We start from the raw sequence: 47,046 nt of genomic DNA on the forward strand, positions 1-47,046 counted from the left end.
GGCCTCCGGCTCACCTGCGGGGTCGGCCGCGTCCCCTTGCTCGAAGGTCACCTCGACACCCGCAGCCGCCGCCTTGACCCGGGCTGCCGCGACCATCCGCGGGGCGAGGTCGAGCCCGCGCACGGCATACCCTTCGCCCGCGAGCAGGACAGAGAGGGTCCCTGTGCCGCAGCCGACATCGAGGATGCGGGCGGGTGCCGACGGGAGCTGCGCCAGCAGCAAGTCGCGCCAGGCCGCGCGCACCTGGGGGTCGCGCAGCCCGTGGTCTGGTTCCTCGTCGAACCTCGGGGCCTCGCCGTCCCAGAACTCCCGGACCTCGTCACTCACTGTCGGTCACCGACCTCTCGAACGTCACCGACCGTCACCGAGGCGGCCCGGAGTGCTCGCGCGTCCACCCGAAGTACGCCAGCACGAGCCCGACCACCCCCACGACGGAACCGATCACCGCCCAGGCCGTCACCCCGGACATGACGCTGCCGCCGAGCGTAGCCAGCACTCACGCACCGAGGTCCGAGCGCCAGGTCATCCCGCGGTCGGCGAGCACCTCGGTCAGAGCTCCCGCCGGGACGAGGTCGACGCGAACCCGAGCCACGTATGCCTGTTCCCAGCCCAGCACCAGCCCACCTTCGGTGCGTGCCGGCGCTCGCGACCGTCACGGCCGGTCCCGTTGCTGATCCATAGGGCCGGGGTGCGGGAGTCGAGGCCGCCCCGGGGTTTACGCCGCCTGGAGCCGATGGTCATGAAGCAGTGGTTGCGCTCGAGGATCTCGGGAACCTGGAGCGCCCAGTAGATCCCTTCGGTCAGGGTGAGCGGCGAGCGGCCGGCGGCCGTGATCGCCGGAAGTGCTTCGTCAGGGCTCCAGTTCGACATCTCGTCGCCGCGCTCCGGTGCAGAGACAAGATAAGCGGACCAGGAGGGCACGGTTGCTTCCTCGATGGGCGCAAAGTCGTCCACGTCGGTCATGTCCTCTACGACGAAACCGGGTGTGTCGCCGAGGGCGAGCAGGGGCGCGAGCCTCGATGGGGGCACGAGGTGACGCCCCAGGACCAACAGACCGCTGGCGGGTGAGGCGGCGAGGTCGCGCAGGGCGGGGGCGCTCAGACCGGCGAGGTGGTGCACGCCCAGCTCGACCAGCCGTTCGGCCTGGTCGGGCAACGCAAGAAGGGTCGACACTGGTATGTCTCTCGCCGGCTCAGCTGCGCGCCGAGACGGCCTCGAGGACCTCGGGCCAGTGCGCGTCGAGCCGACGACCGCCGCCGCGGATGCCGATCCGGATCGCCAGCAGGCCCGAGGCGAGAGCGACAACGAGCGCCGGCCACTCCAGCCACGGAACCCACACTGAGGCGATGACCAGGCCGAGCGTCGGGAGGCTGGCGGCCAGGGTGATGCCACCGGTCACGAGGAACGAGACGAGCCCCTTGAGGCCGCCACCCCCGGCGTTTTTGGCGAACGGGTTCGCGCCGGGAGGCGGCGCCGGGATCTGCCAGATGGCGCCGGTCCAGCTCCCCACGCCGAGGCTGATGAGAGCGCACGCGATGGTGGCTGCACCGATGCGGGGCAACAGGTCCCACTGCCGGGAGATCAGTGCCACCCCGAGGGTGACGACCACCAGGAGCGGACCGACGACGGTGAGCGTCGAGAGCACGCGCCCGGCCCGGTCCACGCTTCCGGGGATACCCGAGGTGATGTGCGTCCAGAGCGACGTCCCGTCGTAGCTGAGGTCCTGGGAGACCACGGCGCCCAGCAGCAGGGCGAGGAACACGGGGACGAACGCGGCGACTGGGGTCTGCTGGCTGCTGGACCGCGTCGACGTGGCCACGACCACGACGATCGGCGCGATGCACAGGCTGGCGAGTGACGAGAGGTAACGCGGGTCGCGTCGCCAGTAGCGCAGCGACCGCGAAGCGACGGCCCCGGTGGGTGTCGCCGGGTAGAGCCGCTCGGCGAAACCGTGTCGGCTCACGGGTTTGCTGCCGCCTGAGCCCTCCATCGGCGAGCACAGGCCGAGCGCCAGGAAATGCCGCCAGGCATACCAGAGGCCGGCGACCAGCCCCGCGGCGAGGACGAGCCGGACTCCGGCGGTCGGCCAGGCTCCGCGGGCCACGTCGGCCGGGACCGACCAGGCCCAGCCGAACGGAGACCAGCCCACGACCTCGGCCGTCCGGGTGAGCAGGGCGCGCAGCTCGGCGACGTTCGTGGCCGAGGCCCGTCCGGCGAGGTTGGAGATGATTCCGACCGAGGCGCCGACCAGAGCGAGCGCTACCGCCGCGAAGTCACGGAACCGGCGCGACCCGAGGGCCCGGGTGAACGCTGACGTCGCTGCGCGCGACAGCAGGAAGCAGGTGGCGACCCCGAGGACGGCGCCGACGAGAGAGGCGAGAACGGTGATCGGAGAACGCGCCCACGTCACGACGAGCCCGAGGGCGCCCAGGCTGGTCGCGACTCCCGGCACGCTGATCAGACCCGACACGAACAGGCCGGGGACGAGCCGGCGCGCAGGAACCGGGAGCAGGGCGAACCGGCGGGGGTCGACGGTCTCGTCGATCCCGAAGACCAGCAGGCTGAGGAAAAGCCACGCCACCGTGAGGACGGCGAAGGCGATCACCGTCACCTCCCCAGTGGTCGCGTCGTCCACCGAGCGCAGGGCGATCATCCCGAGCCACGCCAGGACCACGACCCCCAGCGCGTAGACCGCACCGATGACCAGTCCGACGGTCCGCCAGGTACTGCGCCGCAGCCCGTTGCGCAGGAGGGTGAGCTTCAGACGGACGAGGACCGCAACCATGCGAGATCCTCCGTCCCGCCGGCTCGAACCCCGACGAGGTCGAGGAACCGTTGCTGCAGCGACTCACCCGCGCGCACGTCGTCGATGGTTCCGATGGCGAGGACCTTCCCCTGCGCGACGACGGCGAGCCGGTCGCAGAGGCTCTCGACCAGCTCCATGACGTGGCTCGACAGCACGACGGTGCCGCCGCCCGCGGCATACCCGCGCAGGATCGTGCGGATCCCCTCTCCGGAGACCGGGTCCACCGCCTCGAACGGCTCGTCGAGGACGAGCAGCCTTGGTGCGTGGATGAGCGCGCAGGCGAGCCCGATCTTCTTGGTCATGCCGGCGGAGTAGTCGACGACCAGGGTGTCCGCGTCCTCGGTCAGTGAGAGGGCGTCGAGGAGCTGGGCAGACCGGCTTTCGATGTCCGGCAACGGGACCGAGCGCAACAGTCCGACGTAGCGAAGCAGCTCCAGCCCGCTCAGCCGGTCGAACAGCCGCAGCCCGTCGGGGAGCACGCCCATCATGGCCTTGGCCCGTGGCGGGTCGGTCCACACGTCGTGGCCGCTGACGGCGGCAGTGCCGGAGTCCGGGCGGAGCAGACCGGTCGCCATGGACAAGGTCGTGGTCTTGCCCGCACCGTTCGGGCCGACCAGACCGAAGATGCTGCCGGACGGGACCTGCAGGTCGAGGTGGTCAACGGCCCGTTTCTGCCCGAACGTCTTGGTCAGGGAGACGAGGGACAACGCGGGTGTGGGGTCTGGCACCCGCACAGTCAAGCAGCCCGGCGGAGGGGTCAGGTGCCGACGTATGCCGCGAGGTGCTCGCCCGTGAGCGTGGAACGGTCGGCGACGAGGTCGGCGGGGGTGCCCTCGAAGACGACCCGGCCGCCGTCGTGACCGGCTCCGGGGCCGAGGTCGATGATCCAGTCGGCGTGGGCCATCACCGCCTGGTGGTGCTCGATGACGACGACCGACTTGCCGGAGTCGACGAGCCGGTCGAGCAGCCCGAGCAGCCGTTCGACGTCGGCGAGGTGGAGCCCGCTGGTCGGCTCGTCGAGGACGTAGATGTCGCCCTTGTCGGCCATCCGCGTGGCGAGCTTGAGCCGTTGCCGCTCGCCTCCGGATAGGGTCGGCAGGGGCTGGCCGAGGCTCAGGTAACCGAGCCCGACGTCGGTGAGCCGGACGAGGATGGCGTGGGCGGCGGGCGTGCGCGCCTCGCCGGCACCGAAGAACTCCGTCGCCTCGGCCACCGACATCGCGAGCACCTCGGCGATGTTCTGGCCGCCCAGGGTGTACTCCAGCACCGACGCCAGGAAGCGCTGCCCGCCGCACTCCTCACAGACCGTCGCGACGCCGGCCATCATGCCCAGGTCGGTGTAGATGACACCGGCACCGTTGCAGGCGGGACAGGCGCCTTCGGAGTTGGCGCTGAACAGCGCCGGCTTCACGCCGTTGGCCTTCGCGAAGGCCTTGCGGATCGGATCGAGCAGACCGGTGTATGTCGCCGGGTTGCTTCGACGCGAGCCGCGGATCGCGCTTTGGTCGACCGAAACGACCTCCTCCCGGCCCGACACCGAACCCTGGATCAGTGAGCTCTTGCCCGAGCCCGCGACCCCGGTGACCACGACGAGCAGGCCGAGCGGGACGTCGACGTCGACGTCCTGCAGGTTGTGGGTGCTGGCGCTGCGGACCTCGAGCGTCCCGGAGGGCGTGCGCACCGACGGTTTCAGGGCGGCCCGGTCGCCGAGGTGCTGCCCGGTCATCGTGCCGCTGGTCCGGAGCCCCTCGACGGTGCCTTCGAAGACGACCTCGCCACCGGCGGCGCCGGCCGCGGGGCCGAGATCCACGACGTGGTCCGCGATCTGGATCACCTCGGGCTTGTGCTCGACGACCAGCACAGTGTTGCCCTTGTCGCGCAGCCGCAGCAGGAGCTCGTTCATCCGCTCGATGTCGTGCGGGTGGAGCCCGATCGTCGGCTCGTCGAAGACGTAGGTGATGTCGGTCAGGGACGACCCCAGGTGTCGGATCATCTTGGTGCGCTGTGCCTCCCCGCCAGAAAGCGTGCCAGCCGGCCGGTCGAGTGAGAGATACCCCAGGCCGATGTCCACGAACGAGTCGAGGGTCGCGCCGAGCGCCTCGAGAAGGGGCGTGACGGTCGGCTCGTCGAGCGTGCGCACCCACGCGGCCAGGTCGCTGATCTGCATCGCGCAGGCGTCGGCGATGTTGGTCCCCCCGATCCTGCAGGACCGGGCCGCCTCGCCGAGCCGGGTCCCCTCGCACTCGGGACAGGTGGTGAACGTGACCGCCCGCTCCACGAACGCCCGGATGTGTGGCTGCAGCGAGTCGACGTCCTTGGACAGCATCGACTTCTGGAGCTTGGGGATGAGCCCTTCGTAGGTCAGGTTGATGCCTTCGACCTTGATCTTGGTCGGCTCCTTGTAGAGCAGGTCGGCCAGCTCTTTCTTGGTGAACTTCGCGATCGGCTTGCCCGGGTCGAAGAAGCCGCAGCCGATGAAGATCCGGCCGTACCAGCCGTCCATGCTGTAGCCCGGGACGATGATCGCCCCTTCGCTGAGTGACTTGCCGGCGTCGTAGAGCTGGGTGAGGTCGATGTCGTTGACCGACCCCCGACCTTCGCAGCGTGAGCACATCCCGCCCAGGATGGTGAAGCTGCGTCGCTCTTTCGTGGTCCGGCCGCCGCGCTCCATCGTGACCGCGCCCGCGCCGGAGATCGAGGCGACGTTGAACGAGAATGCCTGGGGTGAGCCGATGTGCGGTGTCCCGAGCCGGCTGAAGAGGATGCGCAGCATCGCGTTGGCGTCCGTCGCCGTGCCGACCGTGGAGCGGGGGTCGGCGCCCATCCGCTCCTGGTCGACGAGGATCGCGGTCGTCAGCCCTTCGAGGACGTCGACCTCCGGGCGGGCCAGCGTCGGCATGAAGCCCTGCACGAAGGTGCTGTAGGTCTCGTTGATCATCCGCTGTGACTCGGCGGCGATCGTGCCGAACACCAGCGAGCTCTTGCCCGACCCGGAGACGCCGGTGAACACCGTGAGGCGCCGCTTCGGGATCTCGACGTCGATGTCCTTGAGGTTGTTCACCCGCGCGCCCCGTACGCGGATCAGGTCGTGGCTGTCCGCAGCCGGCGCTGCTGTGGGCGCTGTGAGTGCTGCGAGCTCGGTCATCCGGACGGTCATGGTCAGTCACTCCTGACGTGGGGGGTGGGGTGTTCACATGGCCGCCACGCTAGACGCGGCCCGGGGTTGGTGCTTCTCGATTCCTGATCGGTTCGGACGGCGTGCCAGCCGTGGCTGTCAGGCGCTGTCCGTGGGATTCGAGTGCGCCGGCTCGGCCTGTCCGGCGAGGAGGAAGGCCAGCGCGAGCAGCACCGCGACCGCCGTGACGCTGCGCAGCACGGTCAGGTGGTCGCCGAGGAAGCCGACCACCGGCGGCCCGGTGAGGAACGCGCAGTAGCCGATCGAGGCGATCACGCTGACCCGGGGAGCCGCCATCGCCGGTTCGTCCGCCCCGGCGCTCATCCCGACCGGGAAGCCCAGCGACAGTCCTGCGCCCCACAGCACGGCGCCGACGAAGGCGACCCAGGTCACTCCACCGAACACGAACACCAGGACTCCCGCGAGGCTGACGACGGTCATCACCCGCATCACGACGACCCGGCCCCACCGGTCCAGCCAGGCCGGCCCGAACCACCGTCCGGCGGTCATCGCCGCGAGGAAGACCGCGAAACCGAGCGTCCCCACGAAGGCCGAGGTGGCGTACCCGTCGATGAGCGCGATGCTCGTCCAGTCGTTGCCCGTGCCCTCGGCGAACGCGAAGGCGAGCACGAACACCCCGATCAGCAGGGTGCGCCGCTCCCGCCAGGCCCGAAGGGTCGACCCCTTGGACACCGACTCGTCTCCGGCGTGAGCCGACGAGTCGGGGATGAAGCGCCGCACCAGGACCGGCACCAACAGCGCGACGAGCACTCCGACCACGAGCAGGTGGGCGGTGACCGGGATGTGCAGAGCGACCATGGCGGCGCCGCTGAGCGCCCCTGCGACTGTGCCCACGCTGAACCCGGCGTGGAACCTCGGCATGATCGCCTTGCCGAGACGCCGCTCGACGAGCGCGCCTTGCACGTTCATGGCCACGTCCCAAGCACCTTGCGCGAAGCCGAAGAAGAACAACCCGAGGACGACCCAGACGACGCCGAAGTCGTAGCCCACCGCCACGACCGCGAGCCCGAACCCGTTGAGCCGGGCCATGCCCGAGACCACGCGTCGGGAGCCCCACCGCGAGACCAGCGCGCCCGACGAGGGCAGCGCGATGAGCGAGCCGGCGGCGATGGCGAGCAGCACCAGGCCGAGCTGCGAGGGTTCGAGGTGCAGCTCGTCGCGCACCTGCGGGATGCGGGACGCCCAGCTCGCGAATGCGAAACCCGTCGAGATGAAGGCGGCGTAGGTGGCGCGGACGCCTGCGCCGACCTCAGGATCGGCGGTGGGTGGGGCGGTCGACATGGGTCGCGAGGCCTTCGGTCGAGAGGCGGAGGGGTGGTGGTGCTTGTCCATCTTTGCCGACACTGGGCGCCTGTCCGGGGTGGTAGCGTCGGGGCCGTCGACCATGCGGTCGACACCGACGCGCAACCAGGGGAAGCCGGTCCGAGTCCGGCGCTGACCCGCAACCGTAGACGGACCCGACCGGTCCGTGAGCCGGAATGCCTGGTGACGCGACCGGTCTCCAGACGAACTGCCGTGGAGTGCAGTGGGAGCCGGGAGTCAGCACCACCCCTGTGTCGCCAGGTGCTCCCGCCCTTCCGCCCGCTCGATCGGCCGAAAGGCTTACGTGACCCCCCCCGCGACCCTCCGGATGTCCTTGCGGGCAACGCGCACCGTTCTCGCGGCGGGCGTGGGCCTTGGACTGCTCGTGGCTGCGCCTGTCCTCGTGAGCTCGGCGGGCGCCGCGTATGCCGCCGGCACGGCGGGGCAGGCCGGGCAGGTCGGGCAGTCAGGTGACCCCGCCGCGACGGCGCGGTGGCTGCACGGTGAGCTGAATGCCTTGGGAAACCCCGACCGCGCCCCCGTCGGGTCGATCGGCTCCGGATTCGTCGACTGGGGTCTGACCATCGACACCTACTGGGCGATGGAGGCCGGCGGGCTGCCCGAGAGCGACCTCAAACCGACGTGGCAGGCCATCCAGGCCAACGCGGCGAGCTTCGCCGGGCCCTACGCGAGGTTGCCCGGTGAGTACAGCGCCGGCGCGAGCGCGAAGGTCCTGCTCGCCGCCGAGACGGCCGGTGCCGACCCCACCAAGGTGCGCACCAAGGGCGGCAAGGTCTACGACTTCCGGCAGCGCACCCTCGACCTGATCGGCAAGTCCGGCGCCGACAAGGGACGCCTGATGGACTCGCCCGGGCTGGGTGTCGACAGCACCAACACCTTCGGACAGTCGCTCGCCATCATGGGTCTGGTCGGCGCGGGCGCGCTCGACACCGCGGACCGGGCCATCGTGCAGGGCGCCGTCGACTTCCTGCGGACCCAGCAGTGCGACGCCGGTTACTTCCGGTTGTCGTACGCGGACCGGCTGTCCTGCCAGGCGGCCATCCCCTCCGGCGCCGCCGCCCCCGACAACGACGGCACGGCCATGGCGGCTCAGGCGCTGATAGCGGCCAGCAAAGCGGGCCTCGTGGTTCCACAGGCCTCCATCAAGGCGGCCCTCGACCACTTCGTGAGCGCGCAGAAGTCGGACGGGTCGTTCGGTGGCGGCGTCAACACCGAGGGCGCCAACGCCAACAGCACCGGTTTGGTCGCCGCGACCCTCGAGGCGGGCGGCCGAACGACCCAGGCGGCCAAAGCGGGAGACTGGGTCGCCAAGATGCAGGCCACCGCGGCAAACACGGTCGGTAAACCGCTGGCGAAGGACCTCGGGGCCGTCGCTTACAACCCCGCCTCGTTTGCCGACGGCCTCGCGAACGGCATCGGCGACATCCGCGACCCGTGGCGACGGACCAGCGCCCAGGCCATCTTCGGGCTTTTCCGGCTGCCGTTCGTCGACCTCATCGGGACGGTCACTCCTCCGACCACGCCTCCGACCACGCCACCGACCACGCCTCCGCCGACGAGCACGCCGCCGCCGACGACCACGCCGCCGCCGACGACCACGCCGCCGCCGACCACGCCGCCGCCGACGACGACGACGCCGCCGCCGCCCACGACTACGCCGCCGCCGCCGACCACGCCGCCGCCGCCGACGACCCCACCGGTCTCGACCGGCTCCAGCTCCGCGCCGGGCGCGAGCGGCAGGTCCACCGATGTCGGTGCCGCGAGCCCGACATCTCCAGCGGTCGACACCTCCGCTGCGGCTGTGGTGGACAGCAGCCCCTTGCTGGTCCCACCGTTCGCGGGGGCTGCCCCGCCGGCGTCCACGACGACGGTCCGGGTCACGGTGTCGCCGACCGAAAGCCCCAGCCCGACGGTCGAGGTGACCACGGACGACCTCTCTCAGGCGAGCCCGGCTACGTCAGCGTCCGCATCACCTGACGCAGTCGCCGCACGCGCCGCCGGGGCTCCGAGCACGGGGCTGCCGGCGTACCTCTGGGCCATCTTCGGTGGCATCACTTTCGGCGTGGTGTTCCTCGCCGTGAGCGCGCTTCGTCCGAAGCGCCGATGACCCGACGCCTGCTCCGTGTTGCGATCGCGGCTGTGCTCGCGCTGGGCGGGCTCGTCGCGGTGGGCTCCGCGGCGCAGGCAGCGGGCTACGAGGGTTACTGCACCGACGACCAGGGGGTCACCGTGGTCGTGGACTTCCAGGGTCTGGGCGGCGGCATCGTGATCCGCTGCGCGCCGGCGCCGTTGCCGGGATCCGGGACGGGCCTCGACGCGCTCAACGGTGCCGGTGTCCCGATCGAGGGCGTCCGCCGGTGGGGTGACGCCTTCATCTGCCGGATCTACGGCAAGCCCGCCGTCACGCAGGACCTCCCGGTCACCGGCAACCCCAGCTATCGCGAGCAGTGCATCGACACCCCGCCGGCGGCCGCCTACTGGTCCTACTGGAGCGCGCCGAACGGCGGGGCCTGGACCTACGGCAGCTACGGCGTGAAGAACCGCCGGGCGATCGCCGGTGGTTTCGAAGGGTGGTCGTTCTCGCTCAACGCGACCACCGCCTCCAGCGCCGCGCCGGGTGTCGCGCCCCACCGCCCCGCCGCATCCCCGCCGGCGCCGCCGCCCAGTCCCACCTCCACCGGAGCCGCCGGCGCGAACCCGGTCGTACCAGGCGCGCCGGGAGGTTCGGGGTCAGCCGGTTCTGGGTCCGGCTCCGGTTCGGCTGCGCCGCCACGAGTCCCGGCGGGTGGTGGAGTCGGTCAAGCCGGCGGTGTCGGTGGAGCTGGGGGAGTGACGTCGCTGCCACCGTCGCTTGCCGCGACTGACCCCCCCGCAGGTTCGACGGCGTCCGCAGGAGCATCGGCGCCAGGGTCATCGACATCATCACTGTCGGCGACATCATCACTGTCGGCGCCACCGTCGGTGTCGTCCATGTCGGGAACCGCGGGAGCACTGTCGGGAACCGCGGGAGCACTGTCAGGGTCCTCCGGCGCGACGACCGACGGGTCGAGTCGGGTGGTCGGCTCCGACCAGGTGTTGGCCGAGTCCGCGCCGTCCGGGGGCGGGACCCCCGTCGCCACGATCCTCGGCCTCGGCGTCCTCGCGTTCCTCGTGACTGCGGGGGCGGGCACAGCGTGGCGACGACGGCACCGCTGACCCGTTCCGGAACCCCCCGAGCCCGGACGCCGAACACGAGGCCGCCCGGCCGCGCGAGTCGTTTGCAGGCATACTGGCTGCCGCGTCCGGTCCACCCGATCGCCTGGTGGGCCTGGGCGCTCGGGCTGTCGGTCGCCGCGAGCCGGACGACCAACCCGCTCATCCTGATGCTCCTGATCGCTGCGGCCGGCTACGTCGTCGTGTCCCGGCGGGGTGACGCACCCTGGTCGCGGTCGTTCTCGCTCTACCTCACCCTCGGCGCGGTCATCGTCGTGATCCGGGTGTTCTACCGGATCGTCTTCGGGGGTGGCGACGGCAGCGACGTCCTGTTCGTCCTGCCAGAGATCCCCCTGCCGCAATGGGCCGCGGGGATCCGCCTGTTCGGGACGGTCACGTCTCAGTCGCTGCTCGGGGGTCTCTACGACGGGATCCGGTTGGCGGCCATGGTGATCTGCCTCGGCGCGGCCAACGCGCTGGCCAACCCCAAGCGCCTGCTCAAGTCGGTGCCCAGCGCGCTCTATGACCTCGGTACTGCGCTGGTCGTCGCCGTGTCGGTGTTCCCGCAGCTGGCCGACAGCGTCCTTCGGGTACGCCGCGCCCGACGACTGCGCGGCGGCTCCGGTCGCGGTCGCCACGCCTTCCACGCCATCGTCGTCCCGGTGCTCGTGGACGCGCTCGACCGTTCGCTGATGTTGGCTGCGGCGATGGACTCACGCGGATACGGGCGGCACGGGCGCACCCCGTCCCGAACGCGCACCGTCACCGGGCTGCTCACGATCCTCGGCCTGTTCGGAGTGTGCATCGGCGTCTACAACGTCCTGGACGGGACCGCGCCCGCGGTGCTGGCGCTACCGACACTGTTGCTCGGGCTGGCACTCGGGTGCAGCGGCTTCGTGGTCGCCGGCCGCCGGGTTGGCGCGACGCGCTACCGGCCGGACCGGTTCGACCTGGCGGCCTGCCTGGTCATGCTCTGCGGGATCGGCACCGGCGCCCTGCTGTTGCTCGCCGTCCGGGTCGACCCGAGCTCGCTCAACCCGTCCCTGGAACCACTGCAGTGGCCGACCATCACAACCCTTCCGTTGCTGGCCGTGCTCGTCGCGGCGTTCCCGGGAGTCATCGCCCCACGACCGGTGCTCGGCCTTGTCGATGCCACAGGCGCACACGGGGACCGGCCGTGATCCGCCTCGACGACGTCGGCGTGCAGTACGTCGGAGCTACCGAGCGAGCCCTCGACCACGTCGACCTCCACATCGAGGAGGGCGAGCTTGCGCTGGTCGTCGGCAGTACCGGTGTCGGCAAGTCGACGCTGCTCGGCACGATGAACGGGCTGGTGCCGCACTTCACCGGAGGCCGGCTGAGTGGCCGGGTCCGCATCGCCGACTACGACACCCGGCTGCACCCGCCGCGCGAGATGGCCGACGTCGTGGGGATGGTGGGTCAGGACCCGCTCGCCGGGTTCGTCACCGACATAGTCGAGGAGGAGCTGGCCTACGGAATGGAGCAGCTCGCTGTGCCGCCCTCGACCATGCGCAAACGGGTCGAGGAGACGCTCGACCTGCTGGGGATCGCCGAGCTGCGCCGACGGCCGTTGCGGACGCTCTCCGGTGGGCAGCAGCAACGCGTGGCCATCGGAGCGGTGCTCACCTCGCACCCGCGAGTCCTCGTCCTCGACGAGCCCACCTCGGCGCTGGATCCCACGGCCGCCGAGGAGGTGCTCGCCGCCGTGACCCGTCTCGTCCACGACCTGGGGGCGACGGTCGTGGTGGCGGAGCATCGGATGGAACGGGTCCTGCAGTACGCCGATCGCCTCGTCTGCCTCCCCGGCGGCGGTCGCGTCGTGGACGGCGATCCCGCTGTCCTGATGGCGGACTCGCCTATCGCCCCACCCGTCGTCGAGCTCGGCCGGTTGATGGGGTGGCAGCCGTTGCCGCTGTCCGTGCGCGACGCCCGTCGTCGCGCCGAACCGCTGCGCGACCTGCTCGCCGGCAAAGGTCCCGGGGGGTTGGACGGGGGCCGCAGGCATACCGCAGGACCTCGACTCGGCCCGACGCTGCTGAGCGCGCGGCGCCTGACGGTGACCTACGGCGACCTCGTCGCCGTCCGGGAGGTCGACCTCGACCTGGCGGCCGGCGGGATCACCGCGCTGATGGGCCGCAACGGTTCGGGCAAGTCGACGCTGCTCTGGGCGCTGCAGGGCAGCCTTCGTCGGCACAGCGGTCGCGTGGACGTCGACGGCCTCGACCCGGCGACGCTTTCCGCCGCCGATGCCCGGGCCAGGGTGGGGCTCGTTCCCCAGTCCGCGTCGGACCTGCTCTACCTCCAGACCGTCGACGCGGAGTGCGCGGCTGCGGATGCCGAGACGGGTCGGCTAAAGGGCACCTGCCGAGTGATGCTCGACGATCTCGTGCCAGGCATACGGATCGATCGTCATCCCCGCGACCTGTCGGAGGGTCAGCGGCTCGCGTTGGTGCTTGCCGTGCAGCTCACAGCTGGACCTCGAGTCATGCTGCTGGACGAGCCGACCAGGGGCCTCGACTACCGGGCGAAGCGTCAGCTGGCCGCGACTCTCGAGCGGTTGGCAGACGACGGACGCACCGTCGTCGTCGCGACGCACGACGTCGAGTTCGTCGCCGGGTGCGCCGACCGGGTCGTCGTGATGGCGGAGGGCGAGGTCATCGCCGACGGCCCGACGTCGGACGTCGTCGCGTCGTCGCCGACGTTCGCGCCTCAGGTCGCCAAGATCCTTGCGCCGCAACGAGACACGAACTGGCTGACCGTCGATGAGGTCAGTCGCGCATTGGCCGGGGCGATGCCGGTATGAGCGTGTGGACCGCCGACCCCGCGCCGAAGGTCCCGTTGGACGACCTCGTCGAGACCCTCGGTCGCCCTGCCGTCCGCATCGGTCGCCGCTCCGCTGTGACGCTGGTCCTTGCGTCGCTCGCTGGACTCGCCATGTTCGCGTGGCCGCTGCTCGTATCGGTGTCGCCGTCGGGACTGCAGCACGGCACGGACGCTCCCTACCTGTTCGCGGCGGTCCTGCCGGTCCTCGTCCTTATCGTGCTCGCCCAGATCGCCGACGGGGGGATGGACTCGAAGGCACTCGCAATGCTGGGTGTGCTCTCGGCCGTGAACGCCGCGCTGCGGCCGCTCGGCGCGGGTACGGCCGGGATCGAGACCGTCTTTTTTTTGCTCGTGTTGGCAGGCCGCGTGTTCGGGCCCGGGTTCGGGTTCGTGCTGGGGTGCACGTCGCTGTTCGCGTCGGCGTTGTTGACCGCGGGAGTCGGTCCCTGGTTGCCCTTCCAGATGATCACCTCTGCGTGGATCGGCCTCGGTGCCGGCCTGCTGCCCCGGCGGGTCCGGGGGTGGCGAGAGATCGCGATGCTCGTGGTCTACGGAGTGTTCGTCTCTTACCTGTTCGGCCTGTTGATGAACCTGTGGTTCTGGCCCTTCATCACCGGCGCGGGTATCGCTTACTCCAGCGGGGGCATCTCCTACGTCCCCGGCGCCCCGCTGAGCGAGAACCTGCCGCGCTTCCTCGTATTCACACTGCTGACGTCGACGGGTGGGTGGGACACCGGACGCGCGATCACCAACGCCGTCCTGATCGTGGGGGTCGGTCCAGCGGTGCTCGCCGTCTTACGGCGGGCCTCGCGGCGCGCCGCGTACGACCCAGGCCGGTCGGCGGACTGACTCCGGTCGCGCACGATGCGCGCGGGTCGGTCAACGTGCGCGATTCTGGCAGTCTGGATGGACCAAGCCGCGCTGTGCGGGTTGGGCCGAATTCCTCTATTACCCAACAGATTCGACCATGTTGATGGTTGCGACTGGGTGTGGCTGGATGCTAGAGTCGAACATCAGTACGACCGGCGAGGGAGGGTGTGATGACCGCGATCATCTCTTCTGGTGCGGGCTCAGCTGGCGTCGTCGACGCGTCGCCGCGCTGCCGCAGTCTGAGTTGCCGCAGTCTGAGCTGCCGGATTCGGTGACGGCGGCATGGGGGTTACTCACGACTCCTCGCGAGGTCTCGGGGGCCGGGTGGCGGGTGGTGTCGGCTCAACTGGCCCAGGCACGAGTCGACGACGGTGACGCGACGGCCTGGGCCGGCCGAGAGCTGACGGTGATGGAGGCGGTCGAGCGGGTCAAAGCGTGGGCCGACGCACAGGGCCTGGCGGCGCTCGCCCGGCTTCGCGAGGCGATCCACGACCGCTGCCAAGCCGTGGCGGACGGCTACGCGAGAGCTCCGACGGCGTCGATCCCGCTGACCGTCGCCGCCTTCGCGGACGGGTCGGCTGAGCGGTCCGATGGACGCAGCGAGTCGGTCCTGGCGCGGGCGGGAGAGATCGCGTTGGACGTGCGGGCCGAGACGGAGTCGGCGACAGTGGACGAGGTGATGCTCGCGACCGGGCTGCCCGAGAGTGAGGTTCGCCGTCGAGTCGCACTCGCTGTTGACGACGACGGACACGGGAGTGTCGTGCGCGCGGCTCTTGCCGCGGGTGAGGTCAGCCTCTACCGCGCGACCGCCATCCATCAGCAGACCCGACGCCTGGACTCGAACGTCGCCCGGGCGATCAGCGCGCGGTTGCTCACGCCGGCTCCGGACGGGTCGGTGCGGTCGCACCGCTGGTTCTCGCAAGCGTTGCGTCGACAGGTGATCCGCCACACTCCGAACCGGCCGGACGCCCGCGCGGAGGCGATTGCCACCCGCCGTGCCTACGCCTTCCTCAACGAGGACGACGGCAGCGGCGACGGTGCAGCGACCGCCACGCTGACGGTGACGGGTGAGACCAGCCGGGTGACCGCGGCGATGGATCGGGTCACCCGCCTAGCGACCCGGTTGCGTGGCGACGGCGACTGCCGGACCCTGGAACAGCTTCGCTCGGACATCAGCATCGACCTGATCCTCGACGGCTGGGCTCGACCGGCGACATCCGGCATCGCCACCGGCAGCGGCGAGAGCAGGACTGCAGGTGTCGCCGGGATCCACGGCCACCAAGAGCTGGCCCTTTTCGACCGTTTGTACGCCAACGCGGGGTCCGCCTCGGCTGCCGACCTGGGTCCCACGACGTTCGTCGGAGCCCCGCCCCCGGCGCACGTGACGGTCGTAGTCTCACTCGCCAGCCTGCTCGGCGTGGACGATGCACCGGCCGACATCCCCGGCTGGGGCGCTATCACCGCCAGTCAGGCTCGGCAGGCAGCCACCGCATACGGGTCCGTATGGCGGCGGTTGGTCACCGACCCCGTCACCGGAGCCGCGTCGGATCTCTCCACCCGCCGTTACCGACCGACCCGGGCGATGGCCGACCTGGTCGCCGCTCTCGACGGAACATGTCGCGCCCCCGGCTGCACCGTCACAGCGACCGCCTGTTACATCGACCACAACCGGCCCTGGCCTCACGGGCCGACCGCGATCGAGAATCTCAGCGCCAAGCATCGACGGCACCACAACCACAAGACGCGCGGGACCTGGACGTGTGTCGCCGACGTGCACGGCACGATGACGTGGACCACGGCGGCTGGGCGACGCCACGTGACCATGCGGTTCTCCTATGACGATCCGCTCGACCAGCACGTCACCGAGGCGGAGATCGAGAAGGCCCGACGCGACAACGAAGACGACCTCCCTCCGTTCTGATGGCCTGCACAGCTCCGCCGACGGCGCGGAGATCGTCACCGGGTGACCGTCAGGCCCCGGACAGCTCAGTGAAATCCTGCTCGGACAACGTCAGGTCGGCCACGGTCATGTTGTCCTGCAGGTGCGCGACGGACGACGTGCCTGGGATGAGGAGCACGTTCTCGGCCCGCGCCAACAGCCAGGCCAGCCCGATCTGGCTCGTCGACACACCCATTCTCGCGGCGACCAACTGGACAGTCGCGTTCTCGCTCACCTTGGGCAAGTTGGGGAAGGCCGAACCCAGCGGGAAATAGGGGACGTAGGCGACGCCCGCCGACGTGCAGTGGTCCAGCACGTCAGCGTCGTGCTGGTCGACAAAGCTGAACGCGTTCTGCACGCACACGATGTCGGCCAGGTCAATGGCCGTCGCCACCTGGGCGGCGTCCACGGTGGAAACCCCGACGCCGGCGATCTTGCCCTCGTCGCGCAACGCGACCATCTCGGCGAGCTGGTCCTCGAACGCCACGCCGCTCCCACCGCCCTCCATCAGTCTGAGGTTGACCGCGGTCAGCTGCTCGAGACCGAGGGCGCTCAGGTTCTCCTCGACATCGGCGCGCAGGTCTGCGGGTTTGTCTGCCAGCACGAACTCCCCCGACTCGGTGCGCCGGGCGCCCACCTTGGAGACGATCGCCAGGTCGTCCGGGTAGGGATAGAGCGCCTCGCGGATCAGCTCGTTGGAGACCGCCGGGCCGTAGAACTGCGCGGTGTCGATGTGGTTCACCCCGAGCTCGATGGCACGCCGCAGGACTCGGATCGCCTCGTCGTGGTCCTTGGGCGGACCCAGCACCCCAGGGCCGGGGAGCTGCATGGCGCCGAAGCCCACGCGTCGGACGAGTCGGTTCGCAAGCGGGAAGGTGTCGCTCATTCCTTCGACGCTATACCGGGCGGTGCGCCGTCCCGAACGGGGCCATCGCCCAGACGGTCACTGAGGCCCTGGGCTCACTCCTACCGGTACCGGTGCCTGGGCCACCCGGCGAGCGACGTCGTCGACCAGCTCGTGGACCTCGGGTTCGTCCGACCCCGGCCACTGGTCGATGAGGCTCTGCAGGGCCGCCCGCTGTTCGTCGATCAGCTGCTTCGCCATCTCACGTCCGCGGGGCGTGACCATGACAGTGGGGTCCTGGTCCTTGCCCACCACCACGAGCCCGTCGCCGGCCAGCTCGCCGGCGACCCGGCGTACGACGTCCTCTGGACTGTGCGACCGCTCTACCATCACCCCAATGGTGCGGCGGCCCTCCTTCGCCACCCGACTGAGCATCCAAGCCTGACCGGGCGACAGGCCTGTCTCGGACATCGACGTCAGGAAACCGAACGCGCGCAACGGATCTCGTCGACCTACCTCGCGCCAGAGCATCTCGCGTAGCTCCTCAATCGAGCTCCGGCTGCTCGGCGGGGCAAAGGCGGTGCTCGCGTCCGGACGATCGGCTGCGGTGCGCAGCGGTACCTCCGGTATCAGCCAGGCGAGCAGGAATGCGATGACGCCGACCGGCACGGCGGCCAGGAAGATGACATGGATCGAGTGCGCGTATGCGTCGAGGAACCAGTTCTGCACGACCGGAGAGCAGGTGGCGAGAGCGGTCGAGCTCGCAGAGAGCGCCGGTCCCGCGCAGGCACCGGTGGCATCCGACGGGGTCCCTTGGGTCAGCTGTCCGCTCAGCTGGGCGGCGAACACGCTGCCGAAGACGGCAACCCCCACGGAGCTGCCGATCGACCGGACAAACGTCGTCCCGCTTGTCGCGGTTCCGAGGTCGCGGTACTCAACCGCGTTCTGCACGGCGAGGACGAGCACCTGCATCACCATGCCCAGCCCGACGCCGAGGACGAACATGAACGCGCTCACGACAGCCAGGCTGGTGTCGCGGCTGAGCAGGCTGAGCAGGAACAAGGCGACGGTGAACACGCCGCACCCGGTGATCGGAAAGACCCGGTAACGACCGGTCCGGCTGATGATCTGTCCGCTGCCGATCGAGGTCAACAACAGTCCGGCCATCATCGGGAGCATCTGCAGGCCGGAGTCGGTCGCCGTGGACCCCTGCACTTGTTGGAGGTACAGCGGCAGGTAGGTGATCGACCCGAACATCGCGAACCCGACGACAAACCCGACCATCGAGGTCGCCGAGAACACCCGGTTCCTGAACAACCGCAACGGGAGCACGGGTTCCTTGACCCTGGCTTCGACGAAGCCGAGAGCGATGACACACGCGACCGCGAGGACGATCAGACCGATGACCTCGAACGAGGCCCAAGCCCACGTGGACCCGCCGAGGCTGGTCACGAGCACGACTGAGGTAGCCATCGTGGCAAGGAGGAGGATTCCGGCATAGTCGATGGTGGGGGAAGCAACTCGCGTGTTCGAGGGCAGCACGGCGGTCACGATCACGAGCGCGAGGATGCCGATCGGCAGGTTGATGTAGAAGACCCAACGCCATGACAGGTGGTCGACGAAGAACCCGCCGAGCAGCGGCCCCGCCACGCTCGCCACACCGAAGACGGCGCCGAACGCGCCCTGGTAGCGACCGCGGTCGCGCGGCGGCACGACGTCAGCGATGATCGACTGCGCGAGGACCATGAGCCCGCCACCGCCGACACCCTGGACGGCGCGGTAGAGGATCAGCTGCGTCATGTTCTGCGCGGTGCCCGACAGGCCGGAGCCGACAAGGAAGACGACGATGCACAGCAGGAACAGCGTCTTGCGACCGTAGAGGTCGCCGAGCTTGCCCCACAGGACGGTGGTGACCGTCGACGCGAGCATGTACGACGTGACGACCCAGGACAGGTGCGTCGCGCCGCCGAGGTCGCGCACGATCGTGGGCAGCGCGGTCGACACGATGGTCTGGTCGAGGGCGGCCAGGAGCATCCCGATCATCAGGGCCGCGAAGATGGTGTAGATCTGCCGCTGCGGCAGGCGCTGGTCCGGCTCCGCTATGGCTTGCGAGACGCTTTTCGACACGTTCTCCGACACATTGCCCCCGAACGCCTATGAGTCCTCCGGTGATCAGACGATAGTCCGCGACCTGGCCCGCGTCTCCCCCAGCGAGCAAGGCGCGTCAAGGCGACGAGTGGCGATGAGTGGCGATGAGTTCGGACGTCAATCCCGGTCTACCGTCGCTGAAGTGAGGCAAGTCTTGACGAGCACCGACGAGAAGGGGTGGGACACATGGGCGGACTGGCCGAGACCCTGCAAGCACACGTGGATGACGGGTCGATCCCCGGGGCGGTGGCGCTGGTGGCCGGCGGTGGTGAACCCGAGGTCGCGGCGGTGGGTAGCGTGGACACCACCGGGACCGCGCCGTTGCAGCGCGACGCGATTTTCCGGGTCGCGTCCATGACCAAGATGGTCACGGCGGCGGTGACGATGATGCTCGTCGAGAACGGGTCTATCGACCTGGACAGTCCTGTGGCGCAGTGGTGTCCCGAGCTCGGTTCGCCCAGCGTCGTCTGCACGCCCCAGAGCCGGGTGGACGACGTCCTCCCCGCCCGCCGGGCGATCACGGTCGAGGACCTGCTCACCTTCCGGGCGGGATGGGGTTTCCCGGCGCAGTTCGACCTGCCGGCGGTGTCGCTGTTGTTCAGCGAGCTGAAGCAGGGCAGCGCGATGCCGCAACCGCCTCCGGAGCCGGACAGGTGGATGGCGACCCTCGCAGGCATACCGCTGCTGTACCAGCCCGGGGAGGCATGGCTCTACAACGTGTGCTCCGACATCCTGGGCGTCCTCCTTGCTCGCGCCACTGGGACGTCGTTGCCGAACCTGTTCGCCGAGCGAGTCTTCGAGCCTCTCGGGATGGTCGACTCGGGGTTCACGGTGCCCGCCGGCAAGCTCGACCGGGTGCCCTCCCTCTACCGGCCGAACCCCGATGGTGGGCTCGACCTCGCGGACCCTCCCGCGGGGGAGTGGAGCACGATGCCGGCCTTCCCGTCCGGGTCCGGTGGTCTGGTCACGACCCTCGACGACTGGTACGCCTTCGCTCGAATGCTGTTGGGACAGGGGACGTTCGACGGGTCGCGGCTTCTCACCCCGGAGTCGGTCCAGGCCATGACGACGAACCAGGTCACCGCTGCGCAGAGTGCTGCGGCCGGCTTGTTCCTCGAAGGTCAGGGGTGGGGTTACGGCGGCTCAGTCGACCTCGACAGGGCTCACGTGTGGAACGTCCCCGGTCGCTATGGCTGGGTGGGAGGCACGGGCACCGCCGCCTACGTGACGCCGTCGAGCGGGCGCGTCGAGATCCTGATGACGCAGCGCGAGATGACCGGCCCGTCAACGACCAACCTCCTTCACGACTTCTGGGGCTATGCCGCGAAGCGGCACTGACGACTCAGCCCCGACCAGCCGAGACTGTCGATCGTGAGCCCGTCTCGCTCGTCGTCCATCGGCTCAGGCTACTGAGCGCGGTCACTTCCCCGGTCCTCGACTCCGACGACCCGCGCTCCCAGTTGACGCGGTGGCCGTACATCCCGGCGGTGCTTCTCTGCGGCAACGATCCGCTCGACGCCTCCACGACGCGACGTGTCGTATGCGACGAACGTTGATCCTGGCGACGGTGCCGGAGCGTGCGCAGCGTTGCCGATCACCAGGAGCCCGTGTCGACGCGGGTTTCTGACGAACCAAACGACGTGGCCGCCGGGGGTCGGGACGTACCCGAAGAACGCGTCCCGACCGAAAACGAAGCGCCAGGCTTCGGGCTCAGCGCCGGACCGCCATGCCGACCGTCTGAGAACGTGAGCTGGGACCGGACCTGGCCGACCCAGGTCGACGTCGGCGTGCTGGATGACGCCCCGCTGACGCGCTTCGGCTGCATCCACTGGTCATCCCGTCACTGTGCGGTAAGGCTGGAGCGGCACCACGACAGCGTCGAAGACAGCACCATGGCGGGTATGCCCGACGTAGGACACCAGTCTCCGCCGCGCCGCCAGCTGCGGCCGAGGTTCACGAGCCCGCTGCGGTCGACGGCCCTGACGGCACGAATTGGTCGCCTCGTGGGAATCTGCTTCGGGATCTGTTTCGTGACAGGACTGCTCAGCCACTACCAGTACCAGCCGTGGGCCTGGTTGCCCGAGCCCGCGAGCCCGGTGTGGCTCTACCGGTCCACCCAGGGGCTGCACGTTGCGACCGGGATCGCCACCATCCCCCTCCTGTTGGTCAAGCTCTGGTCGGTCTACCCCAACCTGTTCCGCTGGCCGGCGGTGAAGTCCCTCAAGCACGCGGTCGAACGGCTGTCGGTCTTCGTCCTCATCTCGTCGGCCCTGCTGCAGCTGTTCACCGGGTTCTTCAACGCGCTCAACTGGTATCCATGGCCCTGGGACTTCGTCATGGTCCACCGGTTCCTCGCCTACGTCGTCATCGGTTCGATCCTGCTGCACGTCGGCCTCAAGCTCCCCGACATCGTCTATGGCCTCCAAGCCAGGCTTCCCGACGCCGATGTGCTCACCGAGATCCCGTGGGACGAGAACCCGCTCGCGCACAGCAACGCTGGCGACGTCCCGCCGCCGCCGACTCCCGCGCTCTCGCGTCGGGGCGTCCTCGTCGCGGCCGGCGCCGGCATCGGGGCGGTCGTCGTGACGTCGGTCGGCCATACCGTCACGCCGCTCGAACCGGTCGGGCTGCTGGCGATCCGCCAGTGGAACAAAGGGCCCCAGCTGGTCCCGGTGAACAAGACGGCGGAAGAAGCCGGCGTGCTCACGACCGCTCAGGCCGACAGCTGGCAGCTGCAGGTGGCCGGGCCGCGCGCCTACACACTGACGCTCGCCGACCTCGACGACCTCGCGCAGGCGGAGGCCGACCTCCCGATCACCTGCGTCGAGGGGTGGAGCGTCGGGGCGGGCTGGCGAGGCATACAGCTGCTCGAGCTGGTCCGGCGCGTCGGTGGCGACGAGGGTTCGCGAGTGCAGGTGTACTCGCTCGAGCAGTCCGGGTCGTACACCACCAGCACGGTATTCGGCCCTCAGGTGTCGGCCGCTCTGCTCGCCACGCACCTCAACGGAGAGCGCCTGGACATCGACCACGGGTATCCACTGCGGCTCATCTCACCCAACCGCCCAGGAGTGCTCAACACCAAGTGGCTGCGCCGCGTGGAGGTGAGCTGACGTGAAAGCGTGGCGGATCGCGTTCATGTCCACGGGGATCCTGCTCGGGCTCTTCGGAATGTTCCGGCTCGCGACCCAGGTGCCGTTCGGCAACCTCGTAGTGCTGGCGCTCTGGCTCATCGGCGCGGTCGTCATCCACGACGGCATCCTGTCCCCGGCTGTCGTGGCCACCGGCTGGTTCATCGCACGCAAGGTCCCACCCCGCGGGAGGCGCTACCTGCAGGGCGGACTGATCGCCGGTGGTCTCATCACGATCGTCGCCATCCCGATGATCATGCGGCAGGGCAGCGGTCCCGAGAGCAAGGCGTTGCTGCAGCAGAACTTCGGCGGCAACCTGACCATCCTGCTCGGCCTCGTCGCCGCAGGCAGCTTGCTGCTGTATGCCGTTCGCGTCGCCCGTGACCATCGGGCACCACGGCCCCCGATCGATGAGGCTCACGCCGAGGCCCACGCCGCGGACTAGACCGGGACGAGCCTCCGCCGCCAACGGCGGACACCGGCAACGACGACCACGACCGTGGCGACAGCGTACCCGACCGCCGCCCACGGCGCGTAGAGCACCAGTGCCAGGGCGAGGTGACCGGCGAGCGCGACGGCGATCCACTCGAGGCGCCGGGTGAGAACCGCGAGGGCCACGAGCGGCACGGTGTACCAGGGGTAGCTCGGCGTGGCAGCCAGGAGCAGCACACCGAAGAGTGTCAGGGCTACGACCGCCGGCTCCTCCCGGGCCCGGAACACCGCCCAGGCGACCGCGACCACCATGATGACCACGACACCCGTCTGGCGCCACGCCTCCGGCAGGACGAACGCGAGGATGCCGGCCCGGTTGACCCCGCTCTCCTCGGACAGGTATCCGGGCAGGTATCCGATGACCAACCATCCGGCGACCAGGACGTGCGGCAGATAGGTAGCGGCCACGGTCAGCGCGGCCGCGACCGGCGTGGGCAGCATCGACCGCCAGCCGTGCCGCCACGACATGTACGCCGGGACCATCACCAGTGGCGTCAGCTTGACGGAGGCAGCAAGCCCGAGCAGAACCCCGGTGAGCGCGCGCGTCCAGCGTCGGCCCGCCCGGGTGGCGGCCACGACGACCGCGCCGAGGATGAACACGGTCGAGACGATGTCGACGTGGGCGCCGTTGCCGACCTCTAGGAGGACGACAGGGCACCAGGCCCACCAGAGGGCGTCGACCGACCGCCCCCCGCGTCGTCGGAGCCAGACGGCGAGGAAACCCGCGATCGCCACGGCCAGCAGGGCCGAGCCGATCTGCAGGCCCAGCGTGCCCCACGCCCACGGGGTGACCAGCGCCACCACGACAAACCATGCCTCGGCGACCGGTGGGTAGATGGTCGGCACCTGAGGACGGTTGATGCGGGTTCGCGGGTCGTCGACGGCGCGGGCCAAGAGCTCCGTGCGGTCGTGGGGAAGGGCCTCGGTGACGACGCCGGACCGCTGCTCCGACGTGAGACCGGGAAAGAGCACGGGGTCCCGGAGGGGGGCGAGCCGGTCGTCGAACGGGACAAACCGGTAGGGGGAGGTCCCCGACAGCTGGACCCGCCCGTCCCACACGTACCGATAGGAGTCCCCGCTCGTCCTCGGCGGCGTGACCACGCCGGGCAGCTGGACCAGCGCGGCCGAGAGCATGACCGCCAACACCGGCCGGCGCCAGCCGAGGTCGCGGCGGGTGACCCACCAGGTCAACCCGAGGCATACCCCCCACCACGGCACGAGGCCCCAGGCCAGCAGATGGCGTTCCGGTGCGACCCGGTCGACGACCAGCAGGGCCACGTATGCCGCGACGCACCCGACGGTGCCGACCAGCAGCCGCAGGCCGCGCATACCCGTCACCTCACCCGGCATGACGCAGCATGACGAAGGCGCGTCCTCCGACCCGCCAGTCCTCCACCGCGACGAAGCCTGCCTCGGCGGCGAGCTCGACCAGGGCGCGGGAGCCCAGCACCGCCCACGGGAGCGCCGTCGATCGCCGGCCGGAGGGGCCGTGCAGCGTGATGACGGTCCGACGGTCCTCCGCGTCGTCAGGGCTGGTCTCGACGAGGGCGCTCGCCCCCGGACGCAGGAACTCCCGACAGCGACGCAACAAGGCGAGGGGGTCACCACCGATGCCGATGTTGCCGTCGACCAGCAGGACTGTCCCCCAGCGGCCCTCGGCTGGAAGCCGGTCGCGGAAGTCGCGAACCAGTGCCGCCGCACCACGCCGGCGTGTCTGGTCGACCGCACCGCGGGAGACGTCGACGCCCAGCGCGGCCACCCCCAGGCTCGCGAGGGCCTCCACGAACCGTCCCGGTCCACAGCCGACGTCCAGCACCGGGCCCACGCACCGCGACAGCAGGACCTCGTCTGCGGCGCTCAGCTGCTGCCACGCCCCGGCCTCGGCGGCGAGGGGAAGCGCGCTGACCGAGTCGTACCCGTGGGTGCGGACCTCCACCGGGTGTCCCGACATGGCAGCGTCGAACAAGGTGACCGGGGAGCAGGGGCTCTCGACGAGACGCCGGTGCAGCCGGGCGAACCTGGTTCGTGGCGCGAGGGTCGCGACCTCGAGGGCGTCCTCGGCGTCGTCGACGTCTCGCATCGTCGGGAGCACGCGCACCGAAAGGTGCTGCGCACGAAGCCGCTCGAGCTGGTCCGCGCCGGTGTGCGGCGTCGACATGACGACCCCGCGGATCGAACCCGGCACGTAACGCCGAAAGCCGATCGACCAGTAGCCGCCGTCACAGGACCGACCCAACAGCGCGTCGTGGCCTCGCCAGTCGACGTCGAGGTCGCTCGCCGACAGCTGAGGGGTGTCCATGCCGACCAGCAGGGTGGGGGAGTCGTCGTCCACCAGCACGTCCTCGAACACGTGCTCGAGGCGTTCGTCGAGACCCTGACCGCGTTGGGGCACGACGAGGGCGTGGCGGGGGAGCCAGCTGACCGGCGGCCCGTCCCACGCGACGACCGTGCGCCGAGGCCCGAGTGCGGCCACCGCGTCGAGCGTGTCGCGAATCGCCGCGGCCGCCAGAGCGGCGGCCTCCGCGGCGCTGAACGTCGGTTGGAGCCGCGTCTTGACCCGGCCCGGCTGCGGTGACTTTGCGAGGACGATGACGGTCTCCGGGATCATCGACCCAGCACCGCACTCATGTCGCGGACCGTTCGCAAGACGCCCATCGGCGTGCCGGTGACCTTGGAGCGTCCCGTCCGAGGGGCATACGGGACGTCGACCTGGCTGACCCGCCACCCGGCCTCGGCGGCGCTGACCACCGTCTCCACGGGGTATCCCGAACGTCGATCGCTCAGGTGGAGGGCCAGCAGGGACTCCCGAGGAGCCAGCCGCATCGGGCCGACGTCGAGCAACGACAGGCCGGTTCGGCGGTTGACGCGACGGGCGACGACCCTGTTGGCCACCCGCAGGTGCCACGGCCAGGCAGCGCGCGTCGTGGGCACCCGTCGTCCAACGACGAGATGAGGCCTGTTGTCGGCACCGGCATCGGCGTCGGCGTCGCCCAGGCACGCGACGAGCCGTTCGAGGTCGCGCGGGTCGAGGCTGCCGTCGCAGTCCATGACGGCGACGAAAGGCGCGGTGGCGGCCTCGAGACCGGCGTGGCAGGCGGAACCGTAGCCGCGACGCGGTTCCGAGACGACCGTGGCCCCCAGCTCACGCGCCAGCAACGCGGAGCCGTCCGTCGAGCCGTTGTCGACGACGATCGGGTGCGCCCACGTCGGCAACCTCCCCGTAACCCACGCCAGCACCTCGCGCTCGTCCAGGCAGGGAAGGATGACGTCGACGGACCCGAGCACAAGCCGACGGTACGACGGATGCACCCGCCCTGCCTGACGACTCCCATGACGGAGGGATTACGTGATGTCCCGGATGCGCCGCACCTCGTGGCTCGTCGGGGCTGCCCTGCTGGTGGTGGGCCTCGGTTTCCTCGTGGACCACATCGTCGTCGAGTCGGGGATTGCGCGGCTGCAGGACCTGGCGGTCTACCTGCAGGCCGCACGAGACGTGCGCGCCGGCGTCAACCCCTATACCTACCGCCCCGGCTTCCTGCCGTTCACCTACCCGCCGATCTGGGCCATCGCAGTGATCCCCCTCACCGCGCTACCGCTATCGCTCGTCCAGGCGCTCTACCTCGTGGCATCTCTCACTGTTGCCGTGGTTGTGCTGCGTCGCCTCTGCCGCGAGTCGCCTTGGCCGTGGCTGTGGTTCCTTGTGGCGTTGTTCTCTGCACCGGTCTCCCGGACAATCTACCAAGGGCAGGTCAACCTGTTCGTGATGGCAATCGTCCTGGCTGACTACCGATGGGCGGCAAGTCGGTTCGCGGGTGTCGGCACCGGGCTAGCGACAGCCGTCAAGCTCACACCAGGCATCATGATCCTGCCGATGCTCGTGCGCCGGGACTGGCTGAGCGTCGTCCGAGCGGCCGTGGCGTTTGTCGTCGTGACCCTCATCGCCCACCTGGTGGTGGGTCCCGCGTCGACGCACTTCTGGACCGAGCTCGTCGTCGACCCCTCGCGGGTGGGTGGCGTGGCCTTCGCCGACAACCAGTCATTGCTCGGGACGCTCGCGCGGTTCACCGACCTGCCGACCGCGACCCTGGTCGCGAGGGTCCTGGTCGCCCCGGTTCTCGTGCTGACCGTCGTCGCGGCCGTACGCCAGCACCGGAACGGCAGCACGCTCGGTGAGATCGCCGCTGCCGGGCTCGGCGGGCTTCTCATCTCTCCCATCGCGTGGACGCACCACTGGGTGTGGATGCTCGTCGCGAGCGCCGTACTCGCCCGGCAGGGGCGTCCACGTCTGGCGTTCCTGGTCCTGCTGCCCCTCCTCGTCGACCCCATCTGGCTCAACGACGCCGTCCAGAGCCACGTCGCATACCCGTTGGCACCGATCTTGCTGTCCCTCCCGACCTTGAGCGGCCTCGCCACCCTGGTCCTACTGGCCGTTGGTCTGCGGCATCTCGACCACCGGCAGTCAGGGGTCGGGGAGAGCGACAACGGTGAGTCCAGGCGGGCCGGACTCGCCCATCGATGCCAGCGCGGCGCCGGCCGCGTCGAGACCGACGACCCGGCCGATGAGTCGCTGCGGGTCGAGAAAGCCGCTCTGGATCAGCGCCAGCATCGGCGGATAGTCGACGGCCGCCATCCCGTGTGAGCCGTAGACCTCGAGCTCCTTCGCGATCACCAGGTCCATCGGGAGTGCCGTGGTCGCAGTGTCCCCGAGTAGCAGACCGACCTGGACGTGCCGTCCCCGGCGCCGCAGTGCCGTGACCGACGCCGCAGCAACGAGGGGCGATCCGATCGCGTCGATGCCGACGTGCGCCCCGCCGTCGGTCACCTCGATGACGCGCCGCACCGCTGCGGCCAGGTCCGTCCCGTCTGCGGTGACCTCGGCCCCCAGCGAGGCCGCTCGTTCCAAGGCTGCGGGGGAGACGTCCACGGCGACGACACGTGCCCCGACCGCCTGCGCGAGCAGCACCGCCGACAGGCCGACCCCACCACACCCGAACACGGCCAGCCACTGTCCGGCCTGCAGCCGTCCGTGGGCGTGCACCGCGCGGAACGCCGTGGCGAAACGACAGCCCAGTGCGGCGGCCGCGGTGAACCCCACCGAGTCCGGAAGCCGAACGATGTTCAAGTCGGCGGCCGGCACGACGACGAGGTCGGCGAACGAGCCCGGCCCGGTGAACCCCGGCTGGTACTGGTCGGGGCAGACCTGGGCGTCCCCCCTGCGGCACCACTCACACACGCCGCAGCCACAGACGAACGGTGCCGTGACCCGGTCACCCACCCGGACGGTCCGCACGTCGTCGGCGACCTCGGCCACGACGCCGGCGAACTCGTGGCCGGGAACCGCGGGCAGGCGTACCGGGTCGTGCCCCTGCCACGCGTGCCAGTCTGAGCGGCAGACGCCGGTTGCTCGCACGGCGACCACGACCCCGCCCGGCGGGCAGCGGGGAGCGGGCACCGTTTGCATCGAGGGCCGCTGCCCGTATGCCTCGTAGACCACCGCGCGCATGATGGCTCCTCCCACCGGCGTCACACCTCCCGTCCAGACGAAATCCGGGAAACCGCAGCCACCGAAGCGGACCCGGCGTAACGTCGTTCAGCTACAGCCAGCGTCGTCCATCGGGGAGTACCACCATGCTGAAGCGAGCGTCCCACCTGCGAATGATCACGATATCGACCGCGGCGCTGTGCGCGACGCTGTCCCTCGCCTGGGCTCCAGGAGCTCAAGCCGACGAGGTGTCCCCGGCGGGTTCGGGGAGCCTGCGCGTTGTCGCGAGCCAGGACCTGGCCCGTCTGGCCTTCGCGGTCGACACGTCACCGGCCGGCAACTCGGTCGTCACTGGGAACAGCTTCGGTGTCGCCGAAGGAGGGCCGCTGGGGGCGGGGATCCACGACCTGGCCCGGATCGGCTCGCTCGGTGCGAGTGACATCGCCCTGGATGCCGGTTCGGGAGCTGTCTTCGCGACGGGGATCACCGACTCGCACCTCTATCGCGTCGATCGCACGTCGGGCTCGGTCCGGCACTCCCCGGCGCAGACCTCCATCCTGTTCCACGTCGCGGTCGACCCGCGCCACAGTCGCGTCTACGCGTCGTTCGACGGAGGCGTCGTGGCCTTCGACAGCCGCAGCCTGCAACGGCTCTGGACGGCGTCCCTGGGGGAGTTCGTCAACCCCGACGACATCGCGGTCGACACCGTGCTCGGGACGGTGTGGGTCACCACCGGCGACGTGACGGCATACGGCATCGACGGCTCCACCGGGCAGGTCACGCACCACGTCACCCTTCCCACGGGCGGACTCACTGTCGCCGTGGACGGCCCCCGAAACGCCCTGTTCGTCGGCAGTTTCGGGCTTGTCTACGTCGTCAAGGCAGACGCGGTGGTGGGGAGCGCACCACTTCGCGGCGACGCCAGTGGGCTCGATGTCAACCCGGTGACCGGCAACCTGTATGCGGTCAGCGCGCTCGAAGGGGTCATCGGCCACGGCTACGTCACAGAGATCGACGGTGCGACCTACCAGCGGCTCGGACTCGTTCGAATCGACGGAGGTGCTGCGCTCATCGCGACGAGCGGGTCCCGCACCTATGTCGGCGCATTCGCCTCGTGGCAGACACCGCCGCGTCTGTACGTGTTGACTGGCTGAGGGCATGCCGCGCCGGAGCCTGTCCGGGACTCATTGGTCGGGCCAGGAGATCGCCTCGAACTCGGCGCGCAGTCGGCGCCCACGGGCTGGGTTGACCGACTCGACCCAGCCGACGCGGCCGTCGAGGTGAGCGCGGAAATGCGGATGCCGGGCCCGGTTCGCGAGCTCCGCGCCATTGTGTCGAGCGTCGTGAAGCACCGCGCGGAGCTGGTCGTGATACTCACGCGGCACGCCCAGCCGGTCGTTGGTCACGAGGCCGGTGATCTCGTGACGCTGGTTGGCCTTCCTGACGCGGGTCTTGGTCGTGTTGATCACGAACCCCTCTTGGTGGGCGATCGTGGTTACGGCGCGGATGAGCGCGGCAGCATTGACCTTCCGTCCCGAGAGGGCGAGGTCATCGGCATACCGGGTGTAGGTGAGGCCGGCGGCCGTGGCGTAGCCGGCGAGCCGTTGGTCCAGGGTGAAACAGACAAGGTTGGCCAACGCGGGCGAGCTGGGGGCGCCCTGAGCTAGATGGCTGGCCCGAAGCTCGGCTCGGAGCCGATGGCGGGCGGAGCTGTCACCCCCGTCAGGCATCTGCGACAGCACGTGCACCGGTGTCCGGTGCGTGCAGAGCCCGGTCAGGGTCCACGCCACCGACTCCGGATAACCCATCGCGCGGAACAGGCCGTTCACCCGGGCAGCGGTAATGCTCGCGAAGAAGGTCCTCAGGTCCATGCAGGCCACCGTGTCGGCCCCGACGTGGGCGGCTGCGTTGGTCAACGCGCTGCGACCACGGACGAACCCGTGGGCGGCCGGGTGGACAGGCACCCATCTGAGCACCTCCTCCAGCGCTCGTCGAAGCACCGCGCGCAAGAGGGGGGTCGGCGCTTCGAGCAGCCGCGGCACGGCCTTCGGGCGGGAGACCCATCGGTAGCGATAGAGGTGCAGCGGGCCGGCGGGGGTCCGGCGCTGCAGACCCTTCGTGTCGGCGGCCCAGGTGAGCTGCTCGAGCGGCAGCTCCAACAGCACTGCCAGCGATGCGAGGTCGTCGATCTCGGGTACCGGCCAACGTCGGACGCCCATCCGAGCCGGAGCGAGTGCGATGGCCCGGACCCGGATCGGCGAACCATGCTGCGCGGCTCGCGCGGCATGTTCGCGCAGCGGGGTGGCGGCGAGCAGGAATCTCGCCAGCTCGTGTGGACGGTCGGCCGGCGCAGACCGGTTTGCGGCCATCACCGGTGTGACGACCTGTCGCAGCCAGCGGTACCGGCGCCCCAGCGTCTCGGCCGCTGCGGTGAGGAGCGCGCGCTCGTTCCACTCCGGCGCTGCGAGGAAGCCCCAGGCAAGGCCGCGGGCGAGGTGCTCGACGGAGTCGCGGCTCACGATCCTCCCGAACCCGAGAATGCGGTGGTGGCGCTCGGCGACCTGTCGTGCACGAGCGGGTGCTCACCTGCGCGAAGCGCAGAGAGGCACCTGTGGTCCTGCTGCCAGGCATACCTGCTGTCGCCGGAGGGAACCTCGGGCGCCGACCTGCCGAAGCGGGTCGATGTGTCTCGTCGGCGCCACCACACCCGAGACATTCTTACTCATTACCGGCGAGGCGGTTCGAACTCGAGTTGGAGGCGGGTCAACGGCCTTGCCCCGCGCAGAGATCGCCTGCCTGGTGCCCACGAGGGTCGAGACGCGCCTCGCACCGCTTGGCCGTGACTCGACCATGATCGGCGCATCTTGGACCCGCGCAGTGGCGCTGCAGCGGATCAACCCCGGCGGGTGCGTCGGCTTCGGTGGCAAGGACACCTGCCTTGTGCGGAGGCCCGGCCGGGCCTCCATTAGCGTCTGGACATGCCTCTCTCTCCGGACGAGTTCTACGACCACGCCATGGCTGCGGCCGACGACGAGCAGCGCCTGCCGCTGTCTCGGATGACCGGTTGGGACATCAGCCCCTTCGAGACCGACAGCCTGGTCGTGTCGCGGCTCCTACCGCCGGTAGTTCCCGAGCCCCCGCGACACGGCGAGGACCCGGCGGACTGCGAGTCATGCCGGCGCAGCGACGAGGGCATCTGGCTGGATGACCGCTGGCGCCTGACAGCGATTCCGCAGGTCGGCGTGCCGTTGGCCCTCATGCTGCACCCGCGTGACCACTACGACCTCGCGGACCTCACCGACGACCTCGCAGCAGAGATGGGGGTTATCAGTACGCACGTCGTGCGACACGTCCAGGCTCTCGCGCACATCAGTCGGTGCCACATCTACCGGATCGGAGATGGTGGCGCCCATCTGCACGTCTGGTTCTTCGCCCGGCCGGAGGGGCAGGCTCAGCTGTTCGGGTCATGGCTTGTGGTCTGGGACGACCTGTTGCCCGAGTACCCGGCCGCGATAGCCGAGGATGATGCCGCCGTCGTCGCGAACGCGTTGGTGGAGTCGTACGGCGGTCGGCGAGGCCCGCGCGGAACGGCGCAATAGGTTGGGAAGTATGACGATTCAGCGGATGGACCACGTGGGCGTCGTGGTAGACGACCTGGCAGCTGCCGTTGCGCTCCGTCGCATCATGTTCGCCGTTGACGACACCGACGGGGTGGTAGCCAGTATGCGGGCCCATGGTGCGGAGCTGGTCGGCGAAGTGGCCCAGTACGAGGACACGTACCGGCTGTGCTACCTCCGCGGACCGGACGGCATCATTGTGGCGTCGGCCGAAGAGCTGGGCTGAAGCCACACAGGTCATCAGCGAGCGGTATGCCTCGATAGGAGCTCTTGTGTACGAGCTGCGCAGCCTGGGACGGTCGCGACTGCTCGAGATCTCGTCGCGGTCGGGGTGGGTGCCGGCCATCTCTCGAAGGGTCGCTCCGGCGCTTGGGCACCGACCACGTCGACCTGTACTGGCTGCACGTGTGGGACGACATCACTCCTGCAGAAGAGGTCCTGCAGGGCATGGCCGACCTCGTGCGTGTCGGCAAGGTCCGTTACCACGGCCTCTGCAACACCCCGGCCTGGTTCACCGTTCAGGTTGCGACCCTTGCCCACGCGCACGGACTCCCCGCCCCGGTCGCCCTCCAGATGGAGTACTCCCTGGTCTCCCGTGACATCGAACGCGAACACGTTCGTGCCGCAAGGGAGCTCGGCCTCGGGATCGTGCCATGGAGCCCACTGGCCGTCGGCTTCCTCAACGGCAAGTACAACCGCGACCAGTCTCCCGCGGCAGACGCCGGCCGACTCGCCCAGGCGTCGACACCGTCCTCGTCGGCGCACGCACGACCAACCAGCTGGAGACGAACCTGGCCGCGGCCGACCACGGCCTCCCCGACGATGCCGCGAGCCGGCTCGACGCGATCAGTACACCCGAGCTCGGCAACCCCTACGGGATCTTCACCCGTCAGATGATCGCCAGCATCGTCGGTGGCGGCCGACCGACGCGCAGGCTGCGCCCGTAGCTCGGCGGATACGAGCTTCCCCGCCGATGGTGGGCGCCGCGGGTCAGCCGTAGCGGCCGTCGCGCGGAGCGAACGCTTTGATCGCGTCGGTGTCGCTGTTTGCCGAGCGGACGTACTCGGCCGCCCAGTCCGCCCGGCCGGGGTAGGACGACTCGGCCTCGATACGGGCGCAGACGGCGTCCACGTCGATGCCGGTATGCCGCAGGCTCACCTGCTGGTCGCGCAGCAGAGCCCAGGCGCCCCCCGCGCGGCCGTACGGCATACCGATGCTGCCGGGGTTGACGACGAGCCGCCGGTCGACCAACCGCACGAACGGCATGTGAGTGTGGCCGCACCCGACCAGCGCAACCTCGGGAGGAAGGGCGGCGAAAACCTCCGCCCAGCGCTCGAGCCGGGTGTCGACAAGCACCACCTCGTCGTCATCGCGTGGCGTGCCGTGGCAGAAGGTGGCCATTCCGAAGCCGGCCAGCTCCAAGGTCACCGGGTGCGGTAGCCCGGCCAGCAACTCGACCTGGTCGGGCCGCAGCTGCTCTCCGGCCCACTGCGACTCGGGGTACTCGCTCAGCCCGCCGCGGGCCACGTCCACCAGCTCACGGTCGGCGTTACCGCGCACCAGGACTACGCGCTGACCAAGCCCGGTGAGCACATCCAGAGTCTCCACCGGCATCGGCCCGGCCGCGTGGTCGCCCGTGACGACGACGAGGTCCGCCGAACTCACGTCGGGCTCGGCCAGCACCGCCTCCAGAACGGGGAGTACGCCGTGGACGTCGGAGAGCAAGGCAACGGACGCGACAGTGGGCATACGTCGACGCTAGGCCCCGTCGATCTCCTGTCAACGGTCAGCGGAGAAGCAGACGGGTCCAGGCCTCGGTGACCCAGTCGGTGAACTGTTCAGGGGTCCAGGAGCGTTCCTCGACGAGAAGGACCCAGTACTCGGCGGCGTTCATACTCCAGATGATGTCGGCGACCTGCCTGTCGGTCAGGTCGGGGCGGACCTCGTCGGTGGCCCGCAGGTCGGCGGCAAATCGGACCATGTTCGCGGCACGCCGTTGTGAGATGTCTTGCCAGAGTGCGGCGCAGTCTGGGTCGGTGACGGCGGCATCTCGCAGGGCCAGGAACACCGGGGCCATCCGTTGCTGGATCGCGGTGATCGCGCGGGCGTAGATCGCCAGCTTGTCTCTGGCCGCCGAAGCAGCGGAGATCCGCTGGACGTAGTCACGTTGCTCTGCCGGGATCGCCTGGTCACCTCCAGAGATGGAGGTCTCCACCAGCTCCCGTAGCAGCGCTGGTTTCCTCCCGACCGAGGAGTACAAGGTGTCCACGGAGACTTCGGCCTGGGCGGCGATGTCCGCCACGGTGGTTGCGGCGTATCCCTTGGTGACGAACAGACGTCGGGCGGCGTCAAGGATCGCGTGTCGGGTCTGCAGGGCTTGCGCCGCCCGCCGCGGGGAGTGGTAGCGACGCGGACGCGCAGGGGTGGCCTTGACGCCCTCGCTCATTGGTCGTAACCTCCCCATATTCATCTGAAAGTCCTTCGGATCAGCATACAGGAAGTCAGTCCATGGTCTATGCCTACATCCAGGACGTGCCGATCGGCGAGAACCTCTATCGGCGGGTCATCGCCGAGCTCGGGCCCGAACCCTTAGCCGGCCAGCTCGCTCACCTCTGTGTCAGAAAGTCGGACGACAGGCTGCAGTACATCGACGTCTGGGAGTCGGTAGAGGCGTGCACACAGGCGTTCGACGACCGGATCCACAAGGCTGTGGACACCGCCTTCGGGGGAGCTCGGCCCGACACCGAACCCACGGTGGATCCGCTCGACATCCTGCACACCATCATCATCGGTCGGGACGAGACGTGGTCATGAAACCAGCCACGCCGCTCGCCGAGAAGCTCACCATGTCAGAGGGTGGGGCACGCGTCATTCCGGTGCCCCCGCCGCTGTTCTATGCCCTGGCGTTCGGAACAGGGATGGCCCTGCGCTCCGCCACAGTTCCACTGGCGATCGACGGCTCCCTGACCAGGATTCTTCCTGGTGTGATCCTCGGTGGTGCCGGCATCCTCCTGGTGACAACCGCGGTCGCCCGCGTCCGGCGCCGGGGCACCACTCTTGTCCCGCATCGGCCTGTCACGCGGCTGCTCACCGACGGCCCCTACCGGCTCAGCCGCAACCCGATGTACACCGGCCTGGCTCTGACCTACGTCGGCGCGACGCTGCTGGTCGGCACCTGGTGGCCCCTGCTCACCCTGCCAGCGGCAGGCATCGCTATCTGGATACTGTTCGTCGCACCCGAGGAGCGTTACCTCGCAACCCGTTTCGGGCAGGACTACATCACCTACACCCAGAAGACCCGACGCTGGCTATAGACCGGCCAGACTCAATACGAGACCTCTCGCATCGTTGTCCCCAGCCCGACGTCCGAGCCTTGGCCTGCTGGTGATGCCCTCGGGAGGATCGATGGTTTTTGATCACCGTGAGATTTGTTGAAGAGCCCACGAGTTGGCGTCCGGGTCGCTGAAGTATGCGTACTTCACCCCGCCCATGTCGTTGACGGGAGAGATGTCCACCTCGTGGCTCGCTAGTCGTTCGCGGGCTTGGTCGATGTCGTCGACGACCAGGTGCAGGTTCAGCACACGTGGACCGTCAGGGTCGCTGATGCCGACGCCGATGACGATCGAGCACGCGGAACCTGGCGGGGTCAACTGGACGACCCGCATGCCGTTGCCAGGCTGGACGTCGTGGTCGAGGTGGAAACCCAACCGGTCGACGTAGAACGCTTTGCTGCGCTCGACGTCGGCCGTGGGAAGCGGGACGAGCTCCAGTCGCATATCCATGGTCGCTTAGCTCCTTTGGGCGGGTACGTCGGTGAGGGCCCATTGCGCGGTGGGCCGGCCGTCGACTCGCCATGGGTGTTGACCTGGGCCGAGTCGAGGCCACCCGGCCGGGCTGTCTTCCCATGACTCCTGTCGTCCGAACACGGTCATGTCCATCAAGGCGTAGCTCCAGAGGGTGGCCTCCGTGCCCCGGTCAGTGGTCCAGTATGTCTCGTAGACGTTGCCGTCGTCGTCGTGGACGTAGCAAGCGTAGAACCCGAAGTCCCGGCCCGCGGTCAGCGCCGCAGACTCGCGCGCCGAGTACCAGGGAGTCGTGTACTCGAGAAGGGCCGCGTAGGGATGGCTTTCCTCATAGGACCCTTGGCAGAAGACGGCCAACGTGATGTCTCGTGAATGCAGGTACTCCGGGCGTTGCGTCTGGGAGGCCACCAGGGTGCAGCCCTCGCACTGCTCCGGCCAGGTATGCCCGTCGTGCCACATGTGGAAGTAGGCGATGAGCATCCGACGTCCCTCGAACACATCCCGGATAGGTGTCGGCCCGTCCGCGCCGTCGACGGTGGCGCCGCCAGGAATGGCGACCATGGGCAGCCGTCGTCGGGCGGCAGCGATGGCGTCGCCCTCGCGGGTATGGGCCTTCTCGCGGACCAGGAGACCATCGAGATCGGCCTGCCATTCGGTGCGGGCGACGACTGCGGGCAGCGCCTCGACATGGAGGGCGTCGGAGGGCAGGTGGAGGCGCGGCATACAGGCTCCTTGAGGTGGGTGGGAGAGATAAGTGATTTCCAGCAGGGGTCCCGTAACCGACGGGGCGAAGACAGTTAGCACGTAGTCGTTGACGCCCCGCTCCCTCCGGCCACTTCGCCGGGTGTCGGGTGCCCCGGGTACCTGCGTCCGTCAAGCAGGGCTCGACCGGCGTCGGCTCGTGTGGGGTGGACACCCATCGGGACCGCGCGGCACGATTGAGGAACATCGACGACTGGAGAAGCCCATGCGCGTCATCCGAGTGACGACGGACCTCACGCTGCCTGAGAACCCCCTGCTCACCGTCAAGGTCGACGACGTCGACGACGCCTACGCGGCGCCTTGTCGACGCGGCTATGAAATCGTTCACCCTCTGACTCCTGAGCCGTGGGGGTATTCGCAGGTTCTTCGTCCGCGCGCCCGGCGGGACAGTGCTGAACATCGCCCAGCACCACGAGTGACACCCGCTACGACGCACGCTCCTGCGGAGCGTTCTTGCGCGCTTCGTCGAGGTAGGCGTATGCGGTGACCCGGGAGATGCCAAGGCGTGCGGCGACCCTCTCGACTCCTTTTCTCATCTGCAGCGCGCCCTGGCTGTCCAACTTCGCGAGGACGGTGATCCGGTCGTCGCGGCTCATTTGCTCCACGGGCTTGCCGATTTCTCGGAGCGCTTCCGCAACCATGCCGTCCATCACCGTCACCAGGTCACGACCGAAGTACTCGGTCGGTTGGCCGGCAGGCTCCGTCGGGTCCTGCGTCAGCAAACCGTCGAGTAGGTTCCGGGCCTGCTCCAGGGTGCTGGTGTCATAGTTCACGCATAGGGCCGCGACGATTCTGCCGGCCGTGTTGCGGAAATACACCGACGAGCAGCGCAGCTGACGCCCGTCGCTGGTCAACCCCTGGTAGCCGAAGGCGTTGTGTTCGGCCGACTGGTTGTGGATCACGTTGGCCCCCAGACTGCTGGAGGGGCCGCCGACATCGCGACCAGTGACGTGTCCGTTTTCGATCGCCACGATCGTGTGTCCAAGGTCGGGGTCTGGGTTGGACAGGTCGTGCAGCACCACCTCGCATCCTGGGCCGGCGGCTGCAGCCATGGCGCGCATCACCGGCCTGAACACCGTGAGGATGTCGGCTACGGACTCGTAGATCCCGATGTGAGCCACCGGGTCCGCTGGCGAGTCATTCATGTCCTTGATCATGCCTCCCATGTGTCGAACACAGTCCTACCCCATAACCAGGAAGACAAACGGTTAGGGGTCTAGACAGACTGTTCGGATGCGTGCACACTTGCCGAGCATCCGGTGGTAGTCACCGCGAGGCACGGATCAACCGGCATCGAGACAAGGGCAAGGTGGCTCTGATGGCTCAGGCAACTCAGGAACGTCCGGGTTCGTGGAGGTCCGCGATACCGCCGAAGCAACGTCGCATGGTGGCGGGCGGAGCGATCGGCACGCTGATGGAGTACTTCGACTACTACCTCTACGGCCTGGCCTCCGCGACCGTGTTCCCCACCGTGTTCTTCCCGGACCAGAACCTGGCCTCGGGCACCCTTCTCTCCTTCGCGACGTTCGCGTTCGGATTCCTCCTACGCCCCATCGGCGGCCTGGTCTGGGGCCACGTGGGGGACCGGATGGGCCGCAAGACAGCCCTGATGATCACCGTCGTCGGCATGGGCATCTCGACGGCTGCTATCGGCCTGATTCCCGGCGCGAACACGTTCGCGGCCGCGCCGATCCTGCTTCTGGTCTTTCGGATGCTGCAGGGACTGTTCGTAGGCGGCGAGATGGGCAACGCCGCCTCTCTCGTCATCGAGCACGCGCCGCCGGGTCGCCGTGGTCTGTTCGGCGCGATGTTGATCAGCGGGGCCGGCATCGCGAACGTGCTCTCGGCTGGCTCGATGGCAGCGCTCGGCACCTCCCACGAGTTCTTCCTGACCTGGGGATGGCGCATACCTTTCCTCTTCGCCCTAGTGCTCGCCATCATCGCGGTCGTGCTGCGGTCCAAGCTGGAGGAGTCCGAAGAGTTCAAGGAGTTCAGCGGAGCCGCCAAGTCAGAGAAGACGAAACGCAAGTCCCCGCTGAGGGAGGCCATGCGTCACCCCAAGAACACGATCCTCGGCATTCTCATCGGCCTGCCGCAAAGCATCGCCGGGTACATCGTTCTCACCTTCGGGCTCGCATACACAGTCTCCAAGGGCGTCAACGCGGAGGTCGGCTTCATCGGCACACTGCTCGTGGGGATTCTGCAGATCTTCATCGCGCCGTTCTGGGGCAGCGTGTCGGACAGGTTCGGACGTCGCCGGACCTACATCGGCGGGTGCATCGGCTTCGCCCTGCTGATCTACCCTACGTTCGCGCTCTTTCGGACCGAAACCGCAGTACTGATCTGGCTGGGCATGATCATCGGCTTCGTCATCCCGGGCGTGGCCATGCAGGCGACCTTGCAGACCATGCTCTGTGAGATGTTCGACGTGGAAGCGCGCACCACCGGTGTCAACATCGGATACCAGTTCTCCAACACCATTGGAGGCGGGCTTGCGCCGCTCATCGCCACCGCCCTCACCGTCGCGTTCGACAGCGTCTGGCCGGTCATCATCTATGCGGCCCTCATCTCCGTCATCGGCATCATCGCCACGGCTTACGCCTCGATCCGTCCTGATGTTGAGAACGCGCCCCGACTGCACGAGCAGCTGGTGTGAGCGGCAGAACGAAGCAACCAACAAATGACAAAGACAGGACTGCTATGACGAAGTCGGCCGTTCACACCACGGACGCACCGCAGCCTGCTGGCCCGTACAGCCAGGGCATTGAGGTGAACGGCCTGTTCTACACAGCCGGCTTCGGCCCGCAGGACCCTGTCACCGGGGCCGTCGCCGACACGGCCGGAGCCCAGACCAGCCAGGTACTACGCAACATTCAAGCGGTCCTGTCGGAACGAGGGCTCAGCATGGACGACTGCGTCAAAACCACCGTGCATCTAGCTGACCTTGCGGACTTCGACGAGTTCAACCAGGCGTACGAACGGTTCTTCTCCGAGCCATACCCCGTACGCACCACCGTGGGTTCGCAGCTGGCCGGCATCCTGGTCGAGATCGACGTTGTCGCCGCTGTGCCCGCAAGCATCTAGCGCGCCACCCACGCCTGTGTCGCCTTACGCTGCCGACCATCGTTGCGAGAGAACGCATCATCGCGGTGAGCGAGGGAGACGACATCCATCGCTGACATCATCTGCCCGCGCCGGCCACGGCCAGGAGGGAAACTGATCACGATGCCGGCAACACTCGATATGGCGCTCGTCGCGGCACTAGACGACGAGCGAGTGGACTGGCGGTACAAGGCTATGGCGCCGGCATTCTGGGGCATGACGGTAGCGGAGGTTCGTGACCGCCGACCACGGCTGTCGCAGCTGCCGACCCCACTGATGACCCTGTCGAGGCCGGCGCTCGATCACAACCGTGACACCGTCGCCCGCTGGTGCGCCGAACGCCGATTTGAGCTTGCGCCGCACGGAAAGACGACGATGGCTCCTCAGCTGTGGGCTGAGCAGCTCGAGGCGGGGGCGTGGGCGATCACGGTGGCCAACCTCGCCCAGCTGGGTGTAGCGCGCGCCTACGGTGTCAGCCGCACGATGGTGGCCAACAGCGTCATCTCGCCATTGGCACTTCACTGGATCGCCGACGAGCAGCAGGCATACCCGGACATCGAGATCTGGGTGTGGGCTGACTCAGTGCGAACGGTAGAGCTCATGGACGAGGCTCTCAACACCCGCGCGTTGCAGTGCGGGGCCGCCCCGGCCGTTCACGTCCTGGTCGAACGCGGTGGGGTCGGAGGGCGTACCGGTGCGCGGGATCTCGCCACCAGCGTTCGGGTGGCGCGGGCCGTCGCGGCATCCCCGCACCTGGTGCTCGGCGGCGTAGCCGGCTACGAGGGTGCACTAGCTCATGACTTCGACGAGCAGAGCCTGCAGGTGGTGCGGGCCTACCTACGTGACGTGGTCGAGGTCCACGAGCAGCTGGTGGCCGCCGGGCTCTATGACGACGCCGTGCCTCCCGTGGTCACTGCCGGCGGCAGTGCGTTCTTCGACGTAGTTGGCGAGGTGCTGGGTCCCCTGGTCGACACCGGCACCCGGGTGGTTCTGCGCAGCGGCGCCTACGTCACCCATGACGACGGGTTCTACAGGGACATCTCCCCGTTGGGAGCAAGGCCGCGCACCAGCGGCCCGGCACTACGCGCCGCCCTGCACGCCTGGGTGCGGGTGACCTCGCAGCCCGAGCCGGGACTGGCCCTGTTCGATGCGGGCAAACGTGATCTTCCCTTTGACGAAGGGTTACCCGAAGTGCAGCTGCGGCGGCCGAGAGCCAGCGGTGACTCCCCGGTACCGCTCGACGGGGTCACCGTGACAGCGGTCAACGACCAGCTTGGCTTCCTGTCCTTCGACCCGAACGGCGCCCCACCGGTACGGATCGGTGACGAGCTGCGGCTAGGGCTATCCCACCCCTGCACGGCCTTCGACAAGTGGACCCTCGTGCCTGTCATCGATGATCCTGACGTCAATGACCCGGTGGTCGTCGACCTCGTTCGCACCTGGTTCTGAGCAACAATCCTGAGAAGGTGCGACATGAGTGCAGACTGGCTGATCCGCAACGCCCGTGTCATCGACGGAACGGGAACGCAGGCCTTCGATGCCGACGTGGTCGTGGACGCCGGAACCATCACCCAGATACTCCAGCGACCCGGTAACGCACCCGCAGCCCGTCGGACCATCGACGCGCAGGGACGGGTCCTGTCTCCAGGATTTATCGACATGCACGCGCACTCCGACATCCAAATCCTGGCCAACCCCGACCACACCGCAAAAGTGAGCCAGGGAGTCACCCTCGAGGTGCTGGGCCAGGACGGTCTCTCCTTCGCGCCCATCGACGAAACCACGCGCGCTGCACTACTGATCCAGATCGCGGGCTGGAACGGCGCGCCCAAGGACTTCGCCTACGACTGGGACACGGTCGCGGCGTACCTGGACCGGCTGGACCGCGGAATCGCCTGCAACGCCGCATACCTCGTCCCTCAAGGCACGTTGCGCCTGATGGTTGTCGGCCCGGACGACCGGCCCGCATCACCGGCGCAGGTCGAGGCGATGGTTGTCCTGCTCACGCAGGGACTGCGTGAGGGAGCCGTCGGGATGAGCAGCGGGCTCACCTACCCACCCGGCATGTTCGCGGACGACGAGGAGCTGGTGACCCTGTGCCGGGTGGTCGGCGAGCACGGCGGCTACTACAGCCCACACCACCGGTCCTACGGGGTCGGCGCCCTCGAGGCCTACGCCGAGATGATCGACCTGTGCCAGTCGGCTCGCTGCCCATTGCACCTGACCCACGCCGTCATGAACTTCGAACCAAACCGCGGGCGTGCCGACGAGCTGCTGCAGCTCATTGACCGCGCTACCGACGCCGGCGCAGACATCACTTTGGACTCCTACCCCTACCTGGCCGGTTCGACCACACTCAGCGCCCTGCTGCCCAGCTGGGCCTCAGCGGGCGGCCCGGCAGCACTCCTCGAACGACTGCGCGACCCGGCACAGCGCGCGGTGATCGGTGACGAGCTCGAGCACGTCGGCACCGACGGCTGCCACGGCTGCACCGCAGACTGGCGCACCATACAGATCGGTGGCGTGCTCAACCCCGCACTGTCCGACCGGGTCGGCGCTACGGTCGCCGAACTGGCACAGGCGAGCAACCGGGAACCTCGAGACGTGTTCTTTGAGCTTCTCGTTCAGGACCAGCTCGGCACCACCATCCTGCAGCACGTCGGGCACGAGGAGAACGTCCAGACGATCATGCGGCACCACACACACTGCGGTGGCTCCGACGCGATCCTGGTCGGCGAACGTCCTCACCCGCGCGCCTGGGGAACCTTCCCCCGCTACCTATCCCGCTACGTGCGCGAACTCGGCGTGCTCGACCTGGTCGACTGTATCCATCACCTCACCGGTCGGCCCGCCGCCCGGCTCAAGCTTCACCAGCGCGGACTTGTACGCGAGGGGTACGCCGCTGACCTGGTCCTGTTCGACCCGCACACGGTCAAAGACATGGCGACCTACGACCAGCCGCGCAATGCGGCGACCGGCATCGACTGGGTCTGGGTGAACGGGATCCCGGTGATCGAGCGCGCGCACCGCACTGCCGCGCAACCCGGCCGCGCCATGCGTCGGACCAGACACGGGACAAGACCTCATCCACACCAACAAGTTCGACACTCGGCTTGACCAACATGCTTCAGGGGCGGCCCTGCCACCTCCCTGGCACATAAGACCAGTTCGTCATTGGAGGTTACCGGGCGCTCTGCCGGATCGCCGACGCGCTGCCGGGCGCGTTGTCGGTAGCGTGTCGGGCACCCTTTGCTATCAACGGTCGACGTTGCGGTTGTCGCAGACACTGCATCGGTTGCCGTCGCCGACCGCGACTGGGCAAAACGCGCCTGACCACGCCGACCTTGGACGAGCGAATGCTGCTCCCTGCTCGCGGCGCTGGCGACATCATGACCCGCATCGGGCCATTGCTGCCGGTCGCCGAAGCCGCCGCAGCCGTTGAACCCGCCATCGCCTCAGCCGCCTCAGCGGCCCGCGACGCCACCCGAGACCAGATCCGCTCCTTTTGGACCACCGCAGCCGACGATGGGCGGCTGCCAGATCACGTCGACCTGCGGTGGCTCCGCCGACACCTTCCTCCTCGTAACACGCGTCCTGCACTGGACACTGGATGACTTCGAACGCTGGCTACTCACGACCTGGAGGGCCCTGCTGCGCCCGCCGAAAGCCACGCAACACCTGACTGATCGCGCCTCAGACTGACGGCTTCAGAGACCGCTGCGACCGCAGGGTCGAGGATGGCCGATGAAACCGGACTGGACACTGCCAATACAGACTCCCAGGGTGCCGATCAGCGGGACGACAGCGGCAAGGCGCCCCGGTGTTACCGGGTCGATGAGCGAACGTTTGGTGGACCTGTGAAGTTCAGCTGTTGTAAGCGAAGTCGGTGACTTCGGGCATGCACCGGAAACCGGCTGATGCGTAGGTCGCGACGGCGCCTTCGTTCGAGCTCGGGGTGACGACAAGTGCGCTGGAGGCCCCCATGTTTCGCAGGGCCGCGGCTGCGGCGACGCTGATCGCGGTGCCGTAGCCATGACCGCGATGGTCGCGGTGGACGCCCATCGGCTCCAGCAGTCCCGGTCGGCCAGGCCCAGCCGACCACACCGTGACACCCGCGACCGCGTTGTCCTGACCGTCGTACCCCACCAAGCAGCGACCCTTTTGGTATGCCGACGACTGCGACATCCCGTCCCACAACACGGCCGTGAAAGTCGACCGGCCGAAAGCCGCACGCTGCACCGCGACCCGGTCGTCAACGCGCTCGGGCCCGACGACCTCCACCCGTAAGCCGGTATCGTCAACCGGGTCACTCAGGTCACGGACGAGCGGCGTCCACGGGTCATCGTCGACCCAACCGCGGGAATGCAGCAGTGAGCGGAATGCCGTGCCGAAGCGGGCTTCGACGACCAGTTTGGGCGCGTCGAGGATGCCCCGTGCGGGGTCTTCAAGATCACTTACGAGCGCCTGCGCGAATGCTTCGTCGTGGTCCGCGGAGGGCGCGATCGCCATGCGGATCAGCGAGCCTCCGTCAATGAACCCGATTGCCATGGTCGTGTCGTCGACGGTCCAGACTCGCAGCACCTCGGCAAGCGTGATCGACCCGAAGCGCCACTGCCATCCCAGATCGCCCGGGTGCAACTGGATCGGGAGACCGTCCTGCTGCCAGGACGACAAATCAGCCACGAGGGCGTCGAGTTGGTCCGGCGTCGGCGTCAAGAGCTCGAAACGCATGTGGCTATGCAACCCGACCACGGGGCCACCGCGCATCCCATTTCCGCGCGACCTGCCCCTCCGGTGTCGCCGCCCGTAACCCCACGGCACTGCCTTGATCGCTGGTGTAGTCGATTAAAGTGCGCTTGGCCAACGGCCCACGGGCATCCAGTCCCACGTCCTTCATTGGCGGTGAGGTCGTCGGCCCAGTCGACGAAGCCGGTGAGGGGGCCGTCGGCGATATCGGCGTTCCACGGCGCCGCGTCGTGGTGTCCCATGACGAGTCCAGGTGACCAGGCGTGCCCGGTGAACCAGGTCGCGGTCTCGGGCGGCTGCCAATGCGCGGTGGTGTCGTGCAAGCGCCGTATCCACCGTCCGATGTCCGTCAGCAGGTCCTCGGACCGCACCCACGCCGGCCAGGTGTCCGGTTCGCCGAGGGTGTCCCCTGGCATGTAGGTGAGAACGTCCCGGCCCTGGCGATGACCTGGCATAAGCGCTCCCTCCCCCAAGGCCGTGCCGTCCACTTCCTCACCGCCTACGGTCGCCGGCGTCTGACGTCGTGGGTGCCACCTCGGATGGGTGGGGCCGGCGGCTGCGAGAGGGGCTGGTCTCAGGCTGTGCCGAGCATGAGCCCTGGGATCGTTGTGACTAGCCAGTCGACGATCTCCGCGTGCTGCCAGTCGCGCTCCTGTCGCAGCGTCAGGTAGAACTCGGGACTGATCATGGTGATGAGTATGTCCGCGGCCCGTGCGGAGTTCGTCCCGACCGGGAGGGCGAGATCATTGACGAAGTCACGGTAGGCGTTGACGCGCAGCCTTTCCCTCGAGTGATAGACCTCGGCGAGCTCCGTATCGGTAGGGGCGGCGCCGCGGGCGACGGTATTGAGCGCGGATGCCCTGCGCAGGATCGGCGCGCTGCCGCGGATGAACGACTCGACCGCTGCCTGGGGGGCTCGCGACCCTTCGACGGCGTCTCGTGCCCACCGTTGCTCCATGGGGACTTTCCCCTCCGGGCCTAACACGGCCGCGTCCAGGGCGGCAGCGAAAAGCTCCGGCTTGGTGTGGAAGATGAAGTAGACGGTCTGCACGGCAACTCCGGCCCGCTTAGCGATGCTCGCCATGGGCGTGCCGTGGTACCCGCTGGCGATGAACTCGGCTGTCGCCGCCTTGATGATCCGCTGCCTGGTCGCAGCGGCCTTCGCCTTGCGGGTCGGTGCTTTGACCTTGACGCTCCCCATGGTGTGTGTCACTCTACTGGATGACTTCACTAGTGACTGTCACTGGTGAGGCTCACTAGCTCAGGTTGGTGAACTGACGAGAGGAGTTTCGATGAGCAAATGTTCGGTCCAAACGGTGTGGATCCTTCAGAGTGACGGCGCCGACGTCCCGACCCGAGACCGCGAGTTCGAGGATCGTATTGTCCCCAGCGTTCGCGCCCTGCCCGGGTTCGTCCAAGGCGTGTGGGCCCGCTCCACGGACGGCCAGCGCTCCTACAACACCATGGTCTTCGAAGATCGTCACAGCGCTGACGCGCTCATCGCTCAGATCGAGACCAACAAGGCCCGCTCGGCCGCCGCCGGAGTGCGCCTGGAATCGCTGCAGATCTTGGACGTCATCGTCTACGCGTAAAGCAGCCCCCTGCGAGACAGCACCGTCGTACCTCAAGGGTCATGCAACACCGCTCCTCGTCCAGCTGGGGGCGCTCCCAGCCGCGACCGCGGACAGATGGACAGCTTCCGTGAGTCGGACTCAGCTGTGGTCTTCCGCCTCAAAGTCCACGGAGGCCCAACCGGTGGCAGTCGCTCGGGGGACCGCTGTGGCAGCGGGACCTACCGGCGTGACGGAGAGTTGGCGTGCCCATGCAACGCCGCCATCTTGCAGGCAGCCTGCATCTCGTCCACGACGCAAGTGTCGAATGAGCCACCCGCGCGGCGCTACCGCGCCTACCGCGCTGACAGTGTGTTGAGCCGCCAGAGTCGGTAGCTCCACGGCAGGTCGTACGCGATCACCCACGCGGTGTACGGCAATAGCGTTGCCCGCGAACGCTTATCCGACCACACGGACCGCTGCAGGAAAGCCAACGGGACCAAGAAGCCGAACAGCCCGGCAAAGGCCGTGCTGGGACTTCGGCGACCAAAAAGCAATGCGTTCCACGCCTCGTTGGCGACCAACACCGTGCCAGCCCACCTGACCGTCTCGGCATCGCCGCGGTCTATGGCGCGGGCCAACACGTATCCGACGATGCCGTAGTACGTAGTCCCGACCACGATGAATCCGGGCATGGGCAACTGCCACTGCGGCTTGTTGAGGTCCCCGAACCAGGCCATGGCGTCCCGGCCGATAAACGCGTTGCCCGCAACGGCTGCCGTCGCGGTGACGCATCCGGCCACCACCGCGGACGACCGCTTCATGCCGCGAGCGTACAGGCGCTGACGCGCCTACGAGATGGGGAACTTTCGAATCTTGGCCACCCCGCCTTGGTCACGTCGATTCCCGACCAGGCAGGCACTCATGAGGCTCCGACGACGGACGTGTATCCGATCTGCGGACCGAGGGCGGGAAATCTGCTACCGCCCGATCGGGCGGCCTCAAGGGTGCTTCTTACCGCCGCCTACGGGTCTGCATTTGCATTTGTGACTACCCAGCTCCGGAGCGTTCCGCGTAGTCGAGCTCGGGCGGCCTGGCCGGCCCATGTCAGTTCAGGGACCCGCCTCGACGATCCGTCGGACCTCGGCGAGGTCGAGGTCGAACGGGCCTATCCGGGTCAGCACCCACGAGGCGCCGCGGTC

Annotated in this window: 42 protein-coding genes, 1 pseudogene and 1 riboswitch; of the genes and pseudogenes, 21 read left to right on the top strand and 22 right to left on the bottom strand. The window is 68.8% G+C overall.

The window, feature by feature from the left end:
* The 7 genes from ABI385_RS04890 to ABI385_RS04920 all read right to left on the bottom strand — a co-directional run.
* On the bottom strand, positions 1–327 hold a 327-nt coding region (locus ABI385_RS04890; protein ID WP_348102621.1), incomplete at its 3' end, for a class I SAM-dependent methyltransferase.
* A 34-nt stretch (positions 328–361) separates the two neighbouring features.
* Positions 362–496: a hypothetical protein gene (locus ABI385_RS04895; RefSeq protein ID WP_348102622.1), complete on the bottom strand. Its 135-nt coding sequence runs from the start codon at positions 494–496 to the stop codon at positions 362–364.
* 53 nt (positions 497–549) lie between these two features.
* Positions 550–1,173, bottom strand: coding sequence for a DUF5701 family protein (locus ABI385_RS04900; RefSeq protein WP_348102623.1), 624 nt, complete (start codon positions 1,171–1,173; stop codon positions 550–552).
* Positions 1,174–1,192: 19 nt separating this feature from the next.
* Positions 1,193–2,785: a hypothetical protein gene (locus ABI385_RS04905; protein WP_348102624.1), complete on the bottom strand. Its 1,593-nt coding sequence runs from the start codon at positions 2,783–2,785 to the stop codon at positions 1,193–1,195.
* A complete protein-coding gene (locus ABI385_RS04910) occupies positions 2,761–3,534 on the bottom strand; it encodes an ABC transporter ATP-binding protein (protein ID WP_348102625.1) in 774 nt (257 codons plus the stop codon). The genes ABI385_RS04905 and ABI385_RS04910 overlap by 25 nt, the downstream gene beginning before the upstream one ends.
* Before the next feature lie 29 nt (positions 3,535–3,563).
* Complete coding sequence (locus ABI385_RS04915; RefSeq protein ID WP_348102626.1) at positions 3,564–5,963, bottom strand: excinuclease ABC subunit UvrA; 2,400 nt, start codon at positions 5,961–5,963, stop codon at positions 3,564–3,566.
* 117 nt (positions 5,964–6,080) lie between these two features.
* Entirely contained in the window at positions 6,081–7,283 is a 1,203-nt protein-coding gene (locus ABI385_RS04920) for an MFS transporter (protein ID WP_348102627.1), read from the bottom strand.
* Between the two features lie 130 nt (positions 7,284–7,413).
* Positions 7,414–7,485, top strand: a riboswitch (cobalamin riboswitch).
* Between the two features lie 123 nt (positions 7,486–7,608).
* On the opposite strand from ABI385_RS04920, the gene ABI385_RS04925 reads away from it, so the two are divergent.
* The 6 genes from ABI385_RS04925 (at position 7,609) to ABI385_RS04950 (ending at position 16,152) form a co-directional block, all read left to right on the top strand.
* Positions 7,609–9,432 (top strand): hypothetical protein, encoded by a 1,824-nt coding sequence (locus tag ABI385_RS04925; RefSeq protein WP_348102628.1) that lies wholly within the window; start codon positions 7,609–7,611, stop codon positions 9,430–9,432.
* Positions 9,429–10,520 carry a hypothetical protein gene (locus ABI385_RS04930; protein WP_348102629.1) on the top strand — a complete coding sequence of 364 codons (1,092 nt, stop codon included), beginning with the start codon at positions 9,429–9,431 and terminating at the stop codon, positions 10,518–10,520. The genes ABI385_RS04925 and ABI385_RS04930 overlap by 4 nt, the downstream gene beginning before the upstream one ends.
* Before the next feature lie 62 nt (positions 10,521–10,582).
* Positions 10,583–11,698, top strand: coding sequence for an energy-coupling factor transporter transmembrane component T (locus tag ABI385_RS04935; RefSeq protein ID WP_348102630.1), 1,116 nt, complete (start codon positions 10,583–10,585; stop codon positions 11,696–11,698).
* Positions 11,695–13,341, top strand: a complete 1,647-nt coding sequence (locus tag ABI385_RS04940; protein WP_348102631.1) for an ATP-binding cassette domain-containing protein — start codon at positions 11,695–11,697, stop codon at positions 13,339–13,341. Before ABI385_RS04935 ends, ABI385_RS04940 begins: the two co-directional genes overlap by 4 nt.
* Positions 13,338–14,210: an ECF transporter S component gene (locus ABI385_RS04945; RefSeq protein ID WP_348102632.1), complete on the top strand. Its 873-nt coding sequence runs from the start codon at positions 13,338–13,340 to the stop codon at positions 14,208–14,210. Before ABI385_RS04940 ends, ABI385_RS04945 begins: the two co-directional genes overlap by 4 nt.
* A 355-nt stretch (positions 14,211–14,565) precedes the next feature.
* Positions 14,566–16,152, top strand: a complete 1,587-nt coding sequence (locus tag ABI385_RS04950; RefSeq protein ID WP_348102633.1) for an HNH endonuclease signature motif containing protein — start codon at positions 14,566–14,568, stop codon at positions 16,150–16,152.
* Positions 16,153–16,201: 49 nt separating this feature from the next.
* Here ABI385_RS04950 and ABI385_RS04955 read toward each other — a convergent pair whose 3' ends face one another.
* On the bottom strand, positions 16,202–17,056 hold the full coding sequence (locus ABI385_RS04955) for an oxidoreductase (protein ID WP_348102634.1): 855 nt from the start codon (positions 17,054–17,056) through the stop codon (positions 16,202–16,204).
* Positions 17,057–17,113: 57 nt separating this feature from the next.
* Positions 17,114–19,141, bottom strand: a complete 2,028-nt coding sequence (locus ABI385_RS04960; protein ID WP_348102635.1) for an MFS transporter — start codon at positions 19,139–19,141, stop codon at positions 17,114–17,116.
* A gap of 207 nt (positions 19,142–19,348) precedes the next feature.
* Here ABI385_RS04960 and ABI385_RS04965 point away from each other — a divergent pair, with 207 nt between their 5' ends.
* The 3 genes from ABI385_RS04965 to ABI385_RS04975 all read left to right on the top strand — a co-directional run bounded on the left by ABI385_RS04965 (position 19,349) and on the right by ABI385_RS04975 (position 22,735).
* Positions 19,349–20,500, top strand: a complete 1,152-nt coding sequence (locus ABI385_RS04965; protein ID WP_348102636.1) for a serine hydrolase domain-containing protein — start codon at positions 19,349–19,351, stop codon at positions 20,498–20,500.
* A gap of 407 nt (positions 20,501–20,907) precedes the next feature.
* A complete protein-coding gene (locus ABI385_RS04970; RefSeq protein ID WP_348102637.1) occupies positions 20,908–22,272 on the top strand; it encodes a molybdopterin-dependent oxidoreductase in 1,365 nt (454 codons plus the stop codon).
* A 1-nt stretch (position 22,273) separates the two neighbouring features.
* Positions 22,274–22,735 carry a hypothetical protein gene (locus ABI385_RS04975; protein WP_348102638.1) on the top strand — a complete coding sequence of 154 codons (462 nt, stop codon included), beginning with the start codon at positions 22,274–22,276 and terminating at the stop codon, positions 22,733–22,735.
* Here the strand turns inward: ABI385_RS04975 and ABI385_RS04980 are convergent.
* The 3 genes from ABI385_RS04980 to ABI385_RS04990 are packed head-to-tail and all read right to left on the bottom strand — an operon-like array spanning position 22,732 to position 26,067.
* Positions 22,732–24,111 carry a glycosyltransferase family 87 protein gene (locus ABI385_RS04980; RefSeq protein WP_348102639.1) on the bottom strand — a complete coding sequence of 460 codons (1,380 nt, stop codon included), beginning with the start codon at positions 24,109–24,111 and terminating at the stop codon, positions 22,732–22,734. The genes ABI385_RS04975 and ABI385_RS04980 overlap by 4 nt on opposite strands.
* 10 nt (positions 24,112–24,121) lie before the next feature.
* On the bottom strand, positions 24,122–25,390 hold the full coding sequence (locus ABI385_RS04985; protein ID WP_348102640.1) for a DUF2064 domain-containing protein: 1,269 nt from the start codon (positions 25,388–25,390) through the stop codon (positions 24,122–24,124).
* Positions 25,387–26,067, bottom strand: coding sequence for a glycosyltransferase family 2 protein (locus tag ABI385_RS04990; protein ID WP_348102641.1), 681 nt, complete (start codon positions 26,065–26,067; stop codon positions 25,387–25,389). Before ABI385_RS04990 ends, ABI385_RS04985 begins: the two co-directional genes overlap by 4 nt.
* A 73-nt stretch (positions 26,068–26,140) precedes the next feature.
* Here ABI385_RS04990 and ABI385_RS04995 point away from each other — a divergent pair.
* Positions 26,141–26,983, top strand: a pseudogene (locus tag ABI385_RS04995) (glycosyltransferase 87 family protein); the annotation flags it as partial.
* Positions 26,984–27,241: 258 nt separating this feature from the next.
* On the opposite strand, the gene ABI385_RS05000 reads toward ABI385_RS04995, so the two are convergent.
* Complete coding sequence (locus ABI385_RS05000) at positions 27,242–28,285, bottom strand: zinc-dependent alcohol dehydrogenase family protein (protein WP_348102642.1); 1,044 nt, start codon at positions 28,283–28,285, stop codon at positions 27,242–27,244.
* 125 nt (positions 28,286–28,410) lie between these two features.
* Here ABI385_RS05000 and ABI385_RS05005 point away from each other — a divergent pair, with 125 nt between their 5' ends.
* Positions 28,411–29,418, top strand: coding sequence for a hypothetical protein (locus tag ABI385_RS05005; RefSeq protein ID WP_348102643.1), 1,008 nt, complete (start codon positions 28,411–28,413; stop codon positions 29,416–29,418).
* 30 nt (positions 29,419–29,448) lie between these two features.
* Here ABI385_RS05005 and ABI385_RS05010 read toward each other — a convergent pair whose 3' ends face one another.
* A complete protein-coding gene (locus ABI385_RS05010; protein ID WP_348102644.1) occupies positions 29,449–30,783 on the bottom strand; it encodes a reverse transcriptase family protein in 1,335 nt (444 codons plus the stop codon).
* 459 nt (positions 30,784–31,242) lie between these two features.
* Here ABI385_RS05010 and ABI385_RS05015 point away from each other — a divergent pair, with 459 nt between their 5' ends.
* The 3 genes from ABI385_RS05015 to ABI385_RS05025 are packed head-to-tail and all read left to right on the top strand — an operon-like array spanning position 31,243 to position 32,778.
* Positions 31,243–31,863 (top strand): hypothetical protein, encoded by a 621-nt coding sequence (locus ABI385_RS05015; protein ID WP_348102645.1) that lies wholly within the window; start codon positions 31,243–31,245, stop codon positions 31,861–31,863.
* Positions 31,864–31,873: 10 nt separating this feature from the next.
* Entirely contained in the window at positions 31,874–32,107 is a 234-nt protein-coding gene (locus ABI385_RS05020; RefSeq protein WP_348102646.1) for a hypothetical protein, read from the top strand.
* A 44-nt stretch (positions 32,108–32,151) separates the two neighbouring features.
* Complete coding sequence (locus ABI385_RS05025; RefSeq protein ID WP_348102647.1) at positions 32,152–32,778, top strand: aldo/keto reductase; 627 nt, start codon at positions 32,152–32,154, stop codon at positions 32,776–32,778.
* 93 nt (positions 32,779–32,871) lie between these two features.
* Here the strand turns inward: ABI385_RS05025 and ABI385_RS05030 are convergent, their stop codons facing one another.
* Complete coding sequence (locus ABI385_RS05030) at positions 32,872–33,630, bottom strand: metallophosphoesterase family protein (RefSeq protein ID WP_348102648.1); 759 nt, start codon at positions 33,628–33,630, stop codon at positions 32,872–32,874.
* 37 nt (positions 33,631–33,667) lie between these two features.
* Positions 33,668–34,327, bottom strand: coding sequence for a helix-turn-helix domain-containing protein (locus tag ABI385_RS05035; RefSeq protein ID WP_348102649.1), 660 nt, complete (start codon positions 34,325–34,327; stop codon positions 33,668–33,670).
* Between the two features lie 62 nt (positions 34,328–34,389).
* Here ABI385_RS05035 and ABI385_RS05040 point away from each other — a divergent pair, with 62 nt between their 5' ends.
* Both ABI385_RS05040 and ABI385_RS05045 read left to right on the top strand, forming a co-directional pair.
* Complete coding sequence (locus tag ABI385_RS05040; RefSeq protein WP_348102650.1) at positions 34,390–34,695, top strand: hypothetical protein; 306 nt, start codon at positions 34,390–34,392, stop codon at positions 34,693–34,695.
* Positions 34,692–35,195, top strand: coding sequence for an isoprenylcysteine carboxylmethyltransferase family protein (locus ABI385_RS05045; RefSeq protein WP_348102651.1), 504 nt, complete (start codon positions 34,692–34,694; stop codon positions 35,193–35,195). The genes ABI385_RS05040 and ABI385_RS05045 overlap by 4 nt, the downstream gene beginning before the upstream one ends.
* A gap of 102 nt (positions 35,196–35,297) precedes the next feature.
* Here the strand turns inward: ABI385_RS05045 and ABI385_RS05050 are convergent, their stop codons facing one another.
* From ABI385_RS05050 to ABI385_RS05060, 3 genes are all read right to left on the bottom strand, one after another.
* On the bottom strand, positions 35,298–35,663 hold the full coding sequence (locus ABI385_RS05050; RefSeq protein ID WP_348102652.1) for a VOC family protein: 366 nt from the start codon (positions 35,661–35,663) through the stop codon (positions 35,298–35,300).
* Between the two features lie 6 nt (positions 35,664–35,669).
* Positions 35,670–36,407, bottom strand: coding sequence for a DUF899 family protein (locus ABI385_RS05055; protein WP_348102653.1), 738 nt, complete (start codon positions 36,405–36,407; stop codon positions 35,670–35,672).
* Between the two features lie 464 nt (positions 36,408–36,871).
* Positions 36,872–37,612 (bottom strand): helix-turn-helix transcriptional regulator, encoded by a 741-nt coding sequence (locus tag ABI385_RS05060; protein ID WP_348102654.1) that lies wholly within the window; start codon positions 37,610–37,612, stop codon positions 36,872–36,874.
* A 218-nt stretch (positions 37,613–37,830) separates the two neighbouring features.
* Between ABI385_RS05060 and ABI385_RS05065 the strand changes: the two genes are divergently transcribed.
* The 4 genes from ABI385_RS05065 to ABI385_RS05080 all read left to right on the top strand — a co-directional run bounded on the left by ABI385_RS05065 (position 37,831) and on the right by ABI385_RS05080 (position 42,665).
* Positions 37,831–39,102 carry an MFS transporter gene (locus ABI385_RS05065; protein ID WP_348102655.1) on the top strand — a complete coding sequence of 424 codons (1,272 nt, stop codon included), beginning with the start codon at positions 37,831–37,833 and terminating at the stop codon, positions 39,100–39,102.
* Positions 39,103–39,146: 44 nt separating this feature from the next.
* Positions 39,147–39,530 (top strand): Rid family detoxifying hydrolase, encoded by a 384-nt coding sequence (locus ABI385_RS05070; RefSeq protein ID WP_348102656.1) that lies wholly within the window; start codon positions 39,147–39,149, stop codon positions 39,528–39,530.
* Between the two features lie 141 nt (positions 39,531–39,671).
* Entirely contained in the window at positions 39,672–40,997 is a 1,326-nt protein-coding gene (locus ABI385_RS05075; protein WP_348102657.1) for an amino acid deaminase, read from the top strand.
* A gap of 24 nt (positions 40,998–41,021) precedes the next feature.
* Positions 41,022–42,665, top strand: coding sequence for a D-aminoacylase (locus tag ABI385_RS05080; RefSeq protein WP_348102658.1), 1,644 nt, complete (start codon positions 41,022–41,024; stop codon positions 42,663–42,665).
* 747 nt (positions 42,666–43,412) lie between these two features.
* Here the strand turns inward: ABI385_RS05080 and ABI385_RS05085 are convergent.
* Together ABI385_RS05085 and ABI385_RS05090 are read right to left on the bottom strand one after the other, a co-directional pair.
* Entirely contained in the window at positions 43,413–44,279 is an 867-nt protein-coding gene (locus ABI385_RS05085) for a GNAT family N-acetyltransferase (RefSeq protein ID WP_348102659.1), read from the bottom strand.
* Positions 44,280–44,868: 589 nt separating this feature from the next.
* On the bottom strand, positions 44,869–45,495 hold the full coding sequence (locus ABI385_RS05090; RefSeq protein WP_348102660.1) for a TetR/AcrR family transcriptional regulator: 627 nt from the start codon (positions 45,493–45,495) through the stop codon (positions 44,869–44,871).
* 91 nt (positions 45,496–45,586) lie between these two features.
* Between ABI385_RS05090 and ABI385_RS05095 the strand changes: the two genes are divergently transcribed.
* Positions 45,587–45,886, top strand: a complete 300-nt coding sequence (locus tag ABI385_RS05095) for a hypothetical protein (RefSeq protein WP_348102661.1) — start codon at positions 45,587–45,589, stop codon at positions 45,884–45,886.
* A 314-nt stretch (positions 45,887–46,200) separates the two neighbouring features.
* Here the strand turns inward: ABI385_RS05095 and ABI385_RS05100 are convergent, their stop codons facing one another.
* Positions 46,201–46,668, bottom strand: a complete 468-nt coding sequence (locus ABI385_RS05100; protein WP_348102662.1) for a TspO/MBR family protein — start codon at positions 46,666–46,668, stop codon at positions 46,201–46,203.
* Positions 46,669–47,046: the final 378 nt, after the last annotated feature.

Source organism: Lapillicoccus sp. (assembly GCF_039935575.1).
Taxonomy (GTDB): domain Bacteria; phylum Actinomycetota; class Actinomycetes; order Actinomycetales; family Dermatophilaceae; genus Lapillicoccus.

What these genes read in the sequence shown, in the direction of transcription:
- ABI385_RS05065 (WP_348102655.1), top strand. Translation starts at nt 37,831, where the DNA reads ATGGTGGCGGGCGGAGCGATCGGCACGCTGATGGAGTACTTCGACTAC.
- ABI385_RS05080 (WP_348102658.1), top strand. Translation starts at nt 41,022, where the DNA reads ATGAGTGCAGACTGGCTGATCCGCAACGCCCGTGTCATCGACGGAACG.
- ABI385_RS04955 (WP_348102634.1), bottom strand. Translation starts at nt 17,056, where the DNA reads ATGAGCGACACCTTCCCGCTTGCGAACCGACTCGTCCGACGCGTGGGC.
- ABI385_RS05005 (WP_348102643.1), top strand. Translation starts at nt 28,411, where the DNA reads ATGCTGAAGCGAGCGTCCCACCTGCGAATGATCACGATATCGACCGCG.
- ABI385_RS04965 (WP_348102636.1), top strand. Translation starts at nt 19,349, where the DNA reads ATGGGCGGACTGGCCGAGACCCTGCAAGCACACGTGGATGACGGGTCG.
- ABI385_RS04920 (WP_348102627.1), bottom strand. Translation starts at nt 7,283, where the DNA reads ATGTCGACCGCCCCACCCACCGCCGATCCTGAGGTCGGCGCAGGCGTC.
- ABI385_RS05045 (WP_348102651.1), top strand. Translation starts at nt 34,692, where the DNA reads ATGAAACCAGCCACGCCGCTCGCCGAGAAGCTCACCATGTCAGAGGGT.
- ABI385_RS05050 (WP_348102652.1), bottom strand. Translation starts at nt 35,663, where the DNA reads ATGGATATGCGACTGGAGCTCGTCCCGCTTCCCACGGCCGACGTCGAG.
- ABI385_RS04980 (WP_348102639.1), bottom strand. Translation starts at nt 24,111, where the DNA reads ATGCGCGGCCTGCGGCTGCTGGTCGGCACCGTCGGGTGCGTCGCGGCA.
- ABI385_RS04930 (WP_348102629.1), top strand. Translation starts at nt 9,429, where the DNA reads ATGACCCGACGCCTGCTCCGTGTTGCGATCGCGGCTGTGCTCGCGCTG.
- ABI385_RS05055 (WP_348102653.1), bottom strand. Translation starts at nt 36,407, where the DNA reads ATGCCGCGCCTCCACCTGCCCTCCGACGCCCTCCATGTCGAGGCGCTG.
- ABI385_RS05095 (WP_348102661.1), top strand. Translation starts at nt 45,587, where the DNA reads ATGAGCAAATGTTCGGTCCAAACGGTGTGGATCCTTCAGAGTGACGGC.
- ABI385_RS05070 (WP_348102656.1), top strand. Translation starts at nt 39,147, where the DNA reads ATGACGAAGTCGGCCGTTCACACCACGGACGCACCGCAGCCTGCTGGC.
- ABI385_RS05040 (WP_348102650.1), top strand. Translation starts at nt 34,390, where the DNA reads ATGGTCTATGCCTACATCCAGGACGTGCCGATCGGCGAGAACCTCTAT.
- ABI385_RS05000 (WP_348102642.1), bottom strand. Translation starts at nt 28,285, where the DNA reads ATGCGCGCGGTGGTCTACGAGGCATACGGGCAGCGGCCCTCGATGCAA.
- ABI385_RS04945 (WP_348102632.1), top strand. Translation starts at nt 13,338, where the DNA reads ATGAGCGTGTGGACCGCCGACCCCGCGCCGAAGGTCCCGTTGGACGAC.
- ABI385_RS05060 (WP_348102654.1), bottom strand. Translation starts at nt 37,612, where the DNA reads ATGGGAGGCATGATCAAGGACATGAATGACTCGCCAGCGGACCCGGTG.
- ABI385_RS05035 (WP_348102649.1), bottom strand. Translation starts at nt 34,327, where the DNA reads ATGAGCGAGGGCGTCAAGGCCACCCCTGCGCGTCCGCGTCGCTACCAC.
- ABI385_RS05085 (WP_348102659.1), bottom strand. Translation starts at nt 44,279, where the DNA reads ATGCGTTTCGAGCTCTTGACGCCGACGCCGGACCAACTCGACGCCCTC.
- ABI385_RS04905 (WP_348102624.1), bottom strand. Translation starts at nt 2,785, where the DNA reads ATGGTTGCGGTCCTCGTCCGTCTGAAGCTCACCCTCCTGCGCAACGGG.
- ABI385_RS05030 (WP_348102648.1), bottom strand. Translation starts at nt 33,630, where the DNA reads ATGCCCACTGTCGCGTCCGTTGCCTTGCTCTCCGACGTCCACGGCGTA.
- ABI385_RS05075 (WP_348102657.1), top strand. Translation starts at nt 39,672, where the DNA reads ATGCCGGCAACACTCGATATGGCGCTCGTCGCGGCACTAGACGACGAG.
- ABI385_RS05090 (WP_348102660.1), bottom strand. Translation starts at nt 45,495, where the DNA reads ATGGGGAGCGTCAAGGTCAAAGCACCGACCCGCAAGGCGAAGGCCGCT.
- ABI385_RS05020 (WP_348102646.1), top strand. Translation starts at nt 31,874, where the DNA reads ATGACGATTCAGCGGATGGACCACGTGGGCGTCGTGGTAGACGACCTG.
- ABI385_RS05100 (WP_348102662.1), bottom strand. Translation starts at nt 46,668, where the DNA reads ATGAAGCGGTCGTCCGCGGTGGTGGCCGGATGCGTCACCGCGACGGCA.
- ABI385_RS05015 (WP_348102645.1), top strand. Translation starts at nt 31,243, where the DNA reads ATGCCTCTCTCTCCGGACGAGTTCTACGACCACGCCATGGCTGCGGCC.
- ABI385_RS04985 (WP_348102640.1), bottom strand. Translation starts at nt 25,390, where the DNA reads ATGATCCCGGAGACCGTCATCGTCCTCGCAAAGTCACCGCAGCCGGGC.
- ABI385_RS04915 (WP_348102626.1), bottom strand. Translation starts at nt 5,963, where the DNA reads ATGACCGTCCGGATGACCGAGCTCGCAGCACTCACAGCGCCCACAGCA.